The organism is Rhodocista pekingensis, assembly GCF_042665545.1.
Taxonomy (GTDB): domain Bacteria; phylum Pseudomonadota; class Alphaproteobacteria; order Azospirillales; family Azospirillaceae; genus Rhodocista; species Rhodocista pekingensis.
The window spans coordinates 167,239-221,629 of sequence record NZ_JBHTCM010000010.1 but is presented as its reverse complement, the minus strand read 5'-3'; the positions used below and the strand labels follow the sequence as shown (position 1 = coordinate 221,629).

At 71.5% G+C, this 54,391-nt stretch carries 55 protein-coding genes and 1 other RNA gene (2 of these 56 running past the window's edge); 37 read left to right on the top strand and 19 right to left on the bottom strand.

What is annotated here, in order from left to right:
- Both ACFQPS_RS09275 and ACFQPS_RS09270 read left to right on the top strand, forming a co-directional pair.
- Positions 1-916: the 3' portion of an NAD(P)H-quinone oxidoreductase gene (locus tag ACFQPS_RS09275; protein WP_377358378.1), read on the top strand. 92 nt of this gene lie to the left of the window's left edge; the window shows 916 of its 1,008 coding nt (coding positions 93-1,008); its start codon lies beyond the left edge, outside the window; its stop codon occupies positions 914-916.
- Between the two features lie 152 nt (positions 917-1,068).
- Positions 1,069-1,683 carry a DUF1013 domain-containing protein gene (locus tag ACFQPS_RS09270; protein WP_377358376.1) on the top strand — a complete coding sequence of 205 codons (615 nt, stop codon included), beginning with the start codon at positions 1,069-1,071 and terminating at the stop codon, positions 1,681-1,683.
- Positions 1,684-1,793: 110 nt separating this feature from the next.
- On the opposite strand, the gene ACFQPS_RS09265 is transcribed toward ACFQPS_RS09270, so the two are convergent.
- Positions 1,794-1,961: a YdcH family protein gene (locus tag ACFQPS_RS09265; protein ID WP_377358374.1), complete on the bottom strand. Its 168-nt coding sequence runs from the start codon at positions 1,959-1,961 to the stop codon at positions 1,794-1,796.
- 88 nt (positions 1,962-2,049) lie between these two features.
- On the opposite strand from ACFQPS_RS09265, the gene ACFQPS_RS09260 reads away from it, so the two are divergent.
- Together ACFQPS_RS09260 and ACFQPS_RS09255 are read left to right on the top strand one after the other, a co-directional pair.
- A complete protein-coding gene (locus tag ACFQPS_RS09260) occupies positions 2,050-2,655 on the top strand; it encodes a UbiX family flavin prenyltransferase (protein WP_377358372.1) in 606 nt (201 codons plus the stop codon).
- Between the two features lie 164 nt (positions 2,656-2,819).
- Complete coding sequence (locus ACFQPS_RS09255; RefSeq protein WP_377358370.1) at positions 2,820-3,044, top strand: hypothetical protein; 225 nt, start codon at positions 2,820-2,822, stop codon at positions 3,042-3,044.
- 135 nt (positions 3,045-3,179) lie between these two features.
- Here the strand turns inward: ACFQPS_RS09255 and ACFQPS_RS09250 are convergent, their stop codons facing one another.
- The 3 genes from ACFQPS_RS09250 to ACFQPS_RS09240 form a co-directional block, all read right to left on the bottom strand.
- Entirely contained in the window at positions 3,180-5,303 is a 2,124-nt protein-coding gene (locus tag ACFQPS_RS09250; protein WP_377358369.1) for a M13 family metallopeptidase, read from the bottom strand.
- Between the two features lie 62 nt (positions 5,304-5,365).
- Entirely contained in the window at positions 5,366-5,887 is a 522-nt protein-coding gene (locus ACFQPS_RS09245; protein ID WP_377358367.1) for a TIGR02444 family protein, read from the bottom strand.
- 20 nt (positions 5,888-5,907) lie between these two features.
- Complete coding sequence (locus ACFQPS_RS09240; protein ID WP_377358365.1) at positions 5,908-7,002, bottom strand: ATP-dependent 6-phosphofructokinase; 1,095 nt, start codon at positions 7,000-7,002, stop codon at positions 5,908-5,910.
- A 230-nt stretch (positions 7,003-7,232) separates the two neighbouring features.
- Here ACFQPS_RS09240 and ACFQPS_RS09235 point away from each other — a divergent pair, with 230 nt between their 5' ends.
- The 3 genes from ACFQPS_RS09235 (at position 7,233) to ACFQPS_RS09225 (ending at position 9,125) form a co-directional block, all read left to right on the top strand.
- Positions 7,233-7,433: a YdcH family protein gene (locus ACFQPS_RS09235; RefSeq protein ID WP_012567032.1), complete on the top strand. Its 201-nt coding sequence runs from the start codon at positions 7,233-7,235 to the stop codon at positions 7,431-7,433.
- 149 nt (positions 7,434-7,582) lie between these two features.
- Positions 7,583-8,053, top strand: a complete 471-nt coding sequence (gene purE, locus ACFQPS_RS09230; protein ID WP_377359562.1) for a 5-(carboxyamino)imidazole ribonucleotide mutase — start codon at positions 7,583-7,585, stop codon at positions 8,051-8,053.
- A 4-nt stretch (positions 8,054-8,057) separates the two neighbouring features.
- Entirely contained in the window at positions 8,058-9,125 is a 1,068-nt protein-coding gene (locus ACFQPS_RS09225; RefSeq protein ID WP_377358363.1) for a 5-(carboxyamino)imidazole ribonucleotide synthase, read from the top strand.
- 75 nt (positions 9,126-9,200) lie between these two features.
- On the opposite strand, the gene ACFQPS_RS09220 is transcribed toward ACFQPS_RS09225, so the two are convergent.
- Positions 9,201-9,383 (bottom strand): DUF4169 family protein, encoded by a 183-nt coding sequence (locus tag ACFQPS_RS09220; protein ID WP_377358361.1) that lies wholly within the window; start codon positions 9,381-9,383, stop codon positions 9,201-9,203.
- 232 nt (positions 9,384-9,615) lie between these two features.
- Here ACFQPS_RS09220 and ACFQPS_RS09215 point away from each other — a divergent pair, with 232 nt between their 5' ends.
- The 3 genes from ACFQPS_RS09215 (at position 9,616) to ACFQPS_RS09205 (ending at position 14,811) form a co-directional block, all read left to right on the top strand.
- Positions 9,616-12,750, top strand: coding sequence for an AsmA family protein (locus ACFQPS_RS09215; protein WP_377358359.1), 3,135 nt, complete (start codon positions 9,616-9,618; stop codon positions 12,748-12,750).
- Positions 12,751-12,862: 112 nt separating this feature from the next.
- Complete coding sequence (locus ACFQPS_RS09210) at positions 12,863-13,645, top strand: 3-hydroxybutyrate dehydrogenase (RefSeq protein ID WP_377358357.1); 783 nt, start codon at positions 12,863-12,865, stop codon at positions 13,643-13,645.
- Positions 13,646-13,740: 95 nt separating this feature from the next.
- Positions 13,741-14,811, top strand: coding sequence for a patatin-like phospholipase family protein (locus tag ACFQPS_RS09205; RefSeq protein ID WP_377358356.1), 1,071 nt, complete (start codon positions 13,741-13,743; stop codon positions 14,809-14,811).
- A gap of 19 nt (positions 14,812-14,830) precedes the next feature.
- Here ACFQPS_RS09205 and ACFQPS_RS09200 read toward each other — a convergent pair whose 3' ends face one another.
- Positions 14,831-15,175 (bottom strand): hypothetical protein, encoded by a 345-nt coding sequence (locus ACFQPS_RS09200; RefSeq protein ID WP_377358354.1) that lies wholly within the window; start codon positions 15,173-15,175, stop codon positions 14,831-14,833.
- Between the two features lie 309 nt (positions 15,176-15,484).
- Here ACFQPS_RS09200 and ACFQPS_RS09195 point away from each other — a divergent pair, with 309 nt between their 5' ends.
- The 3 genes from ACFQPS_RS09195 to ACFQPS_RS09185 all read left to right on the top strand — a co-directional run bounded on the left by ACFQPS_RS09195 (position 15,485) and on the right by ACFQPS_RS09185 (position 18,879).
- Positions 15,485-17,395 carry a propionyl-CoA synthetase gene (locus tag ACFQPS_RS09195; RefSeq protein WP_377358353.1) on the top strand — a complete coding sequence of 637 codons (1,911 nt, stop codon included), beginning with the start codon at positions 15,485-15,487 and terminating at the stop codon, positions 17,393-17,395.
- A 132-nt stretch (positions 17,396-17,527) separates the two neighbouring features.
- Entirely contained in the window at positions 17,528-18,034 is a 507-nt protein-coding gene (locus tag ACFQPS_RS09190; protein ID WP_377358351.1) for a sigma-70 family RNA polymerase sigma factor, read from the top strand.
- Entirely contained in the window at positions 18,031-18,879 is an 849-nt protein-coding gene (locus ACFQPS_RS09185; RefSeq protein WP_377358349.1) for a hypothetical protein, read from the top strand. Before ACFQPS_RS09190 ends, ACFQPS_RS09185 begins: the two co-directional genes overlap by 4 nt.
- A gap of 324 nt (positions 18,880-19,203) precedes the next feature.
- On the opposite strand, the gene ACFQPS_RS09180 is transcribed toward ACFQPS_RS09185, so the two are convergent.
- Positions 19,204-19,662 carry an Hsp20 family protein gene (locus ACFQPS_RS09180; RefSeq protein ID WP_377358347.1) on the bottom strand — a complete coding sequence of 153 codons (459 nt, stop codon included), beginning with the start codon at positions 19,660-19,662 and terminating at the stop codon, positions 19,204-19,206.
- Between the two features lie 340 nt (positions 19,663-20,002).
- Between ACFQPS_RS09180 and ACFQPS_RS09175 the strand changes: the two genes are divergently transcribed.
- On the top strand, positions 20,003-20,404 hold the full coding sequence (locus ACFQPS_RS09175) for a DUF1465 family protein (RefSeq protein ID WP_012567020.1): 402 nt from the start codon (positions 20,003-20,005) through the stop codon (positions 20,402-20,404).
- Positions 20,405-20,567: 163 nt separating this feature from the next.
- Here ACFQPS_RS09175 and rpmE read toward each other — a convergent pair whose 3' ends face one another.
- On the bottom strand, positions 20,568-20,789 hold the full coding sequence (gene rpmE, locus ACFQPS_RS09170; RefSeq protein WP_012567019.1) for a 50S ribosomal protein L31: 222 nt from the start codon (positions 20,787-20,789) through the stop codon (positions 20,568-20,570).
- Positions 20,790-20,958: 169 nt separating this feature from the next.
- Between rpmE and ACFQPS_RS09165 the strand changes: the two genes are divergently transcribed.
- The 3 genes from ACFQPS_RS09165 to ACFQPS_RS09155 all read left to right on the top strand — a co-directional run bounded on the left by ACFQPS_RS09165 (position 20,959) and on the right by ACFQPS_RS09155 (position 25,906).
- Positions 20,959-22,797, top strand: coding sequence for an ABC transporter transmembrane domain-containing protein (locus tag ACFQPS_RS09165; RefSeq protein WP_377358345.1), 1,839 nt, complete (start codon positions 20,959-20,961; stop codon positions 22,795-22,797).
- A gap of 135 nt (positions 22,798-22,932) precedes the next feature.
- Entirely contained in the window at positions 22,933-25,005 is a 2,073-nt protein-coding gene (locus tag ACFQPS_RS09160; RefSeq protein ID WP_377358343.1) for a methyl-accepting chemotaxis protein, read from the top strand.
- Positions 25,006-25,288: 283 nt separating this feature from the next.
- The gene (locus tag ACFQPS_RS09155; RefSeq protein WP_377358342.1) at positions 25,289-25,906 is read left to right on the top strand and encodes a LysE family translocator; all 618 of its coding nucleotides are present in this window, start codon (positions 25,289-25,291) and stop codon (positions 25,904-25,906) included.
- 49 nt (positions 25,907-25,955) lie between these two features.
- On the opposite strand, the gene ACFQPS_RS09150 is transcribed toward ACFQPS_RS09155, so the two are convergent.
- From ACFQPS_RS09150 to ACFQPS_RS09135, 4 genes are read right to left on the bottom strand one after another with little or no spacing between them, the layout of a single operon-like run.
- A complete protein-coding gene (locus ACFQPS_RS09150; protein ID WP_377359560.1) occupies positions 25,956-26,669 on the bottom strand; it encodes an ABC transporter ATP-binding protein in 714 nt (237 codons plus the stop codon).
- Between the two features lie 2 nt (positions 26,670-26,671).
- Positions 26,672-27,535 carry a high-affinity branched-chain amino acid ABC transporter ATP-binding protein LivG gene (livG, locus tag ACFQPS_RS09145; protein ID WP_377358340.1) on the bottom strand — a complete coding sequence of 288 codons (864 nt, stop codon included), beginning with the start codon at positions 27,533-27,535 and terminating at the stop codon, positions 26,672-26,674.
- On the bottom strand, positions 27,535-28,842 hold the full coding sequence (gene livM, locus ACFQPS_RS09140; protein ID WP_377358338.1) for a high-affinity branched-chain amino acid ABC transporter permease LivM: 1,308 nt from the start codon (positions 28,840-28,842) through the stop codon (positions 27,535-27,537). Before livM ends, livG begins: the two co-directional genes overlap by 1 nt.
- A gap of 4 nt (positions 28,843-28,846) precedes the next feature.
- The gene (locus ACFQPS_RS09135; protein WP_377358337.1) at positions 28,847-29,782 is read right to left on the bottom strand and encodes an ABC transporter permease subunit; all 936 of its coding nucleotides are present in this window, start codon (positions 29,780-29,782) and stop codon (positions 28,847-28,849) included.
- A 227-nt stretch (positions 29,783-30,009) separates the two neighbouring features.
- Here ACFQPS_RS09135 and efp point away from each other — a divergent pair, with 227 nt between their 5' ends.
- The 5 genes from efp (at position 30,010) to ACFQPS_RS09110 (ending at position 34,811) form a co-directional block, all read left to right on the top strand.
- Positions 30,010-30,576 carry an elongation factor P gene (gene efp, locus ACFQPS_RS09130; RefSeq protein ID WP_377358335.1) on the top strand — a complete coding sequence of 189 codons (567 nt, stop codon included), beginning with the start codon at positions 30,010-30,012 and terminating at the stop codon, positions 30,574-30,576.
- 127 nt (positions 30,577-30,703) lie between these two features.
- Positions 30,704-31,567: an inositol monophosphatase family protein gene (locus tag ACFQPS_RS09125; RefSeq protein ID WP_377358334.1), complete on the top strand. Its 864-nt coding sequence runs from the start codon at positions 30,704-30,706 to the stop codon at positions 31,565-31,567.
- Between the two features lie 140 nt (positions 31,568-31,707).
- Positions 31,708-32,451 (top strand): OmpA family protein, encoded by a 744-nt coding sequence (locus ACFQPS_RS09120; RefSeq protein WP_377358332.1) that lies wholly within the window; start codon positions 31,708-31,710, stop codon positions 32,449-32,451.
- A 173-nt stretch (positions 32,452-32,624) separates the two neighbouring features.
- Positions 32,625-33,773 carry an FUSC family protein gene (locus tag ACFQPS_RS09115; protein ID WP_377358330.1) on the top strand — a complete coding sequence of 383 codons (1,149 nt, stop codon included), beginning with the start codon at positions 32,625-32,627 and terminating at the stop codon, positions 33,771-33,773.
- Between the two features lie 3 nt (positions 33,774-33,776).
- Positions 33,777-34,811, top strand: coding sequence for a peptidoglycan -binding protein (locus tag ACFQPS_RS09110; protein ID WP_377358329.1), 1,035 nt, complete (start codon positions 33,777-33,779; stop codon positions 34,809-34,811).
- Between the two features lie 28 nt (positions 34,812-34,839).
- Here ACFQPS_RS09110 and ACFQPS_RS09105 read toward each other — a convergent pair whose 3' ends face one another.
- On the bottom strand, positions 34,840-35,802 hold the full coding sequence (locus tag ACFQPS_RS09105; RefSeq protein WP_377358328.1) for a lipid II:glycine glycyltransferase FemX: 963 nt from the start codon (positions 35,800-35,802) through the stop codon (positions 34,840-34,842).
- A gap of 74 nt (positions 35,803-35,876) precedes the next feature.
- Between ACFQPS_RS09105 and epmA the strand changes: the two genes are divergently transcribed.
- Positions 35,877-37,004 (top strand): EF-P lysine aminoacylase EpmA, encoded by a 1,128-nt coding sequence (gene epmA, locus ACFQPS_RS09100; RefSeq protein WP_377358326.1) that lies wholly within the window; start codon positions 35,877-35,879, stop codon positions 37,002-37,004.
- On the opposite strand, the gene thiE is transcribed toward epmA, so the two are convergent.
- The 3 genes from thiE to ACFQPS_RS09085 form a co-directional block, all read right to left on the bottom strand.
- Positions 36,982-37,605, bottom strand: coding sequence for a thiamine phosphate synthase (gene thiE, locus ACFQPS_RS09095; protein ID WP_377358324.1), 624 nt, complete (start codon positions 37,603-37,605; stop codon positions 36,982-36,984). The genes epmA and thiE overlap by 23 nt on opposite strands.
- A gap of 118 nt (positions 37,606-37,723) precedes the next feature.
- Positions 37,724-38,653 carry a class I fructose-bisphosphate aldolase gene (locus ACFQPS_RS09090; protein ID WP_377358323.1) on the bottom strand — a complete coding sequence of 310 codons (930 nt, stop codon included), beginning with the start codon at positions 38,651-38,653 and terminating at the stop codon, positions 37,724-37,726.
- A gap of 108 nt (positions 38,654-38,761) precedes the next feature.
- A complete protein-coding gene (locus ACFQPS_RS09085) occupies positions 38,762-39,214 on the bottom strand; it encodes a hypothetical protein (RefSeq protein ID WP_377358322.1) in 453 nt (150 codons plus the stop codon).
- A gap of 191 nt (positions 39,215-39,405) precedes the next feature.
- On the opposite strand from ACFQPS_RS09085, the gene ACFQPS_RS09080 reads away from it, so the two are divergent.
- The gene (locus ACFQPS_RS09080; protein WP_377358320.1) at positions 39,406-41,472 is read left to right on the top strand and encodes a S9 family peptidase; all 2,067 of its coding nucleotides are present in this window, start codon (positions 39,406-39,408) and stop codon (positions 41,470-41,472) included.
- Positions 41,473-41,562: 90 nt separating this feature from the next.
- On the opposite strand, the gene ACFQPS_RS09075 is transcribed toward ACFQPS_RS09080, so the two are convergent.
- The 3 genes from ACFQPS_RS09075 to tkt form a co-directional block, all read right to left on the bottom strand.
- Complete coding sequence (locus tag ACFQPS_RS09075) at positions 41,563-41,796, bottom strand: DUF3126 family protein (protein ID WP_377358318.1); 234 nt, start codon at positions 41,794-41,796, stop codon at positions 41,563-41,565.
- A 90-nt stretch (positions 41,797-41,886) separates the two neighbouring features.
- Positions 41,887-42,900 (bottom strand): type I glyceraldehyde-3-phosphate dehydrogenase, encoded by a 1,014-nt coding sequence (gap, locus tag ACFQPS_RS09070; RefSeq protein WP_377358316.1) that lies wholly within the window; start codon positions 42,898-42,900, stop codon positions 41,887-41,889.
- A 166-nt stretch (positions 42,901-43,066) separates the two neighbouring features.
- A complete protein-coding gene (tkt, locus tag ACFQPS_RS09065; RefSeq protein ID WP_377358314.1) occupies positions 43,067-45,097 on the bottom strand; it encodes a transketolase in 2,031 nt (676 codons plus the stop codon).
- Positions 45,098-45,358: 261 nt separating this feature from the next.
- Here tkt and ACFQPS_RS09060 point away from each other — a divergent pair, with 261 nt between their 5' ends.
- From ACFQPS_RS09060 to ACFQPS_RS09000, 13 genes are all read left to right on the top strand, one after another.
- Positions 45,359-46,300, top strand: coding sequence for an ABC transporter ATP-binding protein (locus ACFQPS_RS09060; protein WP_377358312.1), 942 nt, complete (start codon positions 45,359-45,361; stop codon positions 46,298-46,300).
- Positions 46,297-47,409: an ABC transporter permease gene (locus tag ACFQPS_RS09055; RefSeq protein ID WP_377358310.1), complete on the top strand. Its 1,113-nt coding sequence runs from the start codon at positions 46,297-46,299 to the stop codon at positions 47,407-47,409. The genes ACFQPS_RS09060 and ACFQPS_RS09055 overlap by 4 nt, the downstream gene beginning before the upstream one ends.
- Positions 47,406-48,587, top strand: coding sequence for an ABC transporter permease (locus ACFQPS_RS09050; RefSeq protein WP_377358309.1), 1,182 nt, complete (start codon positions 47,406-47,408; stop codon positions 48,585-48,587). Before ACFQPS_RS09055 ends, ACFQPS_RS09050 begins: the two co-directional genes overlap by 4 nt.
- Positions 48,588-48,695: 108 nt before the next feature.
- On the top strand, positions 48,696-48,956 hold the full coding sequence (locus tag ACFQPS_RS09045; protein WP_377358307.1) for a hypothetical protein: 261 nt from the start codon (positions 48,696-48,698) through the stop codon (positions 48,954-48,956).
- Positions 48,957-48,959: 3 nt separating this feature from the next.
- Entirely contained in the window at positions 48,960-49,316 is a 357-nt protein-coding gene (locus tag ACFQPS_RS09040; protein WP_377358305.1) for a cell division protein ZapA, read from the top strand.
- Between the two features lie 13 nt (positions 49,317-49,329).
- Positions 49,330-49,489: non-coding RNA, 6S RNA (gene ssrS, locus ACFQPS_RS09035), on the top strand.
- A gap of 124 nt (positions 49,490-49,613) precedes the next feature.
- Positions 49,614-50,219, top strand: coding sequence for a 5-formyltetrahydrofolate cyclo-ligase (locus tag ACFQPS_RS09030; protein WP_377358303.1), 606 nt, complete (start codon positions 49,614-49,616; stop codon positions 50,217-50,219).
- Positions 50,220-50,222: 3 nt separating this feature from the next.
- Positions 50,223-51,056: a TIGR00282 family metallophosphoesterase gene (locus ACFQPS_RS09025; protein WP_377358301.1), complete on the top strand. Its 834-nt coding sequence runs from the start codon at positions 50,223-50,225 to the stop codon at positions 51,054-51,056.
- A gap of 144 nt (positions 51,057-51,200) precedes the next feature.
- Positions 51,201-51,953, top strand: a complete 753-nt coding sequence (locus ACFQPS_RS09020) for a YebC/PmpR family DNA-binding transcriptional regulator (protein WP_012566990.1) — start codon at positions 51,201-51,203, stop codon at positions 51,951-51,953.
- 18 nt (positions 51,954-51,971) lie between these two features.
- Positions 51,972-52,511 (top strand): crossover junction endodeoxyribonuclease RuvC, encoded by a 540-nt coding sequence (gene ruvC / locus ACFQPS_RS09015; RefSeq protein WP_377358299.1) that lies wholly within the window; start codon positions 51,972-51,974, stop codon positions 52,509-52,511.
- Between the two features lie 109 nt (positions 52,512-52,620).
- Positions 52,621-53,241, top strand: a complete 621-nt coding sequence (ruvA, locus tag ACFQPS_RS09010; protein WP_377358298.1) for a Holliday junction branch migration protein RuvA — start codon at positions 52,621-52,623, stop codon at positions 53,239-53,241.
- A complete protein-coding gene (ruvB, locus tag ACFQPS_RS09005; RefSeq protein ID WP_377358296.1) occupies positions 53,238-54,326 on the top strand; it encodes a Holliday junction branch migration DNA helicase RuvB in 1,089 nt (362 codons plus the stop codon). Before ruvA ends, ruvB begins: the two co-directional genes overlap by 4 nt.
- A protein-coding gene (locus ACFQPS_RS09000) for a YbgC/FadM family acyl-CoA thioesterase (RefSeq protein ID WP_377358294.1) crosses the window boundary here: on the top strand, positions 54,319-54,391 show its start. The gene runs 446 nt beyond the window's last position; the window shows 73 of its 519 coding nt (coding positions 1-73); it begins with the start codon at positions 54,319-54,321; its stop codon lies beyond the right edge, outside the window. Before ruvB ends, ACFQPS_RS09000 begins: the two co-directional genes overlap by 8 nt.

Genomic DNA, 54,391 nt, shown 5'->3' with positions numbered 1-54,391 from the left:
GCGGCCCGGCCCGGGCGAGCTGCTGATCCGCGTCGCCGCCGCCGGCGTCAACCGTCCGGACGTGCTCCAGCGCCTGGGCCTCTATCCGCCGCCGCCGGGGGCGAGCGACCTGCCGGGGCTGGAGGTGGCCGGCACCGTCGCGGCCATCGGCGAGGGCGTGTCGGGCTGGCGCGAGGGCGATGCGCTCTGCGCGCTGGTCGCCGGCGGCGGTTATGCCGCCTACTGCGTCGCCCCGGCGCCGCAGTGCCTGCCGATCCCCCGCGGTCTGTCGGCGGTGGAGGCGGCGGGCGTGCCGGAGACCTTCTTCACCGTCTGGAGCAACGTGTTCGAGCGCGGCGCCCTGAAGCCGACCGAATCGCTGCTGGTCCATGGCGGCACCAGCGGCATCGGCACCACCGCCATCCAGCTCGCCAAGGCGTTCGGCGCCCGTGTCTTCGCCACCGCCGGCAGCCCGGCCAAGGCCCGCGCCTGCGAGGAGCTGGGGGCCGACCGCGGCATCGACTACAAGGCCGAAGACTTCGTGGCCGTGGTCAAGGAGCTGACCGGCGGCACCGGCGTGGACGTGGTGCTGGACATGGTGGGCGGCGACTATCTTGCCCGCAACGTGGACTGCCTCGCCCCCGACGGGCGGCACGTCTCCATCGCCTTCCAGCGCGGGCCGAAGGGGACGCTGAACCTGATGTGGGTGATGCAGAAGCGGCTGGTGCTCACCGGCTCCACCCTGCGGCCGCGGCCGGTGGCGGAGAAGGGGCGCATCGCGGCGACGCTGCACGAGAAGGTCTGGCCGCTGCTGGAGGAGGGGCTGGTACGGCCACGCATCTACCGCACCTTCCCGCTGGAGGACGCCGCCGCCGCCCATGCCCTGATCGAATCCGGCGAGCATGTCGGCAAGATCATCCTCACCGTTGCCGGGTGAAGCCGGCTGTCCGCCACGCGCGCTCCTTGCGAAAAGGCGTGACCTCTCCCGGCACCTGCCTGTATAGCAGAAGCATACGTGACATTTCCGTCCGGGGCTGCGCGGGGCCAGTGACCCGCGCCACGGGCGGGCTTTGCGTTCGAGGAGGAAACATGGCTCTGCCCCTGATGCCGAAGGCGACCGCGGTCTGGCTGGTCGAGAACACCGGCCTGACCTTCGATCAGATCGCCGAGTTCTGCGGCATGCACGAGCTGGAGGTCCAGGCCATCGCCGACGACGAGGTGGCGGTGGGCATGGTCGGGCGCGACCCCGTCGCGGGCGGCGAGCTGACCTGGGACGAGATCCGCCGGGTGGAGAAGGACCCCAACGCCAAGCTCCAGATGCGGCATCAGGACCTGCCGCAGCCGGTCGCCCGCGCCAAGGGGCCGCGCTACACCCCGGTGACCAAGCGCGGCGACAAGCCCGACGCCATCGCCTGGCTGCTGAAGACCTATCCGCAGCTCACCGACGCGCAGCTCTGCAAGCTGATCGGCACGACGAAGCCGACCATCGCCTCGGTGCGCGACAAGACCCACTGGAACTCCCAGAACATCAAGCCGCGCAACCCCGTCCTGCTGGGCCTGTGCAGCCAGCGGGAGATGGAGGCGGCGCTGGAGAAGGCCCGCAAGGGCCGCCCCGCCGACGAGGAGGAGGAGACGGAGACCGTCTCCGGGCTGGTCGAGGGCGGTGCAGGTGCCGGGGACACGGCGGAGTACGACGCCGACTGACGGCAGCCGGGCGGGCGCTTTCAGCCTCTCACGGTCACGGAACGGACGGCGCGTCCCCGGGTGGGGGCGCGCCGTCTGCGTTTCCAGCTCCTGTCGTCCGGCTCCCCCGGTCAGGCCGGGGCGATCCGGGCGATCTCGTCCTTGATGCGCAGTTTCTCCCGCTTCAGGCGGGTGACGATGGCGGGGTCGGGCAGCGGCCGCTGCGTCTCGTGGCGCAGCAGGGTCTCCAGGGTCCGGTGCTTCACCTTCAGGGACTCGACACGCTCCACCATCGACATCTCGTTCCCTCCTGCCGGGTCGCGGACGCGGGTTGCGGGCGGGAAGCTGGTGCTGGACGCTGGCGCGGCGGAACGCTACATCACGTCCATGTCCGGAACTCCTCGCCTCATCGTCGGCATCAGCGGCGCCTCGGGTGTCATCTACGGCATCCGCCTGCTGGAAATCCTACGTCCCTTGCCGATCGAAACCCACCTCGTAATGAGCAGGTCGGCGGAGGTGACCCTTGCGTATGAAACAGACCTGAAGGCGGCCGACGTGCGGGCGCTGGCGGACGTGGCGCATTCCCCCCAGGATATCGGGGCCGCCATCTCCAGCGGCAGCTTCCGCACGCTCGGCATGGTCGTCGCCCCGTGCTCGATGCGCAGCCTGAGCGAGATCGCCACCGGCGTGACCAGCACGCTGCTGACCCGCGCGGCCGATGTCGTGCTGAAGGAGCGCCGGCGGCTGGTGCTGATGGTGCGGGAGACGCCGCTGCATCTGGGCCATCTGCGCTCCATGGTGGCGGTGACGGAGATGGGCGCCATCGTCTATCCGCCGGTGCCGGCGCTCTATGCGCTGCCCCGCTCCGTGGACGAGATGGTGGACCACACGGTCGGCCGTGTGCTCGACCTGTTCGACATCGAGACGGACCGGGTGCGGCGCTGGCGCGACCCGTCGGCGCCGGTTCCATCCGCCGCCCCGGACGGCGACTGATCCCGGACGGGAACCGACGGTCCGGAAACGCCCGCGCAGGAATTGCCTGCCCCCGGATTGCCAGAGTGTGGTCGTTTCGGGGCACCCGGAACCACCGATGCGCTCTTGACGTTTGTTGTTGCAGCCGCTGCGGCGGCCCCCTGCAACAGCGAACGGACATGGACATGACCGCCAACCCCATCCTGCGCCGCTTCCTCGCCGTGGCCCTGCTGGCGTCGCCGCTGGCCCTGGCCGCCTGCGACAACGAAGGACCCGCCGAGCGGGCCGGCGCCCAGATCGACGAGACGGCCGAGGAGACCGGGGAGGCCCTGGAGGAGGCCGGCGACGGCCTGGAGCGGAACGCCGAAAAGGCCGGCGACCGGATCGAGGACCGCACCGACCGGAACTGACCGGCGCCGGCCGACGTCCCGGTCCGCCGGGCCCGACATGCGAACTGACATGCGAAAGGGCGGGTCCTTGCGGGCCCGCCCTCATCGCGTCCTCGAAGGGGAAGGGAAGCCGGGGCGGTGCCCCGGCTCCGGCCGTCACCAGACGCGGCAGGCCTTCTCGCCGCGGACCATCGGGTCCGTGGGCTTGCAGTTGAAGGCCTTGGCGAAGTCTTCCATGTTGGAGACGGTGCCGTTGACGCGGTATTCCGGCAGCGAGTGCGGGTCGGTCTTGGCCTGAAGCACCCGCGCCTCCGGCCGCGCCGTGGCGCACCAGACATGCGCCCAGCCGTAGAAGAAGCGCTGCTCGGCGGTCAGGCCGCCGACCTTCTCGGCCAGACCCTTCTCGCCCAGCCGCTTGCGCAGCCCGGCCAGGGCCAGACGCAGGCCGCCGTTGTCGGCGGTGTTCTCGCCCAGGGTCAGCTCGCCGTTCTGCTTCACCTCGCCTTCGGCGACGTAGGAGCCGTACTGGTCCACCAGGCACTGGGCGCGCTGGGTGAAGCGCTTGGCGTCGTCCTCGGTCCACCAGTTCGACAGGTTGCCCTTGGCGTCGAACTTGCGGCCCTGGTCGTCGAAGCCGTGCGTGATCTCATGCCCGATCACGGCACCGATGGCGCCGTAGTTGTAGGCGTCGTCGGCTTCGAAGTCGAAGAAGGGCGGGCGCAGGATGCCGGCCGGGAAGTTGATGTCATTGAACGCCGGCGAATAGTAGGCGTTCACGGTCGGCGGAGTCATGAACCACTCGCCGCGGTCCACGGGCTTGCCGATCTTGTCCAGGTCGCGCTTCGTCTCGAAGGCGTTGGCGCGGGCGGCGTTGCCCAGCGCGTCGTCCGGCTTCACCTCAAGCAGCGAGTAGTCGAGCCACTGGTCGGGATAGCCGATCTTGTTCTGCACCGAGGCCAGCTTCTCGCGCGCCTTGGTCTGGGTCTCCGGGCTCATCCATTCCAGCGTGCCCATCTTCTCGTGGAAGGCGGACTGGATGTCCTCGACCATGGCCAGCATGCGCTTCTTGTGCTCGGGGCCGAACACCTTCTCGACATAGTGCTGGCCGAGATCCTCGCCCAGCGCGTTGTCGGTCGCCGCGACGCAGCGCTTCCAGCGCGGGCGGATCTGCTTCGCCCCCGACAACGCCTTGCCGTAGAAGTTGAAGTTCTCCTGCACGAAGGCGTCGGGCAGCATCGGCGCCGCACCGCGCAGGGCGTGCCAGGACAGGTAGGTCTTCAGGTCGTCCAGCGAGGTCGCCTTGACCACCTCCTCCAGCTTCTGGAAGAAGGCCGGGTTGGCGACGTTCAGGTCCTTCTGCGGCGGCACGCCCAGGGCCGAGGTGTAGGCGGCCCAGTCGATGCTGGGGGCCAGCGCCGTGAAGTCCGCGAAGGTCTTCATGTTGTAGCGGTTCTCGGGCTGCCGGCGCATCACCCGGGTCATCGAGCCGTCGGCCAGCGCCGTCTCGATCTTCATCACCGCGGCGGCCTTCTTCGCGGCCTCCTCGGGCTTGCTGCCGGCCAGCTCGAACATCTTCTGCACATGCGCCACATAGGCGTCGCGCAGCTTCGTCGAGCGCTCGTCGTCCTTCAGGTAGAAGTCGCGGTCCGGCAGGCCCAGGCCGCCCTGATCCACCACGGCGATGGCCATGGTGGCGTCCTTGAAGTCCTGCTGCTGGCCGAAGCGGAACAGGCCGCCGATGCCCTGGCGGTGCAGATCCGCCATCAGCGGCGCGATCGCCTTCTTGTCCTTCAGCCCCTGGATGCTGGACAGCACGGGCGCCAGCGGCGTCAGGCCCTTGGCCTCGATGCCCTGCTCGTCCATGCAGGCCTTGTAGTAGTCGCCGATCTTCTGCGTGTCCGGCGTCGGGGTCTTCACCGCCGCTTCCAGGATCTCATGCAGGATCGCCTGGTTGTCCTCGGCCAGCAGGTTAAAGCTGCCCCAGCGGGACTGGTCGTCCGGGATCGGGTGCGCCTTGATCCAGGGCCCGCAGGCATGCAGGAAGAAGTTCTGGCAGGGGCTGACGGCCGGGTCCAGCACCGGCAGGCCGGGGGCCGGGGGCTGCGCCTTCGGCACGGCCTGGGACTGCGCGACCTGCGTCGGCCCGGCGGCCACGGCGGCACCGGAGACGGTCAGCGCGAGGGCGAACGCCCCGATCATGCCGCCGAGGGCGGCGCCCGTCAGGGACGTGGTGGACAGCGCGCGGCGGGACGGCGCGCCCTTGCTGGAATTCCTGCTCATCGAGGCCCCATGCGTTCTTCGTGGTTTCCCCGTGAGGGGGGGCACCGCGGCGGCGCTCCCCCTCACGGGGAAGGGACGCTACCACGGAGGATGCCGGAGTCCTGAGCAGCGGTGTGTAACGCCCGTGTAACGGCGGCAAGGGTGTCGGGCGGGACCAGCAACGACAGGTTGGCCGCCAGGGCCGCTGCGGGATCGCCGCCCGGCCGGCGCGTCTCCGGCAGGCCGTCCAGCACCTGCTGCTGCAACCGTTCGGCCTCCAGCTCCGCCGCCTTGATCCGTTCCCGCAGGGCGCCGGCGCCGGCCGGGAGCGGCGGCTCCGGGGCCTTCAGGGTGCGCCGGACCGCGCGCAACGGCCGCACCACCCCCTCCCGCCAGGGCGCCACCGCCGCCTCTGCCGCGGCAAGGTCGCCGGGCGTGAGCGTGTGGCCATGCACCAGGGCCAGCCAGGCGGCCCAGAGCAGCAGGTTCACGTCCGCCCCGTGCCCGTCCTGGAGCGCGAGGCAGAGGGGCGCCACGTCCGGCCGGGCATAGACCGCCAGGGAGAAGCGCCAGAGGTCGGGGGAGGGGGCGTCGGGAACCGTCAAGGGAGGGGCTGGCCGGCCGGTCAGCCGTCCACGTCGCCGATGTAGATGCCCAGGCCGCGTGCCGTCTGCACCAGGGTGCTGGCGGTATCGACGCTGGCATAGGCGGCGATCGCCTCCTCGATCGGCACGTCGATCACCTGCCGGTTCGACCAGGCCAGCAGGCGGTCGGACTTGCCCTCCGCGATCAGGTCCACGGCGCGCACCCCGAAGGCGGAGGCCAGCAGCCGGTCGCGGTAGGAGGGCGGGCAGCCGCGCTGGACATGGCCCAGCACGGTGACGCGCGTCTCCGCCCCCGTCGCCTCGGAGATCAGGTGGCCGATGTAGTTGCCGATGCCGCCGTAGCGCTTCTGGCCATCGGCGAACTCCTTCCGCGCGGCGGCGCCCTCGGCCGTCTTCACGGCTTCGGAGACGACGACCAGGGCGAAGTTGCGGCCGTTGCGCTGCACCTGCCGGATCTTCGCCGCCACGCCCTCGATGGACCAGGAAAGCTCGGGCAGCAGGATCACGTCGGCGCCGCCGGCGATGCCCGCGGTCAGGGCGATGTGGCCGGCGTCGCGGCCCATCACCTCCAGCACCATGACGCGGTCGTGGCTGGCCGCGGTGGGCTGGAGCCGGTCCAGCGCCTCCGTCGCCACGGCGACGGCCGTGTCGAAGCCGACGGACGTCTCCGTGATGCCCAGGTCGTTGTCGATGGTCTTGGGCACGCCGATCAGCTTGATCCCACCGATGGCGGCCAGCTTGCGCAGGATCGCCATGCTGCCGTCGCCGCCGATGCCGATCAGCGTGTCCACGCCCAGCTCGCGCAGGCCGCCGATGATCTCCTGGCTGCGGTCGCGGGTGCTGCCGTCGGCCATGGGATAGGCGAAGGGATCGCCCTTGTTGGTGGTGCCCAGCACCGTGCCGCCCTGCCGCATCATGGTGCCGTCCACCATGTTGAGGTCCAGGTTCAGGTAGCGCACGGGCCGCGACAGCAGGCCCTGGGTGCCGTCCTCGATGCCGACGACCTGCCAGCCGTAATGCGTGGTGGCCCGATGGACCACGGCCCGGATGACCGCGTTCAGGCCGGCGCAGTCGCCGCCGCTGGTGAGGATGCCGATGCGTTTGGTGGGCGTCATGGCGGGTTCCATGCTCGGGACGGGAAGGGGACCGGCACCCGGACGGGCTCGCGCCGGACGCGGCCAGTGTTACCAGATCGCCCCGGCGCTGCAACCGCCCTGCCGGCGGGCGCCCGTCCACCGGGCCGGAATGCGCTGTCCGGACCGCGCCGGTCGGGCGCAAATTCCACAGGCCACCTGCCGGGGGATTTGTGATAAGGAACCCGCTCGATGCAGTGGCGGCGCGTGGCATGAACGAACAACAGGCGATGAAGGAAAAGCTGGCGGCGCTCCGGGTCGAACACCGCGACCTGGACGATGTCATCGTGCGGCTTTCCGAGCAGACCCCGATCGACCAGTTGCAGCTCCAGCGGCTGAAGAAGCGCAAGCTGCTGCTGAAGGACATGATCGCCCGCATCGAAAGCGAGCTGCTGCCCGACATCATCGCCTGAGCGAAGGCCACGCGCTGCGCTGCACAACCACGCTTGCGCGGGCGGCCTCCGCTCCTATAATCCGCCGCTTTCCCGCCTGCGACAGGCCAGGAGCGCCACCCGTGACCCCGCCCGAAACCCGCGCCGCCGACCCGCTGGTCGGCATCATCATGGGGAGCCAGTCCGACTGGGCGACCATGCGCCACGCCGCCCAGGTCCTGGAGGAGCTGGGCGTGCCGTTCGAGGCGCGCATCGTCTCCGCCCACCGGACGCCGCAGCGCCTCTACGACTATGCGCACACGGCCAAGGGCCGCGGGCTCAAGGTCATCGTCGCCGGCGCCGGCGGGGCCGCACACCTGCCCGGCATGACGGCCAGCATGACGACGCTGCCGGTGTTCGGCGTGCCGGTCGAAAGCCACGCGCTGCGCGGGCTGGACAGCCTCTATTCCATCGTGCAGATGCCCGGTGGCGTGCCGGTCGGCACGCTGGCCATCGGCAAGGCCGGGGCGATCAACGCGGCGCTGCTGGCCGCCGCGGTGCTGGCGCTCTCCGACCCGCGGCTGGATGCCGCGCTGGTGGACTGGCGGACCCGGCAGACCGAGCGGGTGGCCGAGGTCCCCGTCGACGAACCGCAGGGCTGACGTCATGCGGACGATCGCGCCGGGCGCCACCCTCGGCATGCTGGGCGGCGGCCAGCTCGGCCGCATGACGGCGCTGGCGGCGGCCCGGCTGGGCTACCGCACCCATGTCTTCACGCATGAGGCGGAGGGGCCCTGCGCCCAGGTCGCGGCCGAGGCCACCATCGTCACCGACTACACCGACCGCGACGCCCTGACCCGCTTCGCCGCCGCCGTCGATGTCGTGACGCTGGAGTGGGAGAACATCCCGACGGAGGCCGTGTCCTTCCTGGCCGAGCGGGTGCCCGTGCATCCCGGCGCCGGCGTGCTGGCGGTGGCGCAGGACCGGCTGCGGGAGAAGGGCTTCGCCAACGCCCTGGGCATCGGCACGGCGCCCTTCCGCGCCGTGCGCGACGCTGCCGGGCTGGCCGAGGCCGTGGCCGCGCTGGGCACCCCGTCGGTGCTGAAGTCCACCCGCATGGGCTATGACGGCAAGGGGCAGGTCCGGCTCGCACCCGGCACCGATCTGGCCGCGGCCTGGGCGGAGATGGGCGCGCCCGAGGGCATCCTGGAAGGCTGGGTGGACTTCGCGCTGGAGGTTTCCGTCATCGTCGCCCGCCGCGAGGACGGGGTGATGGCGGCCTGGCCGGCGGTGGAGAACCGCCACCGCGCCGGCATCCTGGACGAGACGCTGGCCCCGGCCGACATCGCGCCCCCCATTGCGGCGGAGGCCGACCGCATCGCCCGCGCGCTGGCCGAGGCGCTGGGCGTCGTCGGGCTGCTGGCGGTGGAGATGTTCGTCACCCGCGACGGCCGCGTGCTGGTCAACGAGATCGCCCCGCGGCCGCACAATTCCGGCCACTGGACCATGGATTTCGCGGAGACCTGCCAGTTCGAGCAGCTCGTCCGCGCGGTCTGCGGCCTGCCGCTGGGGCCGACCGGCGTGCGTGCCCCGGCCCGGATGAAGAACCTGATCGGGGACGAGGTGGCGCAGTGGCCCGCGCTGCTGGCCGAACCGGGGGCCAAGCTGCACCTCTACGGCAAGGCGCAGGCCCGGCCGGGGCGCAAGATGGGGCATGTCAACCGCCCGCGCTGACGGGTCCTTCGCGCTGACAGACCCTCCGCGCTGACGGACCCTCCGCGCTGAGGGCGGGCCGACCCTCTGTCCCGGTCACTCGTCCCGGTCCAGCCGGTGCTGTTCCAGGTCGGTGGCGTCCTTGGACTGCTGCATCGCGTGGTGATGCCGCTCGGCCTTGGTCCGGCCGTGTTTCGCCCGGTTGGCGGCAGCCTCCTTCTCGCGTTCGGCGCGGCTGCGCTGCTTGCGGTAGCGGTTGAGGTTGACGACCTCCCCCATGGGACCCTCCCTGCCCGTGTCGCATCCGTGCCGTCAGGCACTCTGCCGTCCGGTACCTTGCCGTCCGGAGCCTTGCCGCGACTGAACGCCCGGCGCTTCCGGAACGCTCCGTCGCCCTTGCGTGCGCCCGGTGGACGCCACATTTGCGCCCTAGAACGCGATCCCCAGTTTACCCTCCGACGCCCGGCCCGGAAAGGGCGAGGGCATCACTCTTCCGACGGGACGACGCCTCGTGAGAAAGCCCCTGACCGCTGCCGCCGGACTGGTCCTGGTCCTGGCGACGGTGCTGCTGGCCCCGGCTCTGGTGGACTGGAACCGCTTCCGGCCCGAGCTGGCCGGGCTGCTGGCCACCACCACGGGGCGCGACGTCACCATCGCCGGCGATCTGGACCTGACGCTGCTGCCCTCCCCGACGCTGCTGGCCGGTGACGTTTCGCTGTCGGAGCCGGGGGCGGAGCCCGGCCGCCCGCCCCTGGCCAGGGTCGGGACGGTGGAAGTGAAGGTGCGGCTGCTGCCGCTCCTGGGGGGGCGGGTGCAGATCGAGAAGCTGGCGCTGGTCGATCCGCGCATGCGGATCGAGTTCCGCCCCGACGGCGGCCGCATCGGTCCGATCGACCTGTCCGCCCTGGGCGGGACGGTGCAGCTCGACCGCATGACGATCCATCGCGGCACCCTGACCCTGGAAGCCGCGGACGGCCGCCGGCTGGATCTGGTCTCCATCCGCGGCTCGGTGGATGCCGGCGGGCCGCAGGGGCCCTTCAACGTGGCCGGCAGCTTCAGCCTCGACGGGGTGCCGCTGACCCTGGACGTCACCACCGGCCGCATCGCCCCCGGCGCCACCGTGCCGGTGCGGGCCACGCTGGGCGTGCCCGACGGCAAGGGACAGGTCCGTTTCGCCGGCGTCGTGCCGGACGGCGACCCGGCCCGGTTGCAGGGAGACCTGCGCGCGGAGGGGGAGCGGCTGGCATCGCTCCTCCGCGCCGCAGCGGCCGGGCTGGGATGGCGCCTGCCCGAGAGGCTGCCGGCCGCGGCCGACCAGCCTTTCAACGCCGCGGCGTCCCTGACGGTCGCAGGCGGGCGCTACACCCTGAAGGGGATCGACCTGCGGATGGGGGAGACGCGCGGCACCGCCACCCTGGTCCTGCCCGCCGTCGCCACCGCGGACGATCCGGCGCGGCTGTCCCTGGCCCTCTCGCCCCTGGCTCTGGACGACTGGCTGCCCGGTGCCCCCGCGGATGCTGCCGATGCCGGTGCGGTGACTCCCCTGCCGCTGCCGGCGGTGCTGGCGCTGGATCTCGCGGCGGACCACATCGTCTGGGAACGCGCCCTGCTGCGCGACGCCCGCCTGCGCGGCCGGCTGGAGGACGGGGGCCTGGTTCTGGAGGCAGCCGGAATCGTGCTGCCGGGAGACACCGTGCTGACGGCCTCGGGCCGCCTGTCCGCCGCCGACGGTTCTCCCCGGGCGGACACTGCCGTGACGCTGGAGACGGCGGACCTGCGCACCACCCTGGCCTGGATGGGGCTGGACACGGCGGACATCCCGGCCGAGCGGCTGCGGACGGCGGCGCTCACCGGCCGGCTGGCCGGCACGCCCGCGGCCTTCCGCCTGACCGATCTGTCCGGCAGCCTCGACACCACCGCCCTGACCGGGGCCGTGTCGTGGACCGCCGGGGACCGGCCCGCCCTGGGCCTGAACCTCATGGCCGACCGGCTGGACCTGGACGCCTACCGCCCCGCCGGGGACGGGAAGGTCGATCCGCGCGCCTGGGCCGACCGGCTGGAGGCGCTGGACCTCGATCTCGACGCCCGCCTCGGGCACCTGACGGCGGGCGGGGTCCCGGTCGAGGGGCTGGTCCTCTCCGCCACCGTCCGGGACGGCGCCCTGACCCTGCGCGACCTGTCGGCGGAGTCCGCGGCCGGCGTCGCCGGCCGTATCGCCGGCCGCGTGGGCGAGCCGCTGCTGGGCGGCCTCACCGACCTGACCGTCAGCGCCCGGACCGGAACGCTGGCACCGCTGTTCCGGGTGCTGGCTTTGCCGCCGCCGGTGGCGCCGGACCGGCTCGGTCCGGTCACGCTGGAGGCCCGGCTGGCCGGCGATGCCGCCCGCATGGCGCTGGAGGCGGAGGCCGGGCTGTTGGGCGGGACGGTCCAGGCCGCCGGCACCCTGGCGGGGACCGACGGGACCCCGGCGCTCGATCTCAGGCTGCGGACGACCCTGCCGGATGCGGTGCGGGCCGGCCGGCTCTGGTGGCCGGAGTGGCGGCCTGCCGCCGCGCCGGGAGGGATAGAGATCTTCGCCGCCCTCACGGGCACCTGGCCGGAGCTGACCGTCGATGCCATCCAGGGGACGCTGGGCCCGACGGCCGTGACCGGCCGGGTGGCGCTGGACCGCTCCGGCGATCTGCCGCGGGTGCGGGCATCCCTGGTGACGGGACCGCTCGACCTCGACCGTCTCGCCCCCGCCCTGGCGGCGGCCGGCGGGTCACCCTGGGATCTGTCCTGGACCCGGAACCTGGACGGCGAGGCGGAGATCGAGGCGCAGAGCCTGACCCTCGCCGGGGCCACCGTCGAGGGGGCATCTCTCCGCGTCGCCGCCGGCGACGGGGAGCTGGAGCTGGAGCGGCTGCGGGCAACCTGGCGCGGCGGGCGTCTGGAGACCGCTCTCCGGCTTGTCCAGGAGCCGCCGGAGGGGGAGGGGCCGCCGCCCCCGCTGGAGGGGGACCTGCGGCTGGAACTGGCGGGGGCGGCCCTGCCCGATCGGCCGCCCGGCCGGGACCGCGGGCTGGCCCTGTCCGGCGGCCGTCTGGACCTCAGCGTCAAGGGCCGGGGCGCCGGCCCGGACGCCGCCGGTGTGCTGCGCAGCCTGACCGGGCAGGGGCAGGTGGCCGTCACCGACACGGTTCTGAGCGGTCTCGACCTCGACCGCGCCGCCGCGGCGCTTGACGGGTCCCCCGATGCCCGGGACGCCGGGCGGCGGCTGGCCGCGGCGGTCGCTGCCGGTCGCACGCCGCTCACCCGCCTGTCCGGCGATCTGGCGTTCGCCGCCGGGACGCCGGGCAGCAGCGGGCTGCTGGCCGTGGGGCCGGCCGGGTCCCTCACGGTGGACGGGGTGCTGGACCCGCTGACCGATACCGTGCGGCTGTCGGCGGTGGTGCGGCCGGCCCGGCCGGACGGGGCGCCGCCCTTCACGCTGGACCTCGCCGGCCCGCTCGCCGGTCCGGAACGGACGCTGGCGGCGGACGCGCTGCTGGCCTGGGTGGCGGCCCGCCCTGCCGCCCGCCCTGCCGCCGCCCCGCCGGGGGGCGGCCCGCCGGAGGGCCGGGGGACGGCCCCGGACGATGCCATCCTCGACCGGCTTAAGCAGTAGGTAACCGGCACCGGTCCATTGTCCCTGGCGCGTCGCCGCAGGTCGGCGGTGGAACGGCCGGCCCGTCTCCGCTATTCCTTCCGGGAAGACACGATCAGGGGAGGAGACGGTCATGCTGAAGGGCAAGGCGGCCATCGTCACGGGATCGACCAGCGGGATCGGGCTGGGGATCGCCCGCTCGCTCGCGCGGGCCGGGGCGGACATCGTACTGAACGGCTTCGGCGAGGCGGCCGCGATCGAGGAGTTGCGCCGCGGCATCGAGACGGACTTCGGCGTCGGCGTCATTCACCACGGCGCCGACATGGCGAAGCCGGCGGAGATCGAGGCGCTGGTCGCCGCCTGTGCCGAGCGGTTCGGCGGCGTGGACGTGCTGGTCAACAATGCCGGCATCCAGCACACGGCCGCGGTGGACCAGTTCCCGGTGGACCGCTGGGACGCCGTCATCGCCATCAACCTGTCCTCCGCCTTCCATGGCATCCGGCTGGCGCTGCCGCACATGAAGGCGCGCGGCTGGGGCCGCATCGTCAACATCGCCAGCGCCCACGGGCTGGTCGCCTCCGTCAACAAGTCGGCCTATGTCGCGGCCAAGCACGGCATCGTCGGGCTGACCAAGGTGGTGGCGCTGGAGACGGCGGGCAGCGGCATCACCTGCAACGCGATCTGCCCCGGCTGGGTGCTGACCCCGCTGGTGCAGAAGCAGATCGATGCGCTGGCCGAGCGGGAGGGCATCCCGGCCCAGGAAGCGGAGGTGCGGCTGCTCTCGGAGAAGCAGCCCTCCAAGGCGTTCACCACCCCGGAACAGCTCGGCGAGCTGGCCGTCTTCCTCTGCGGCCCGGCCGCCGCCAACCTGACCGGCGCCTCGCTGCCGGTGGATGGCGGCTGGACGGCCCAGTAGCGGCCCGCCCGGCGCGCCCCGGACCAGTCCCCTGACATGAGGCCCCCTGACATGAGGCCCCCTGACATGAGGCAACGGACACTGTGAAGGACGGCATGGTCGAGGGTGCGGCGGCACCGGAACGGTCCGGGGACCAGGATACCGCGGCGGGGACCCGCACGGTGAACCTCGCCCTCCAGGGCGGCGGCGCCCATGGCGCCTTCACCTGGGGCGTGCTCGACCGGCTGCTGGAGGACGGGCGGCTCGTCTTCGAGGGCATCAGCGGCACCAGCGCCGGCGCCATGAACGGCGCCATGCTGGCCTACGGGCTGCTGACCGGCGGCCGGGAAGAGGCGCGCGGCCAGCTCTACCGGCTCTGGCGGCGGCTGGCCAAGGCCAACGCCGTCGGCCCCTGGAACCCGTCCTGGATGTCGCGCTTCACCGGCGACCCGCACCTGGAGGCCCACCCGGTCTATGCCGGCTTCGACCTGCTGGTCCGGATGATGAGCCCCTACCAGTTCAACCCGCTGGGCCTGAACCCGATGCGGGAGATCCTGCGCGGGCTGATCGACTTCGACGTCCTGCGCGAGGCGGCGGACGTGCGCCTCTATGTCGGCGCCACCAACGTGCGGGAGAGCAAGCTCAAGGTCTTCAAGGGCCGGGAGCTGTCGGCCGACTGCCTGGTCGCCTCGGCCTGCCTGCCCTTCCTGTTCCAGGCCGTGGAGATCGACGGGGAGCATTACTGGGACGGCGGCTACATGGGCAACCCGACCATCTATCCCCTGATCCACGAGTGCGCCGCCCGCGACGTCCTGATCGTGCAGGTGACGCCGATCGCCCGCCCGGCGGTGCCGACGACGCCGACGGCGATCATCGACCGGATGAACGAGATCGGCTTCAACGGCACCTTCCTGCGTGAGCTGCGCTCGCTGGAGCTGGTCAACCGGCTGCTCGCCGCCGGGCGGCTGACGGAGGAGGAGGCGGGCATGCGCGCCCTGTTCCTGCACCGGATCGAGGCGGAGGCGGCGATGGCGGTGCTGGGGGTGTCCAGCAAGCTGAACGCCGACTGGGGTTTCCTCACGGAGCTGCGCGATCTCGGCCGCGCCGCCGCCTCGCGCTGGCTGGAGGAGCGGTTCGCCAGCGTCGGCCGGGCCAGCAGCTTCGAGGTCGAGCGCTTCTTCGCCTGATCCCGTCCGCGACGGGCGATCAGGCAGCCGGAACGACCGGCAGCACCTTGGTGATCGACAGCACCAGGCTGTCGTTCTGCGCCTCCATCGATTTGGAGCTGGCGCGGGGCAGGGGGATCTTCAGGCGGCGGCAGTAGAGGATCAGCATGGCGGCGATCTCCGTCTCCGCCATCTCTATCTCCCGGAAGTTGCTGGCCCCGACCGCCTGGACGGAGATCCCCAGCGCCAGGGGCGCCTGATTGCGGAGGATGATCGGCCCGAGCACGCCGGGCGGCTGCTTCTGGGGGAACGACTCACGGTACAGTTTCACGGCCTCGCGGACAGCCTCCGGCGAGAAGATGATACGGCGGTTCTCGACGATCATGTCATGGGCATATGCTACGGAAATTACCGGCATATGGCGCCGGGGGCCCACTTCTAAACCGCGGTGCATCGCCGCGGGAAGCAAAATGCTTCAACAGCCAGCGCTGATATGACCTATGTCATGGCGTCGCGGGCGCCGGACCGGAAGGGTCGCGGGCGTCCGGGGTCGCCCGGTCAGGTGCGGGGCTTTGCCTTTTCCCCATTGTCATGGCGGAGTTGACACGCCCTAATTGCGCTTGGCGACAAGCGAGAGCCAACACGCTGCGCGTGCGGAATCTGCGCGTGGCGGAGAAATTCTGAGGAGGCATCAATGCCGGCCCGCTATGAGGAGCTTCACCAACGCTCGCTGGCCGATCCTGCTGGCTTCTGGGGAGAAGCCGCCAAGGACATCGACTGGATCAGGCCGTGGGACGTCGTGCTGGACGACAGCCGCGCCCCGCTCTACCGCTGGTTCGCCGGCGGCGAGTTGAACACCTGCTGGAACGCCATCGACCGCCATGTCGAGGGCGGCCGTGCCGACCAGCCGGCGATCATCTATGACAGCCCCGTCACCGGCACGAAGCGCATTCTGACCTACCGCGAGTTCCGCGACCAGGTGGCGCTGTTCGGCGGTGCGCTGCGCGACCGCGGTGTGGTGAAGGGCGACCGCGTCCTGATCTACATGCCGATGGTGCCGGAGGCGCTGGTCGCCATGCTGGCCTGCGCCCGGCTGGGCGCGGTCCATTCCGTCGTCTTCGGCGGCTTCGCTCCGCACGAGCTGGCGACCCGGATCAACGACGCCCAGCCCAAGGTGATCGTCTCCGCCTCCTGCGGCATCGAGCCGGGCCGGGTGGTGAAGTACAAGCCGATGCTCGACGGCGCCATCGAGCAGGCGACCCACAAGCCCGAGTCCTGCATCATCCTGCAACGTCCGCAGGAGCAGGCGGCCCTGATCGACGGCCGCGACCACGACTGGGAGGCCGCCGTCGCCGCGACGACCCCGGCCGACTGCGTGCCGGTCGCCGCCACCGACCCGCTCTACATCCTCTACACCTCGGGCACGACGGGCCAGCCCAAGGGCGTCGTGCGCGACAATGGCGGCCACGCCGTCGCGCTGAAATGGACCATGGAGCACTTCTACGGCGTGAAGCCGGGCGAGGTGTTCTGGGCCGCCTCGGACGTGGGCTGGGTGGTCGGCCACAGCTACATCGTCTACGCGCCGCTGCTGCACGGCTGCACCACGGTGATCTACGAGGGCAAGCCGGTCGGCACGCCCGACGCCGGCGCCTTCTGGCGCATGATCAGCGAGTACCGCATCCAGACGCTGTTCACGGCGCCCACCGCGTTCCGCGCCATCAAGCGCGACGACCCGAACGCGCTCTTGCTGAAGAACTACGACGTCTCCTGCCTGCGCGCCCTGTTCCTGGCGGGCGAGCGCAGCGACCCCGACACGCTGCACTGGGCCGAGGACCATCTGAAGGTCCCCGTGATCGACCACTGGTGGCAGACGGAGACGGGCTGGCCCATCGCCGGCAACCCGCTGGGCCTGGGCCTGTTCCCGGTCAAGTACGGCAGCACCTGCAAGCCGCTGCCGGGCTGGGACGTCCGCATCCTGGGCGCGGACGGCCACGAGGTGAAGCGCGGCGACATCGGCGCCATCGTCTGCAAGCTGCCGCTGCCGCCGGGCACGCTGGCCACCCTCTGGAACGCCGAGGACCGCTTCCGCAAGAGCTACCTGTCGGAGTTCTCCGGCTACTACCAGACGGCGGACGCCGGCTTCGTCGATGTGGACGGCTACGTCTACGTGATGGCCCGCACCGACGACATCATCAACGTGGCGGGCCACCGGCTCTCCACCGGCGGCATGGAAGAGGTGCTGGCCGGCCATCCCGACGTGGCGGAATGCGCCGTGATCGGCGTGGCGGACCAGTTGAAGGGCCAGGTGCCGCTGGGCTTCGTCGTGCTGAAGGCCGGTGTCACCCGCCCGACGGAGGTGATCGTGCGCGAGATCGTTGCCAAGGTGCGCGACGAGATCGGCCCGGTCGCCAGCTTCAAGCAGGCCATCGTCGTGGACCGTCTGCCGAAGACCCGCTCGGGCAAGATCCTGCGCGGGACCATGCAGAAGATCGCCGATGCCGAGCCCTGGAAGATGCCGGCCACGATCGACGACCCGATGATCCTGGAGGAGATCGGGGACGCCCTGCGGACCATCGGCTACGCCGTGGACAAGCCCGCGGACTGACCCGGCGGGCCACTCCGCCGAACGATCCGTCAAGGCCCGGGCCGCTCGCATCGGCCCGGGCCTCTTTTTCGTGCGTGTCCCCCGGGCCTCCGGGGCTGTTGTCCCCGCATGGCAACGGCGATGGGGGGCGGCATGACCGAATTCGGTGCGGAGATCGAGCAGCATATCGGGCCGCTGCGCCGCTATGCCCGGGCTCTCCTGCGTGACCGGACGGATGCCGACGATCTCGTCCAGGACGCGCTGACGCGCGCCCTGTCCCGGTCCGACAGGTTCCAGCCGGGCACCAATCTGCGCGCCTGGCTCTTCACCATCCTGCACAACCTCCATGCCAACCATGTCCGGCGCAAGGTGACGGCCCCCGCCGTCACCCCCGTCGGCGACGCGGCCCTGCACGTCGCCACCCCCGCCGGCCAGGACGACCACATGGAACTGCGCGACATGGCCCGCGGGCTGGCCCTGCTGCCGCCGGAGCAGCGGCAGGTGCTGCTGCTGGTGGCCCTGGAGGGGCTGCGGTACGAGGAGGTGGCGACGGTGCTGGGCATCCCCGTCGGCACCGTCATGTCCCGCCTGTCGCGGGCGCGGGAGGCGCTGCGCCAGCATCTGGCCCGCGAGGCCCCGAGGCTGCGGAGGGTGAAATGATCGGGCGGCCGCCGCCGGTGGCGGAGGAGGAACTGCACGAACTGGTGGACGGTGCCCTGCCGCCGGCCCGCCGGGCCGTCGTGCTGGCCTACCTTGCCGCCAATCCGGCGGCGGCAGCCCGGGTCGCCGCATGGCAGGCACAGAACGAGGGCCTGCGGGCGCTGTTCGGCGCGGGGGAAGGGGCGGGACCCGTCCCCCGGGCGGCGTTCGAGGCCTGGCGGCGCGAGACGGCAGGTCTGGCGCGGCAGGTGCGCCCGCCGTCGCCGTTCCGCCGCGGGGGGCGGGTCGTCCTGGCCGGTGCGCTCTGTGCTGCGGCCCTGCTGGCCGTGGCGGTTCTGCCGGGCTGGCGCGCCGGGCCGGGCGGGGCGGATTTCTACGGGTTCTCCCGGTCTGCCCTGGAGGCGCACGCCCGGACGGTCGCCGATGCCGGCGGGGCGATCCCGGCGGCGACGGGGGTGCTGGCGGGGGTGCGGCCCCCCGATCTGTCGCCGCTCGGCTGGCGGCTGGACCGCCGGCGCCCGGTGCCGCTCGGCGACCGGGCCGGGTTGCAGTTCGTGTACCGGGAGGCGGGTGGCGCCCGGCATGTCAGCCTGATCGTCGGGCCACCTGCGGAGGCCGCGGAGGGAACCTTCAGCTACATGCGTCAGGGCAGCCGGACGCTCTTCACCTGGCTGGACGGGGAACTCGGCTATGCGCTGGTCGGCGATCTGGGCCGGGGCGAACTGCTGCGCCTTGCCGATGCGGTGCATGCCGGGCTCAGCCCCGACGGGGCACATCCGCGGCGTGCACTGGCGCCGCCGCGGGCCGCGTCGTTGCACCCGGCGGTCCATCGACCGGGGATGTGAGGACACAACAATGCGGAATTATGACGATATGGCTAACAAGGCTGCTTGTTCGGCTTGACGACTCTGTCAGGCCCTGCATACCGTTACCGCATTGTTCGAGTGCGAGTTGAACGGGCGGGGCAACAAAAAGGGGACCGCGGAAAAGCGGCCCCACGCCGTGCAAGGCCCGCGACGGTCGGCATGGTCTCCAGGACCCTGCGGCGGTCCGGTGTCTTGACAGGCGGTTCGGGAAACGGGGACGGCGTCATGCCGTCCCCGTTCGCGTTCCGGCCCGTTGCCGAAAGCCCCCGGTTCGGGGGCGCCTGGAGAGAAGGGGCGCGGGCGTCAGGCCGCGCGGGCCTCCAGAGTCGCCGGGCTGCTGGCGGTGGCGATGCGGATGGTGCGGGGCTTCATGGCCTCGGGCACCTCGCGGACCAGCTCCACGCTCAGCAGGCCATGCTCCAGGGTCGCGTCGGAGACGCGGATATGGTCGGCAAGCTGGAAGCGGCGCTCGAAGGCCCGGCCGGCGATGCCGCGGTAGAGATAGTTCCCCGCCTCGCCTTCCTTGTTGGCCTTGCCCTGGATGACCAGCAGGTTCGGATGCGCCGTGATCTCCAGATCCTCGGGGCGGAAGCCCGCGACGGCCATGGTGATCCGGTAATGGTCGTCGTCCAGCTTCTCGATGTTGTAGGGCGGGTAGCCGGTGCCGGCCTCGTCGGTGTTCAGGGCCGACTCCATGAGACGGGTCAGGCGGTCGAAGCCGACGGTGGAACGGAACAGCGGCGACAGGTCGTAGCTACGCATGGATATCCTCCTTCGTGAGCGATACCCCGATGGAAGGTCCCCGCCTGCGGGCGATCCCCCTGGGGTGCGTCGATGACAGTCTGTACCGGCATTTCTGCCTGTACTTTCAGGTGTCTGTCGGGGACCCCGGGCGGGCATCCGCCGACGCTCTTCGAGATGGGAAGGCGCTCCAGCGGCGTCAAGAGGGGGCAGGAGGCGGCCTCCGGGTGTGGCTCCGGCGCCTTCCGGTTGCTCCTGTCGCATGTATCACCACCACGCCCGTTCCGGAACGGTTGCATGTTTCGGCGTTTAAACTCTAGAGTTTCCGGAGGCCGGGGCTGTCCCGGTGAAAGGACCGAGTGTGGGTGGCCCGACCGCGTTCTTCAACCGCACCTACGACGAGACGATGGCTCTGCTCCTGGAGGCGCGGAACTACGTCGCGCATCATGAGGCGGCGGACCAGGCGAAGCTGCCGCCCCACCTCCGGCTTCAGGCCAGCTATGAGGCGATGCGCGTCACCACCCGGCTGACCCAGGTGATGGCGTGGCTGCTGGCGCAGAAGGCCGTGCATGCGGGGGAGATGACGCAGGAACAGGCGGCGTCCGACGAATACGCCCTGTCCGGCGGCCATATCTGTTCCGAACCGTCCGGTCCGGAAAGCGAACTGCTGCCCGGCGGCCTGCGCTCGCTGCTGGACCGCAGCCACGGGCTCTACGTCCGGGTGGCCCGCCTGGACGAGATGGTCCGGCGCAACGTCGCCTGACGGGTGCCCTTGTCACTGACGCGGGGCACCCTTTGCCGGCGCACCGTTCCGGCGCCCGGACATGACCACCACGGATACGGCGTCACAGATTCCGGCAACACGAAAAGGGCGCCCGCGGCAAGCCGCGGCGCCCTTCCGGTGCAAAGCGGACTCCGGTCCGGCCTTACTTCAGGCCGAAGTTGGAGAAGCGCTTGTTGAACTTGGCGATCTGGCCGCCGGTGTCGACCAGCTTCTGCACGCCCGTCCACGCCGGGTGGGACTTCGGGTCGATGTCCAGGCGCATGGTGTCGCCGGGCTTGCCCCAGGTGGTACGGGTCTTGAACGAGCTGCCGTCGGTCATGACGACGGTGATCTCGTGATATTCCGGGTGAATCTCAGGCTTCATGATCGGCGGTCCCCAAAACGAAGCGCCGTATATAGCCAAAGCCTCATGCCGGTGCAACCGTCCGGATGATGATGATTGCAGGCTCCGGTGTTGCTCTTGTCCCCTCATCCCGTTAGCAAGGGGGCGCCGGCAGGTCCGGCATGCACAGCGAAGCCTCTGGAGCCGCCCCTTGGTCTTCCGCGAACCGAGCTACGCCGAAGCCGGCCGGTCTCCGGCCGACGACCAGAAGACCGCCACCGCCCGGCGCCGCGACCTCAAACCGCTCCGGCGCCTGCTGCCCTTCCTGACGCCGTACCGGGGCGCCATCGCGCTGGCCTGCCTGTCGCTGCTGGTCGCCGCCGGCACCGTGCTGGGGCTGGGCAAGGGGCTCCAGTATCTGGTGGACCAGGGCATCGCCCAGGCCGACGGGGCGGTGCTGGACCAGGCGCTGCTGGTTCTGCTCTCGGTGATCGTGCTGCTGGGCGCCTCCACCTTCGGGCGCTTCTACCTTGTCTCCTTCGTCGGCGAACGGGTGGTGGCCGACCTGCGCAAGACGGTGTTCGACCATATCGTCAGCCTGTCCCCCGCCTTCTTCGAGGTGACGCGGACCAGCGAGGTGCAGTCGCGCCTGACGACGGACACGACGCTGCTCCAGGTCGTCGTCGGCTCCACCATCTCCATCGCCCTGCGCAACTCCCTGCTGCTGGTGGGCGGCATCGTGCTGCTGGTGGTGACCAGCCCGAAGCTGGCGGGCATGGTGCTGCTGGTGGTGCCGGCGGTGGTGCTGCCCATCGTCGTCTTCGGGCGCCGGGTGCGGGCCCTGTCGCGGGCCAGCCAGGACCGCGTGGCCGACGTGGCGCAGGCGGTGGACGAGGCATTGGGCGGCATCCGCACGGTGCAGGCGTTCTGCCGCGAGACGCTGGAGCGGCAGCGCTTCTCCTCCCGGGTGGAGGACGCGGTGAGCGTCGCCATGGACCGGGTGCGGGCGCGGGCATGGCTGACCATGCTGGTGATCGTGCTGGTGTTCGGTGCCATCGGCACGGTGCTCTGGATCGGCGGGCATGCCGTCATCAGCGGCGAGATCAGCGCCGGCGAGCTGTCGGCCTTCATCTTCTATGCGGTGGTCGTGGCCGGCGCCGTCGGCGCCCTGTCGGAGGTGATGGGCGACCTCGCCCGCGCCGCCGGGGCCACGGAACGCCTGTTCGACCTGCTGGCGACGGAGCCGGAGATCCGGGCCCCGGCCGATCCGAAGCCGCTGCCCCGGCCGGCGGAAGGGGCGGTCCGCTTCGACAACGTCGTCTTCCACTATCCCTCCCGGCCCAGGGACGCCGCGCTGAACGGGCTGGAGCTTGAGGTCAGGCCGGGCGAGACGGTGGCCCTGGTCGGCCCCAGCGGGGCCGGCAAGAGCACCGTGTTCCAGCTTCTGCTGCGCTTCTACGACCCGCGGTCGGGCCGTATCCTGCTGGACGGGGTGGACATCCGCGAGGCCGATCCCGCCGAGGTGCGTGCGCGCATCGGCATCGTGCCACAGGACCCGGTGATCTTCTCCACCAACGCGATGGAGAACATCCGCTACGGCCGCCCCGAGGCGAGCGACGCGGAGGTACGGGAGGCCGCCCGCGCGGCGCACGCGCTGGACTTCCTGGAGGCGCTGCCGCAGGGCTTCGACACCTTCCTGGGGGAGAAGGGGGTGCGGCTCTCCGGCGGCCAGCGCCAGCGGGTGGCCATCGCCCGCGCGCTGCTGCGCAACCCGCCGCTGCTGCTGCTGGACGAGGCGACCTCGGCACTGGATGCGGAGAGCGAACGCGCCGTGCAGGAGGCGCTGGAGGACCTGATGAAGGACCGCACCACGCTCATCATCGCGCACCGCCTCGCCACCGTGCTGAACGCCGACCGCATCGTCGTGCTGGATGCCGGCCGCGTCGTCGCCAGCGGCACCCATGCCGAACTGCTGCGCCAGGAGGGGCTCTATGCCCGCCTCGCCGCCTTGCAGTTCGACCAGCGGACGGCCGGCGCCGCCGTCGTCTGACGCCCCGTCCGTGGCTCGGCGCTGCGGGAGTTTCCCGGTTCTCCGGGGGGGCGCCACCTGTCCGTCCGGTCAGAATGCCGGAACGGGCAATAAAGACTAAATTGTAGACATCGGCGCTCCCAATCGAGGTGACTGATGTCGAAGCTCTCCCTGGGCATGCGGATCATGGTGTCCGTTCTGGCCGTCTTCGTGACCGGCCTGGGCGCCCTGGTTCTCTACGCGAACTATGCTCAGATGGGCGAGGCACGCTCCCTCGCCCTGGGGCTTCTCCGGCAGCAGGCCGCCGCGGAAGCCCGCATCGTCCACGATACGGTGGGCCGCGCCGTCACCGCCGTACAGGGTATCGGGCGCAGCGTCACCGCCCTGGTCCAGGCCGACCGCGCCGAGCGCGACGATCTGGGGGAGATGGCGCGGTCAGCCCTCGGCCTCAGCGACCAGTTCTTCGGAGTCACCATCGCCTTCGATCCGGGCTTCCCGGAAGGCAACGACTCGCGCTTCGTCGGGCATCCCCTGAGCGATGCTCAGGGCCGCTTCGTCCCCTACTTCTACCGCACCCCGGGGGGCGTCGGCATGGAGATGCTGGACATGTCGAAGCCGGAGGACACCGACGGCTGGTATCAGCGGCCGATGCGGGAGAAGCGGATCGTCCTGACCTCTCCCTACACCTATCCGGTCGAAGGTCGGGACGTGCTGATGGTCACGGCGTCCACCCCGATCTTCGACAAGGGCGGCGTGCCGCGCGGCATCGCCACCGTGGACGTGGCCCTGGCCACCGTGAACGAGACGCTGGCCCGGGTCCGCCCCTTCGGTGTGGGCCATGCGGTCCTGCTCAGCGATGACGGCAAGTGGGTCGCCCATCCCGATGCCGCCAAGGTCGGCAAGGACAGCGCCGATGCGGCGATCCGTGAGGCGCGGGCCGGACTGGCCGCGGCCGAGGTATCGTCGGCCCGCTTCACCGACTCCGCCAACGGCGAGGGCATGGTCGCCGTGATGGTGCCGGTCCGCTTCGACGGGGTGGATGCCACCTGGGCCTTCGGACTGATCGTGCCGGAGCGGGCCCTGCTGGCCGATGCCCTTACCACCCGCAACGGAATGCTGCTCGTCGGCGCCCTGACGCTGCTGCTCGGCGTGCTGGTGCTGTTCCTCGTCGCCCGCTCGATCAGCCGGCCCATCGTGGGCATGACCGCGACCATGCAGCGGCTGGCGGCGGGCGACCTGTCGGTCGAGATCCCGGCAATGGACCGGGGCGACGAGATCGGCCGCATGGCGGCCGCGGTCCTGACCTTCCGCAAGGAGGCCCAGGCCAAGCGTGCGCTGGAAGCCGAACAGGCCCGGCAGGCCAAGGAGTCCGAGCAGGAGCGGCTGCGGGCCCGCCGCGCCATCGCCCAGGAGTTCGACCGCGAGGTCGGCCGCTCCATCGATGGCGTCGGCCAGACCGCCGAGGCCATGGCCGGTGCCGTGGACGACATGGCGGAGGCGGCCCAGTCGAACGCCGTCACCAGTCAGGCGCTCGCCGAATCGGCCGAAGACGTCAGCGGCAACGTGCAGACCGTCGCAGCGGCGGTGGAGGAACTGGCGGCCAGCATCCGCGAGATCAGCGGTCAGGCGCAGAACTCCAACCGGGTCGCCGACGATGCGGCCAGCCGGGCCAGCACCACCGTCTCCCAGGTCTCCCTGCTGGTCGATGCGGCGCAGAAGATCGGCGACGTCGTCACCCTGATCTCCGAGATCGCCAGCCAGACGAACCTGCTGGCGCTGAACGCGACGATCGAGGCGGCGCGGGCCGGGGAGGCCGGCAAGGGCTTCGCCGTCGTGGCGAGCGAGGTGAAGAGCCTCGCCAACCAGACCGCGAAGGCGACGGAGGAGATTTCCCAGCAGGTCCAGGCGATCCAGTCCTCGACCGGTTCCGCGGCCAGCGAGATCAACGAGATCGCCCAGGTGATCCAGACCGTCAGCCAGATCAGCGCTTCCATCGCCGCGGCGGTGGAGGAGCAGAATGCGGCGACGACGGAGATCAGCCGCGCCGTGGCCGCCGCGGCCGGCGGCACCGGGCAGTTGAAGACCAGCGTCCGCAGCGTCGCCGATCTGGCGCACAGCAGCGGGGAATCGGCCGGCGCCCTGCAACAGCGCATCGCCGCGCTGGAACAGGAACTGGCCACCATGCGCAACCAGGTCCGCCGCTTCGTCGAGAACCTGAACGCGGCGTAGGCAACCGCGAAAGGCGGAAGGAACGGACCGGGGGCCGCACCCGACGCGGGTCCCCCGGTCCTGGGAGGGAAGGACGGTTGTCTCTGGAGCCCCGCCGCCCGCCGGTTACCCGGGCGGCGGGGGAACTTCAGAACGGGCCGGGACGGCAGACAGCGAAGCGTCCCGGCCCCGTGGAGTCGGAGCCCCTTCCCGCCGGGCGCGGAAGGGGATAGCCTTCTGCTGCGGCGCACAATCCGGTGCGGCGCATCAGGCCGCCGCCATCCTCCTGCGCCCGAGCCCCCGCATGACCCTCGAATCCTCCCTCGCCCTGGCGCTTGCCCTGGCCATCTTCGCCGCCACGCCGGGTCCCGGCATCCTGGCCGTCATGTCCTGCGCCATCGCCCGGGGTTTCCGCGCCGGGCTCGCGCTCGGGGCCGGGCTGGTGCTGGGCGATCTCGTCTACATGACGCTGGCGGTGCAGGGGATGGCGCTGCTGGCCCAGGCCATGGGCGAGCTGTTCCTGGCCGTGAAGCTGGCCGGGGCCGCCTACATCCTCTGGCTGGGCATCAAGGCATGGCGGGCCGAGCCGGTGCTGCCGTCCGCCGCCGGGCCGGAGACGGGCAGGGGCCTCGCCCGCACCTTCCTGGCGGGCCTCGCCGTCACGCTGGGCAACCCCAAGGCCATCATCTTCTACATGGGCTTCCTGCCCAGCTTCATCGACGTGACCCGGATCGGGCCGGCGGACATGGCGGTCCTGGCCGGGTTGGTCACGGTCGTCGTCGGCGGGGTGGTGGTCGTCTACGCCCGGACGGCGGCGCAGGCGCGGGGGCTGCTGACCAGCCCGCGCCGGGTGCGCTGGATGAACCGCACGGCCGGCACCGCGATGATCGGCACCGGCCTCGCGCTCGCCCTGCGCCGCTGAACGGCGCGGACCGGGGAGCCGCAACGGGGCGAGTCAGTAACGGGGCGCGTCAGTGCGCCCCGCCCTCCAGATAGGCCGCCCGCACCTCCGGATTGGCCAGCAGTTCCGGGCCGGGGCCCTGCATCACCACCAGCCCCTGTTGCAGCACATAGGCCCGGTGGGCCAGCTTCAGGGCGTGGTAGGCGTTCTGCTCGACCAGCAGGATGGTCATGCCGCGGCTGCGGTTCAGCTCGGCGATGACGTCGAAGATGCGCCGGATGATCAGCGGCGCCAGCCCCAGCGAGGGCTCGTCCAGCAGCAGCAGGCGCGGCCGGCTCATCAGCGCGCGCGAGATGGCGAGCATCTGCTGCTCACCGCCCGACAGCGTGCCGGCGCGCTGCTCGCTGCGCTGCTTCAGGATGGGGAACAGGCCGTAGCAGTAGTCCAGGTCCGCCTCGAAATGGGCCGGGTCCGCCAGGGTGGCGCCGAGCTGGAGATTCTCGAACACCGTCATGCGCGGGAAGATGCGCCGGCCCTCCGGCACCTGGGCGATGCCCAGCCGCGCCGTCTCGTGCGGGGGCAGGCTGACGATGTCCCGCCCCTCGAAGACGATGCTGCCCGCCGCGGGCTTCGGATTGCCGCAGATGGTCATCAGCAGCGTGGACTTGCCGGCGCCGTTGGCGCCGATCAGGGTGACGATCTCACCCTGGTTCACCGTCACGTCCACGCCGCGCAGGGCCTCGATGGGGCCGTAGTTGGTGCGCACGCCCGTCAGGCTGAGCATGGTCATAGCCGCCCCTCCGCCTCAAGGTCCTGCGCCACCTCGGGCGGGATCTCCTCTTCCTCCGGTTCGCCCAGATAGGCCTTGATGACCCGGTCGTCGCTGCGGATCTCCTCGGGCGTGCCCTCGGCGATCTTCTTGCCGTGATCGACCACATGGATGCGGTCGGAGATGCGCATCACCAGACTCATGTCGTGCTCGATCAGCAGGATGCCGGTGCCGAACTCGCCCCGGATGGTCAGCAGCAGGTCGCCCAGCGCCGCGGTCTCCCTGGGATTCAGGCCGGCGGCCGGCTCGTCCAGGCAGAGCAGCAGCGGGTCCGTGCTCATGGCGCGGGCGATCTCCACCCGCCGCTGGACGCCGTAGGACAGGTTTCCCGCCTCCTCGTCGGCGACGGACAGCAGGTCCAGCCGATCCAGCCAGACCCGCGCCCGCTCCACGGCCGCGGCCTCGGCCCGGCGCCAGACCGGCAGGTTCAGCAGGCCGGCGACGCCGTAGCCCGACTGCCGCATCAGGCCCGTGTGCTGCGCCACCAGCAGGTTCTCCAGCACCGACATGCGGGGGAACAGGCGGATGTTCTGGAAGGTGCGGACCACCCCCATGCGCGCCACGGCATAGCCGGGCAGGGCCTGCAACTCCACCGCGCCGCGCTTCGGATGGCGCAGCAGCAGCCGTCCGGCGGAGGGCCGGTAGAAGCCGGTCAGGCAGTTGAAGACGGTGGTCTTGCCGGCACCGTTGGGGCCGATCACGGCGGTGATGTCGGACCCGCGTGCCGTCAGGTTCAGGTTGTCCACCGCGACCAGACCGCCGAAGCGCATGGTCAGGCCGGTGACCTCCAGCAGCGGAGGCGTCGTCGTGGGGGCGGCCATCACAGGCTCTCCGTCGCGGCGGGCGGGGGGCTGCGGCGGTCGGACAGGCGCAGGGTCGGGTCGCGGCCCGACAGCAGCCCGCCCGGACGCCAGACCATGATCAGGATCATGGCCGCCCCGAACAGCAGCATGCGGTAGTCCGCGAACTCGCGGGCGAATTCCGGCAGCAGCACGATGAACAGCGCCGCGATGACGACGCCGACCTGGCTGCCCATGCCGCCCAGCACGACGATGGCCAGGATGATGGCGCTCTCGATGAAGGTGAAGCTCTCCGGGCTGACAAAGCCCTGCCGGGCGGAGAAGAAGCAGCCCGCCAGCCCGCCCAGCATCGCCCCCGTGGCATAGGCCGACACCTTCGCGGCGGTGGGGTTGATGCCCAGGCTGCGGCAGGCGATCTCGTCCTCGCGCAGGGCCTCCCAGGCGCGGCCGATGGGCAGCCGGCGCAGCCGCCAGACGGCCCAGGATGCCGCCAGCACCAGCACCAGGATGATGAAGTAGAGGAACATCATCCGGTGCTCGCTGGAGAACGCGATGCCGGTCAGCTCATGGAAGCTGACCTGCCCCTCCGGCGGGCGGCGCTCGAAGGAGATGCCGAACAGCGACGGCCGCGGAATGCCGGGAACGCCGTTCGGGCCGCCGGTCAGGCTCTGCCAGTTCAGGATGACGATGCGGGTGATCTCGCCGAAGCCCAGCGTCACGATCGCCAGATAGTCGCCGCGCAGCCGCAGGATCGGCAGCGACAGCAGCACCGCGAACAGCGCCGCGACCAGCCCGGAGAGCGGCAGGCTGAGCCAGAAGCCCAGCCCGGCAAACTTCGCCAGCAGGGCGAAGGTGTAGGCGCCGATGGCGTAGAAGGCGACGAAGCCCAAATCCAGCAGGCCCGCCAGCCCCACCGTCACGTTCAGCCCCATGCCCAGCAGCACGTAGATCAGGGCCGTGGTGCCCAGGTCCAGGATGTAGCGGTCGCTGAAGGGCAGGAACGGCATCACCACGGCGAAGCCGATGCCGGCGAGCACGAGGCCGCGGCCGATCCGCCGCGCCGTGTCGCCCGTCGGCAGCACGCTGCGCGCCGAGGAAGCGGCCTTGGCGCGGCCGGCCAGGGCGTCGCGCAGATAGCCCGCCAGCAGCCGGCCGGCGAAGACCGCCGCCACGGCGTAGCCGACCCAGGGCCAGCGGGTGGCGACGGACAGGCCCTGGTCGGTGTTGACCGTGGTCAGGCCGATGAAGGGGATCGCCAGCAGCAGCGCCACGCCGGCGGCGAGGCCGGCATCCTTGAGGCGGGCGGCGAGGGTCGGTGCAGGCTGCATCGGCTCACACCTTCTCGATATCGGGGCGGCCGAGCAGGCCCGTCGGCCGCAGCACCAGCACCAGGATCAGGATGGAGAACGCAGCCACGTCCTTGTAGGCACCGGAGACATAGCCGGTGAAGAACGCCTCGATCAGCCCGATCAGCAGGCCGCCCAGCATGGCGCCCGGCAGCGAGCCGATGCCGCCCAGCACGGCCGCGGTGAAGGCCTTCAGCCCGGCCAGGAAGCCGATGTAGAAGTCCACGACACCATAGTACATGGTCACCAGCACGCCCGCGACGGCAGCCAGCGAGGCGCCCATCACGAAGGTCAGGCTGATGGTGCGGTCCACGTTGATGCCCAGCAGCGCCGCCATGGTCCGGTCCTGCTCACAGGCCCGCTGCGCCCGGCCCAGCGGCGTGCGCGCGATCAGCAGGGTGAAGGACGCCATCAGCGCCACGGTCAGCACGATGATGAAGGCCTGGATGTAGGTGACGCCCAGCGTGAAGGTCTCCCCCTGCCAGAGGGTGACGCCGCCCGACAGCACCGGCTGCAACGGCTTCGGCCGTGCGCCCTGGGTCAGCATCACGTAGTTCTGGAGGAAGATCGACATGCCGATGGCGCTGATCAGCGGCGCCAGCCGGCCCGACCCGCGCAGGGGGCGGTAGGCGACACGCTCCACCGTCCAGCCATAGGCGGCGGTGAACAGGATCGAGGCCGCCAGCACGACGATCAGACCCAGCGCCACCGACTGCACGCCCGCCGCCGACAGCAGTGTGAAGCCCGTCACCGCGACGAAGGCCCCCAGCATGTAGATTTCGCCGTGGGCGAAATTGATCATGCGGATGATGCCGTAGACCATCGTGTAGCCGATGGCGATCAGACCGTAGATCGCCCCCAGCGTTAACCCATTGATCAGGTGCTGGAGGAATGTCCCCAGCCCCAGCGCTGCACCGTCCATGAAGTCCCCATGCCCTGAAGCCCGTGATCCGGGCTTTCTGATTGGGCGCGAACCCTATCCGACGGATCGCCCCCGTTCAAGCCGCAGACCGGCCGAAGTGCCCGGCCGGCATCGCTTTTCCCGCGTTCCGCGGTTGTGCAGGACGGGGCTGCGCGGCCCGGCGTTGCCTGTCCCGCAGCTTGCTGGTAGGTTCCGCGCCGCTTCAAGTCCACGTGAAAGACAGTGCCATGAAGGTCAACGCGAACACCATGCGGAAGGGCCACATCCTGGAGGATGGCGGCAAGCTCTACGTCATTACGGCGGCCAACATCGTACAGCCCGGAAAGGGCGGCGCCTTCATCCAGCTTGAAATGAAGGACGTGCGGACCGGCACCAAGACGTCGATGCGCTTCCGCACGCAGGAGACGGTGGAGCGCGCCCGCCTGGACGAGCACGAGATGTCCTTCCTGTTCGCCGAGGGCGACCAGTACACCTTCATGGACAAGGAGACGTTCGAGCAGGTCACCATCCCCGGTGACGTGATCGGCGATGGCAAGGTCTTTCTCCAGGACGGCATGGAAGTCGTCGTCCAGTCCTTCGAGGGCGCGCCGCTCTCGGTCGAGCTGCCGCAGACCGTCACCCTGCGCATCGTCGAGGCCGACCCGGTCGTGAAGGGCCAGACGGCCTCCTCCTCCTACAAGCCGGCGGTGCTGGAGAACGGCGTCCGCGTGCTGGTGCCGCCGCATGTCGATGCCGGCACCCGCATCGTGGTCAATGTCGAGGACGGCACCTATCTGGAGCGCGCGAAGGACTGATCCGGCTGCGCGCCTCCCGCGGCGCCCGGCGGCGCCGTCCGCGGCGCGCGACGCCCCGGTCCCGACTGTTCCCGACGGGCGCCCTCGCACGCGAGAGGGTGCCCGTCCGCATTTTGAGGAGTTGCCCATGGCCGCCCGTTCGGCCGTCATCAATGTCATGGCCCGCGCCGCCGAGAAGGCCGGCCGCGCCCTGCTGCGCGACTTCGGCGAGGTCGAGCAGCTCCAGGTCAGCCGCAAGGGCCCGGCGGACTTCGTCTCCGCCGCCGACCGCAAGGCCGAGCGCATGGTCCGCGACGAGCTGGCCCGCGCCCGCCCCGATTTCGGCTTCCTGATGGAGGAGTCCGGCACGGTCGAGGGCCGCGACAAGAGCAGCCGCTGGATCATCGACCCGCTGGACGGCACCACGAACTTCCTGCACGGCCTGCCGCACTGGGCCATCTCCATCGCGCTGGAGCGCGAGGGCGAGATCGTCGCCGGCGTCGTCTACGAGCCGACGCACGACGAGATGTTCTGGGCGGAGAAGGGGCAGGGCGCCTTCCTGAACCATCAGCGCCTGCGCGTCTCGGCCCGGCGCAACCTGCCCGACGCGCTGGTCGCCACCGGCATCCCGTTCAAGGGGCACGGCGACTTCCAGGGCTTCATGGCCCAGCTCGCCGCCGTGATGCCCGAGGTGTCGGGCATCCGCCGCCTGGGCTCGGCGGCGCTCGACCTTGCCTACACGGCGGCGGGCCGCTTCGACGCCTACTGGGAGACGGACCTCAACCCCTGGGACGTGGCGGCCGGCGTGCTGCTGGTGTCCGAGGCGGGCGGCTTCGTCACCGAGATCGGCGGCGGCCGCAATCCGGCCGCGGGGCAGAGCGTGCTGGCGGCGAACCCGCACCTGCACCTGCCGCTCGGCACGCTGCTGCGCAATGCCATGAAGCCGAAGGCCAAGCCGGCCGCAGCACCGACGGCCGCAGCACCGACGGCCGCGGGCGGCAGCGCCGGCTGACGCCGGCCCCGGTCCGCCGCCCGGGCGGCGGACCTGCGGGGGGCCGGACCGTCCCGCTGGACAGTTCCGGCCGGACCAACCCGGGCAGACCAGGGCACCGGACCATGGTGCAGCCACATTTCCGGGCTCCGATGCACAGCGTGCAGCAGAACCGTTCCCCCTTCCGTGCCCCGGTGCGCCGTGGCCTCCTCTGTGCCGCCGGCCTCGCCGCGCTGCTCGCCCTGAGCCCGGCGCGGGCGCAGACCGGCGACGCGGCCGCAACGGCTCCGGCCGCCACGGGTCCCGCTGCCCCGGCCGCCACGGGTCCCGCTGCCCCGGCCGCCGCGGTGCGGGTGCCCGGCCGCAAGCCGCCCGTGCCGCCGCCGCCCGCGGTGGAGACCCCGGCCACGCCCGCGGCGCCGAAGCCCGGCCAGCGGACCGGCCTGATCAAGGCGCCGCCGGCCTATCTGCCGGAAGTCACCCCGATTCCCCCCGCGACGGACCCGGAAGGCGTGCCGCCCGCACCGCGGACGGACCTGCCGCCGCCGCCGGAGACCCGCGTCGCCCCCGGCCCCGTGCCGGTGGAGGTGGCCGGCCGTGCCGCCGTGGCGATCGACTTCGCCCCCGGTTCCGACGGACTCGGCGCCGCGGCCGATACGGTGCTCCAGGGCGTGGCCCGGCGGCTGGCCGAAGCACCGGGCGACCGGCTGGAGCTGCGCGCGCATGCGGCCCTGGGGGCCGACGGGGAGACGGGGGCGCGCCGGCTGGCGCTGGCCCGCGCGCTCGCCGTGCGGGCGCGGCTGATGGCGCTGGGCGTGCCGAAGCAGCGGATGCTGGTCTTCGCCCTCGGCACCGACGGCGCCGAAGGGGGAGCCGACCGGGTTGAGCTTTCCTTCCGGCGCTGAGCGATCCACAGTGCCGCCATCCACAGTGTCACCGTCCGCAGGGACGGGCCGGCCCGGCAGAGGTCGGTGACGGCCGGCAGAAGCGAGGCCGGCAGAAGCGAGGCCGGCACAGGAGAAGCCGTCAGGAGACGGAGAAGACCGGCACAGGCCGGCACAGCAGGGGAGCCAGGACCATGCCCATGTCTCGCCCGCAGCGGTTCCTCGGCCGGATGGCCGGGTTCCTTCTCGCCGTGGCCGCGGTCGCGGCGGCGCTCTTTCCGGCGATTACGCGCGCCTTCCTGGCCAATCCGGCCCTCAACGGGCTGATCCTGGTCGTCCTGCTGCTGGGCATCGCCTTCATCTTCCGGCAGGTGCTGATGCTGCGGCCGGAAGCGGCTTGGCTGGACGCCTTCCGCGCCGGGGAGGTGCCGCCGGCCGCCCCGCGCCTGCTGGCCCCCATGGCCCGGATGCTGGGCGAGCGGCAGGGGCGGCTCAGCCTCTCGGCGGTCGCCACCCGCTCGCTGCTGGACGGCGTCGGCGCCCGGCTGGACGAAAGCCGCGAGACCAGCCGCTACCTCATCGGCCTGCTGATCTTCCTGGGCCTGCTGGGCACCTTCTGGGGCCTGTTGCAGACGGTCGGCGCCATCGGCGGTGTCATCGGCAGCCTGCGGATCGACGCGGCGGCCGATGCCGGCAGCGTCTTCGGGGATCTGCAACAAGGGCTCCAGGCGCCGCTCGCCGGCATGGGCACGGCCTTCAGCTCCTCGCTGTTCGGCCTTGCCGGCTCGCTGGTGCTGGGCTTCCTCGAACTCCAGGCGGGACAGGCGCAGAACCGCTTCTACGCCGAGCTTGAGGACTGGCTGGCCGGGGCCACCCGGCTGTCCGGCGGGATCGTCGGGGACGGCGGGGAGGGCGGTTCCGTCCCGGCCTATGTCCAGGCGCTGCTGGAGACGACGGCGGAGAGCATCGAGCGGTTGCAGTACGCCATGGCCTCGGCGGAGGAGGGGCGGCGGACGCAGAACGTCCACCTGACCCAGCTCACGGAGAAGATCACCGCGCTGGCCGACCAGATGCGGTCGGAGCAGCAGCTCATGGCCCGGCTGGCGGAAAGCCAGATGGAGCTGCGCCCGGTGCTGGCGCAACTGGCGGCGACGCTGGCCGGCGGCGTCAACATGGGCATCGACGACGCGACCCGCACCCACATCCGGAACCTGGAATTGTATACCGCGCGGCTGCTGGAGGACAGCTCCAGCGGTCGGGCCGAGGCGGTGGCCGAGCTGCGCAACGAGATCCGCATCCTGGCGCGCACCGTCGCCGCGCTGGGCGACGGCGGGGAGCGCTGAGCCATGCCCGGCACCGGCGGCCGGCGCGGCGGGCGGGGGGCGACGGTGGACATCTGGCCCGGCTGGGTGGATGCGCTGTCCTCCCTGCTGATGGTGATCGTCTTCCTGCTGCTGGTCTTCGTGCTGGCGCAGGTCTACCTGTCCAGCGCCTTGCAGGGCCGCGACCGGCAGCTTGCGGAGGTCAACCGCCGCATCGCCGAACTGGCGGACATGCTGGCGCTGGAGCGCGAGACGTCGGGCGCCCTGCGCGCCGACGTGGCGCAACTGACCGACCGGTTGCGCAGCACCCTGGCCCGCGGGGAGCAGCTCCAGGCGGACATCGCCGCCCTGGCCGGGGAGCGCGATGCCCTGGCCGCGCGCGAGGCCGAGCTGACGGGCCGTGTGGAGTCCGAGCGGGCGCTGGGCGGCGAGGCGCGCGCCCAGGTGGAGCTGCTGAACCAGCAGGTCGCCGCCCTGCGTGAGCAGCTCGCCCGGGTGGCGGCGGCGCTGGAGGTGTCGGAGGGGAAGGGGCGGGAGCAGGAGGCGCAGATCGCCGATCTGGGCAACCGCCTGAACGTCGCCCTGGCCGACAAGGTGACGGAGCTTGCCCGCTACCGTTCGGAGTTCTTCGGCCGCCTGCGCGAGGTTCTGGGCGAGCGCGACGACGTGCGCGTCGTGGGCGACCGCTTCGTCTTCCAGTCGGAGGTGCTGTTCGGCAGCGGCAGCGTCGAGCTGGGCGAGGCCGGCAAGGACCGGCTGGCGCGGCTGGCGGAGACGCTGAAGGAGATCGCGGCCCGGGTGCCGCCGGAGGTGGACTGGGTGCTGCGCGTGGACGGGCACACCGACAGCGTGCCGATCCGCTCCGCCCGCTTCCCCAGCAACTGGGAGCTTTCGACGGCGCGCGCCACGGCGGTGGTGAAGTTCCTGATCGATCAGGGCATCCCGGCCGGGCGGCTGGCCGCGGCCGGCTTCGGCCAGTACCAGCCGCTCGACTCCGGCAGCTCGGCCGAAGCCCTGGCCCGCAACCGCCGCATCGAGATCAAGCTGGACGCGCGCTAGCGCCGTCCCGCTGTTCATGCCCGGCCGTTCAGGCCCAGGCGCCCACCAGTTCGACCTCCTCGCCGCCCAGGCCGCGCTTGAAGGCGGTCACGCCCGGCGCCTGATCCGGCAGGATGCCGCCCAGGTCGAAGCGCAGGCGCCCCTGCGCCTTCAGCTCCTGCACCGCGCGCCAGAGCAGCAGGTTGTTGGCGTTGCGGCGGCGCCCCTCCGGGCCGTTCCAGCCGACCTGGTAGGTGGCGGCCCGGCCATGGCCGAAGACCAGGATGCCGGTCACGGGCGCCCCGTCCAGCAGGGCGCGCAGGATCAGCACGTCGCCGTCCTTGTGCATGCCCGTGCGCATCCGGGTCAGCAGCGGGGCCGAGGCGCCGCGGTAGCCCTTGGCCGCCTTGTCGCGGGCATATTCCTCCAGGAGCCAGGGCAGCAGGGCGCCCGTGCGGTCCACTTCCACCGTCAGGCCGGAGCGTTCGGCCTTGTTCAGGGCGTTGCGCCAGGGCTGCGCCATGCGCCGGCGCAGCGTGGCCTCGTCCTGCGTCAGATCCAGCCAGAGGGTGCGGTAGCCGGGGCCGTCCATCCGGCGGAACCCGGCCCAGCGCAGGATGGCGGCATTCTCCTCCGTCGCGGGGAGTTCGGGCACGATGGCGGTCCAGCGCGTCGGGCCGGAGGGATAGGCCTCGCGCAGCAGCTTCAGCACCTGCGCCACGACGGCCGGCTTCGCCGCCTCCGGCCGGATCAGGGGCCCGCGGTGGACGCGCACGACGCGCACCAGCCCCATCATCCGCTTCTCCATCACGACGACCAGCCCGACCGGCCGGTCGGCCAGCTCGATCAGGCCCAGGCGGGGCTTCCACTTCTCCACCGTCGCCATGGCCTGGGCATAGCCGAAGCACTGGGTCAGGGTGCTGCACGGCACCTCCGCCAGGGCGCTGTACCATTCACTGATGCGGCCGACGTCCCACAGGATGCGGAGCGTCGGAAGCGTGTCTGACCCCACGGTGTGCGCCCATTCCCCTCGGCAAGCGAAGTCCAGTATGGTGCGCGCAGTCTCCCGCCGCCAGCCCCTGCGCCATGACGTCCCTGCCGCCGCTTCCGCCCTCCGTGCTGCCGTCCTCCCTGCCCTGGTGGCATCCCGACGCCTTCGCCCGCCGCAGCGCCGCGCTCGCGGCGCGGGGCCGCATCACGCGGGCCGTGCGCGCCTGGTTCGAGGCGGAGGACTTCGCCGAGGTGGAGACGCCGGCGCTCCAGGTTTCGCCGGGGCTGGAGGTGCATCTCCAGGCCTTCTCGACGGAACTCCGGGGCCCGCACCCCGATGACCGCCGGGTGCTGCATCTGCACACCTCCCCCGAATTCGCCATGAAGAAGCTGCTGGCGGCGGGGCTGCCGCGGCTGTTCCAGCTCGCCCATGTCTTCCGCAACGGGGAGCGGTCGGCGACCCACCACCCCGAATTCAGCATGCTGGAATGGTATCGCGCCGGGGCGGGCTACACCGACCTGATGCGCGACTGCGAGGCGCTGGTGCGGGCCGCCTGCCGCGCCGCGGGGACGGACCTCCTGCGCCGGGGGGAGGCGACGTGCGACCCCTTCGGAGCGTGGGAGGTGCTGACCGTTGCCGACGCCTTCCGGCGCTATGCCGACGTGGACCTGCTGGCGACCGCCCCCGACCCGCTGCGGCCCGATCCCGCGCTGCTGGCGGCGGAGGCGGCGCGCATCGGCATCCGCACCGCGCCGGGCGACACCTGGGAGGACCTGTTCTTCCGCATCAGCCTGGAGCGGATCGAGCCCCGTCTCGGCTACGGCCGGCCGACCTTCCTGGCCGACTATCCGGTGTCCATGGCGGCGCTGGCGCGGGCCAAGCCGGGCGACCCACGGGTGGCGGAGCGGTTCGAGCTGTATGCCTGCGGCGTCGAGCTGGCGAACGCCTTCGGGGAGCTGACCGATCCCGCCGTGCAGCGCGCCCGGTTCGAGGCGGACATGGCGGAGAAGCAGCGCCTGTACGGCGAACGCTATCCCCTGGACGAGGAGTTCCTCGACGCCCTGGCCCTGATGCCGGAGAGCGCGGGTATCGCGCTGGGCTTCGACCGGCTGGTGATGCTCGCCACCGGGGCGGCGCGGATCGAGGACGTGCTCTGGGCGCCGGTGGCGGCGCCCGCCGTCAGCCCGGCGTCACGCGGCGTCAGCCCCGCATCACGCGGTTGAAGTCGGCCACCGCGGCGGCGGGACCGGCGGGGTGGTTCCAGACACCGCCGCAGACGGCCAGGAAGTCGGCCCCGGCCTGGACCAGCAGGGGGGCGGTCTCCACCGTGATGCCGCCGATGGCGACGCACGGCACCTCCATCATCTCCTGCCACCAGGTCAGGATTTCCGGATCGGCCGTGGTCTTCGGCACCTTGGTTCCGGTCGGGAAGAAGGCGCCGAAGGCGACATAGTCCGCCCCTTCCTCGCCGGCCACCATGGCCAGGTGGCGGCTGTCATGGCAGGTCACGCCGACGATGGCATCGGCCCCGACCAGCCGCCGCGCCTCGCGGTAGGGCATGTCCTCCTGCCCGACATGCACCCCGTCGCAGCCCGAGCGCGCGGCCAGATCCGGCCGGTCGTTCAGGATGAAGGCCACGTCGCGGGCCTGCACCAGCGGCCGCAGCACGTCCACCGCCCGCAGGATCGCCTCGTCGGGTGCATCCTTGAGACGGAGCTGCACGCAGGCGACATCGCCGGCATCCAGGGCCGCGGCCAGCGTCGGGGCGAAGTCCTGCGGGTCGAACGCGGGCGGGGTGATCAGGTACAGGCGGCAGTCGGTCATGGCAGTCCGGAAAGGGCGGCGGGCCGCCGGAAAGGAAGCGGCCCCGGGGGCAGATGCCCGCCGGGGCCGACGATAGCGCCGAACGGGCGGTCCCGGAAGACCGCCCCGGGCAGGGGACTTATTCCTTGCCCTGGTAGATGCGGACCAGCCTGTCCAGCAGGGCCAGGGCCTCTTCACGCGGGCGCTGGAAGGCGTTGCGGCCGATGATGGAGCCGTTGCCGCCGCCGTCGCGGATGGCACGGGCATCCTCGAAGATCGCGTCCTCGCCCTTGTGCGCGCCGCCGGAGAAGACGACGATGCGGCGGCCGTTGAAGGACGCCTGCATGATGTGCTTCACGCGCTCGGTCAGGGTGTCGCGCGGAACCTTCGTCTGCTCGTAGATCCTGCGCGCCTCTTCCTGCTCCAGGTCGGCGGTCGGCAGCTTGACCTTGATGATGTGGGCGCCCAGCAGGGCGGCCATGTGGGCGGCGTAGGCGTCGATGTCCAGCGCCAGCTCGCCCTTCTTGGTGATCTCGCCGCCGCGCGGGTAGGACCAGATCACGGTCGCCAGACCCTTGGACTTCGCCTCGCGCGACAGCTCGCGGATTTCCTCGAACTGCCCGAACATGGCGTCGGAGCCGGGATAGATGGTGAAGCCGATGGCCGAGCAGCCCAGGCGCAGGGCGTCGTCGATGCTGGCGGTCACCGCCTGGTCCGCACCCTCCTTCAGCCGGGACAGGCTGTTGGAGCTGTTCATCTTCAGGATCAGCGGGATGGAGCCGGCGAAGGTGCCGGCCCCGGCCTCCAGCGGGCCGAGCGGCGCGGCATAGGCCGACAGGCCGGCGTCGATGGCGAGCTGGAAATGGTAGTGCGGATCGTAGGCCGGCGGGTTGACGCCGAAGCTGCGCGCGGGGCCGTGCTCGAAGCCCTGATCGACCGGCAGGATCACCAGCTTGCCGCTGCCGCCCAGCCGCCCCTCCATCAGGATGCGGGCCAGATTGGCCTTGGTGCCGGGATTGTCGCTCTCGTACCAGGAGAGGATTTCCTTGACGCGCCGGGTCAGCTTCATGACGGTTTTCCTGCCTAGTTGCCGGGGATGTGCGGGGTCCGGCCCTCTCGGGCATTACCGGCGGCTAGATAGCCCACGCCCCTGCGCATTGCAACGCAACCATCCGCCTTACCGCCCGGCGGTTCCGGGGGGGCTGGTTCCCGGGGGTGTGGGCTCGGCGAAGGCGGCCAGGAGCGCGCGCAGCGCGGCCCGCGGCCGGGACTCCCGCCAGGGTTCGACGGTGTCCGTGGCCGGCGGGTGCAGGCGGGCGCCATGCTGCGCCGCGATGTCGGCCAGCTTCGCCGCCACCTCCGGCGGTCCGGCGAAGGACAGCTCGGTGCAGCCGGCGCGCAGGGCCGCCAGCACATGGCCGGGGTCGTCGGCGCAGTCCAGCACCGCCGTGACCTCCGTCCCGGGAAACTCGTCCCGCAGCAGCGCCGTGAGCGCCGCCCACCAGCCGCCGCCGAGATAGCCCGCGGCCCCGGCGGGGGAGACCAGCACGACCGCGCGCCCGCAGTCCCGGGCCACGCCCAGGACCAGCCGTGCGTCCTCGATGCCGCGGATGCGCACCGGGCGGGTCATCCGTGCCGTCCTCCCGTCGTTCCTGGACCCCCGTCCGCCTACCACCCTGGGCCGTGGCGCCGCAACCGCAGATCGGGCCGGGGGCGGGGCGCGACGGATGGACCCGTCGCCGCGGCCCGGATCGGTCCTTTCACGCTACCCCGGAAGTGGCACTATCGGAACGGACCAGTCCACACGAACGGGGAGCAAGAATGAGAAGAACCTGTCTGGCCCTGGCGGCGGCCGCGCTGCTGGCCGTTCCGGCGGCGGCGGCGGAGCGCGCGCCGCTGACGGCGGAGGCGATGTGGCAGCTCAAGCGCATCGGCACACCCGCGCTTTCGCCCGACGGCCGGTCCGCGGTCGTTCCGGTCACCGCCTACGACACCGCGACGGACGGGCGCGACGTCGATCTCTGGCTGGTTCCCACGGCGGGCGGGGAAGCCCGGCAATTGACCAGCGACCCGGCGGCCGAGAGCGAGCCGCAGTGGAGCCCTGACGGACGCTGGATCGCCTTCGTCGCCAGGCGCGACGGCGACAAGGCGGCGCAGCTTTACGTGCTGCCCGTCGCCGGCGGCGAGGCGCGGCGGGTGACGGAGGTGCCCACCGGGGTGCGGCTGCCGCGCTGGCTGCCGGACAGCCGGCGCATCGCCTTCCTGACCCGGGTCTGGACGGATCTCGACGACTGGCAGCAACAGGGCAAGCGCCTCGCCGAGCGCGACTCTTCGAAGATGAGCGCCAAGGTCTGGGACAGGCCGCCGCTCATGTTCTGGGACCACTGGCTGGACGACCGGGAGGCGCACGTCTACATCGCCGCGCTCGATGGCGGCGCGCCGGTGGCGGTGACGCGGCCGACCGGCAAGGCCGTGGCCTTCCGCGACCCCGGACCCGTGCCCTACGACATCTCCCCCGACGGGACGGAAATCGCCTTCGCCGTGGACGTGGACCCGACCGGCACGCGGCCGAACGTGGACCTCTTCGTCGCCGGCATCGACGGCAGCGCCCCGCGCAACCTGACGGCCGACAACCGCGACGGCTCCGACGGCTCGCCGCTCTATTCGCCGGACGGGCGCTGGCTCGCCTTCCAGCAGCAGCGCGTCTACGGCTTCTACGGCGCCAATGCGAAGCTGATGCTGTACGACCGCCGTGCCGGGAAGACCCGCGGCCTGACGGAGAACTGGGACCGGTCGGCCTCCGGGATCGTCTGGGCGCCGGATTCCAAGGCGCTCTACGGCGCCATCGACGATGCCGCCACCCGGCGCATCTACCGCTTCATGGCGGACGGCGGGGCGCCGCAGCCGGTCACCGGCGGCAGCGATTTCGCCGAACTGGGGATGGCCGGCAAGCCGGCGGTCCTGGTGGCGCTGCGGCAGTCCTTCAGCGAACCGCCGACGCTGGTCCGGGTCGATCCCCGCAGCGGGGACGCGACCACGCTCACCGGCTTCAACGACGACCTGCTGGGCCGCACGGCGATGGGTACGGTGGAGAGCGTGAGCTACAAGGGGGCCGGCGGCGACGACATCCAGATGTGGGTGATCAAGCCGCCCGGCTTCGACCCGACGAAGACCTATCCCGTCTTCCTGCTGCTGCACGGCGGCCCGCACAACGCGGTCACCGACACCTGGCAGTGGCGCTGGAACGCGCAGGTCTTCGCCGGCTGGGGCTATGTCGTGGCCTGGCACAATTTCCACGGCTCCAGCGGCTTCGGCGAGGCCTTCACCGACAGCATCAATCCCGACCGCATCGACAAGCCCTACCAGGACACGATCAAGGCCGCGGACTGGCTGGCGGCGCAGCCCTGGGCGGACCGCACGCGCATGGTGGCCGGCGGCGGCAGCTACGGCGGGTTCCTCGCCACCGTGCTGCTGGGGCGCGAGCACCCGTTCAAGGCGCTGATCGCGCACGCCGCGGTCTACAACAGCTACACGCAGGAGGGCGGGGACGGCGGCGGCTCGCTGGACCGCTTCGGCGAGCACTGGGACGATCCGGCGGAGTTCCAGCGCTATTCGCCGCACATGGCGGCGGGGAACTTCAGGACCCCGACGCTGGTGATCCACGGCCAGCTCGACTACCGGGTGCCGGTGAACCAGGGCATCGAGCTGTTCCACACCTTGCAGCGGCGTGGCGTACCGTCCCGCTTCATCTACTACCCGAACGAGAACCACTGGGTCCTGAAGCCCCAGAACTCGGTCTTCTGGTATCAGCAGGTGCAGGACTGGGTAAGGAACTACGCGCCGCCGGCCGGCGGGTCCGCCGGACCCGGCACGCAGCCGGCGCGGTGACGGCCAGCCGGGACACGGTCAACAGGCGAAGGCCGGCGGCAGGACCGCCGGCCGGACCGGCCGCGGCCGCCCCGGCGAGCAGTCCCGGACTTACTTTCCCTTGGCCGGGGCCACGTTGGGCAGGTCCTCGGACAGGATGCTCATGTTGAAATTGTAGGAGACGTCGCCCTCGTCCTCGTCGCGGTAGAGGGTGCCGATGAACTCCTCGCCCAGCATCACCTCCACCGGCTGGCCCTTCTTGGCCGGGGCCATCACGGTCAGCCGGTCGTTGCCGAAGGTCTTGCGCAGATAGGCCTGGAGGCGGGCGATCTCGTTCGGGGTCATGCGTTCTGTCCTGATGCTGCCGTGTCCGGAAAACGGAAGGGCGCCGCACGGCGACGGCGCCCTTCTCCAGGTTCGGTGACCGCGTGGGGATCAGCCGGCCTTGGCCATGGCCACGGCGGTGTCGCTCATGCGGTTGGAGAAGCCCCACTCGTTGTCGTACCAGGTCATGATGCGCACGAAGGTGCCTTCAATGACCTTGGTCTCGTTCAGCGCAAAGATGGAGCTGTGCGGGTCGTGATTGAAGTCCGTGGACACCAGATCCTCGGTATAGCAGCCCAGGATGCCCTTCAGCGGGCCCTTGGCGGCGTCCTGGATCAGGGAGGCGATCTCCTCCTTGGAGGTCGCGCGCTTCGCCACGAACTTGAAGTCCACGACCGAGACGTTCGGAGTCGGCACGCGGATGGCGGTGCCGTCCAGCTTGCCCTTCAGCTCCGGCAGCACCTTGCCCACCGCCTTGGCGGCGCCGGTCGAGGTCGGGATGATGTTCAGCGCGGCGGCGCGGGCGCGATGCAGGTCCTTGTGCATCGTGTCCACGGTCCGCTGGTCGCCGGTGTAGCTGTGGATCGTGGTCATGAAGCCATGGTCGATGCCGATGGCGTTGTTCAGCACATAGGCGACCGGGGCGAGGCAGTTCGTCGTGCAGCTCGCGTTGGAGACGATCCTGTGCTCGGCCGTGAGCTTCTGGTGGTTCACGCCGTAGACGACGGTGATGTCCTCATCCGTCGCCGGGGCGGAGATCAGCACCTTCTTCGCGCCGGCGGCCAGATGCTTGGCGGCATCGTCGCGCTTGGTGAAGATGCCGGAGCACTCCATCGCCACCTCGACGCCCAGGTCGCCCCAGGGGAGCTGGGCCGGGTCGCGCTGCTGGAAGCAGGGGATGGCGTGGCCGTTGACGACCAGCTTCTGGCCCTCGGCGTCCACCTCGACGGTGCCGGGGAAGCGGCCATGCACGCTGTCGTACTTCAGCAGGTGGGCATTGGTCTTCACGTCGGCGAGGTCGTTGATGGCGACGACCTCCACGTCGGTGCGGCCGCTCTCGTAGATGGCCCGCAGAACCAGACGGCCGATGCGGCCGAACCCGTTGATCGCAACCTTGACTGCCATAGCCTTCCTCCGAGTTTGCATGGCGGCCGCCCCCCGGCGGCCTTTTTTGAGACGGTCCGGGGGCAGTCCAGCGTCCCCCGGCGCGATACGCAAGTATGCCCCCGGCGTGGTCGGCCATGCGTCTGGCGCACGGCCGGCAGCGGCCCGGGGACCTGCCCGCGGAACCCTAGAGCCGTGCCCGGGCCGCGGCCGCGACCCCCTCCGGCGTGATCCCGAAATGACGGTACAGCTCCTGGTAGGGGCCGGACTCGCCGAATCCGGGCATGCCCACGAAGGCCCCCGGGGTGCCGTCCGCGGCCCCCGTCCAGCGGTCCCAGCCGAAGCGTACCATGGCCTCCACGGCCACGCGCACGCCGCTGCCCAGCACGCCGGCGCGGTAGTCCGCCGGCTGTTCCTCGAACAGTTCCCAGCTCGGCATGGATACGACGGCCGTGCCGATGCCGTCCGCCTCCAGCAGGTCGCGCGCCGCCACGGCGATGGCGACCTCCGACCCCGTGGCCAGCAGCGTCACCTGCCGCTCGCCCGTCGCCTCGCGCAGCACATAGGCGCCGCGGGCGGAGAGGTTCTCCGACTGGTGGACGGTGCGCAGGGTGGGCAGATTCTGGCGGGTGAGCGCCAGCACCGACGGGCGCGCCTTCTGGTGCAGCGCGATCTGCCAGACCTCCGCCGTCTCCACCGCATCCGCCGGGCGGAAGACCAGCAGGTTGGGGATGCAGCGCAGCGCCGCCATGTGCTCCACCGGCTGGTGGGTGGGGCCGTCCTCGCCCAGGCCGATGCTGTCATGGGTCATGACATAGACGACCCGCTGCTTCATCAGCGCCGACAGGCGGATGGAGGGGCGGCAGTAGTCGCTGAAGGTGAGGAAGGTGCCGCCGAAGGGGATCACGCCGCCATGCAGCGCCAGCCCGTTCATGGCGGCGGCCATGCCGTGCTCGCGCACGCCGTAATGCAGGTAGCGGCCGCCGTAGCTGCCCTTGCGGACGATCGGGACGTTCTTCGCCTTGGTGTTGTTCGAGCCGGTCAGGTCGGCGGACCCGCCCAGCAGCTCCGGCACCGCCGGAACCAGCGCGTCCAGCACGGTGCCGGAGGCCTGACGGGTGGCGACAGAGGGCTGCGTCTCCGATGCTTCCCGCTTGATCCGGTCGATGATGGCGTCGGCCTCGGCCGGCAGGCTGCCGTCCATGGCCTGGCGGAACGCCTCGCGCAGCTCGTGCCCGGTCATGGCCAGCCGCTCCTCCCAGGCGTCGGCGGCATCGGCCCAGCGCCGGCCGGCGGTGCGCCAGGCGCGGCGGACCGGCTCGGGCACCTCGAACGGGGCGTGCGGCCAGTTCAGCGCCTTGCGCACGCCCTCCACCTCTGCCGCCCCCAGGGGCGAGCCGTGGCTGGCCGAGGTGCCGGCCTTGGTCGGGGCGCCGTAGCCGATCACGGTGCGGCAGGCGATCAGCGACGGCGCGTCCGTGGTGCGGGCATACTCGATGGCCGTGGCGATCTGGTGCGCGTCGTGCCCGTCGATCGTCTGCACGTCCCAGCCATAGGCGCGGAACCGGGCCAGCGTGTCGTCCGTGAAGGACATCTCCGTCGGCCCGTCGATGCAGATCCTGTTGTCGTCCCAGAGGACGATCAGGCGCGACAGGTCCAGATGACCGGCCAGCGATCCGGCCTCGTGCGACACCCCCTCCATCAGATCGCCGTCGGAGGCGATGACATAGGTGTAGTGGTCCACCAGATCGTCGCCGAAGCGGGCGTTCAGCATCCGCTCCGCCAGCGCCATGCCGACGGCCGTGGCGATGCCCTGGCCCAGGGGCCCGGTGGTCATCTCGATCCCGGCGGCCAGCCCGAATTCGGGATGGCCGGCCGTGCGGCTGCCGAGCTGGCGGAAGCGCTTCAGCTCCTCCAGCGGCATGTCCTCGTGGCCGGTCAGATGCAGCAGCGAATAGAGCAGCATCGAGCCGTGCCCGGCGGACAGCACGAAGCGGTCGCGGTCGGGCCAGCGCGGCCGGGCCGCGTCGAACTTCAGGAAACGGGTGAACAGCACCGTCGCCACGTCCGCCATGCCAAGCGGCAGTCCCGGGTGGCCCGACTTCGCGGCCTCGACCGCGTCCATGGACAGGGCACGCACGGCATTCGCCAGATCGGCATGGGGAATGCCGTCGAAGAAGACGCCGTTGGCGGACCCGTTGGAAGCGGACTGGTGCATGAAGGGCCTTTCGGGACGCGGGCTTCAGGGCCGCAGGCTTCAGGGACGCGGGAGCGCACCCGGCCATGGCCGGGCCTGGAACACCAACAGATGCGCGGCGGGTCCGGCACCCGGGCACTGCCGCGCCTGCAAGACCCGCGACGGGCGACCATGCCCAAGCGCTGCCGGGCGCGTCAAGGGCAAGCCGGTTTCCCCTTGCTGCGGTGCGATGGCCGCGCGCGCCACGGTTGACAGCCGGGATCGCGTCGGATAGCGAAACGTGTGGACAATTTCGGGGGCGGCATGATCGAGGTCCAGGATCTCCGGAAGAGCTACGGCAAGACCCAGGCCGTGGCGGGGCTGAGCTTCCGGGTCGAACCGGGGGAGGTCGTCGGCCTCCTGGGTCCGAACGGTGCCGGCAAGACCACCACCATGGAGATCCTGGAGGGGTTGCGGCGCCCGGACGGTGGCCGCGCCCTGGTGCTCGGCCGCGACGTCTCCAAGGGTCTGCAACCGGTCCGCACCCGCATCGGGATCGTCCTGCAATCGAGTGCGCTGCTGGAGCGCGCCACAGTGGGCGAACTGATGCGGCTCTACCGTCTGATGTATCCCGAGCCGCAGGACGGCACCGCGCTGCTCCAGCGCGTCGGGCTGGCGGAGAAGACGGACGCCCAGGTCGGCAGCCTGTCCGGCGGGCAGAAGCAGCGCCTCGCCATGGCGCTGGCCATCGCCGGCAACCCGGACCTGCTGTTCCTGGACGAGCCGACCGCCAACCTGGACCCGCAGGGCCGTGCCCTGCTCTGGGACATGGTGCGGGAGCGGGTGGCCGGGACCGGCCGCGCCGCCCTGCTGACCACCCACAGCATGGAGGAGGCGCAGGCGCTCTGCTCCCGCGTCGCCATCGTGGACCACGGGCGGCTGCTGGCCGTGGGAACCCCCGCGGCCCTGGTGAACGAACACTGCCCCGGCGCCCATGTCAGCTTCGAGACGGAGGCGCAGGCGCCGGTGGAGACCTTCGCCGGGGTGGAGGGCTTCCAGAGCCTGGAGCCGCAGCCCGGCCGTAGCCGTGTCCACTTCGCGGCTCCCCGGCTGGAACCGCTGCTGGCGTCGCTGATGGCGGCGCAGGTGGCGCACGGCTTCGCCATCGAGAACCTGTCCGTCGAGCGCAGCACGCTGGGCGACGTCTTCCTGAAGCTGACCGGCCGGGAGCTGCGCGACGCATGATCCGCAGCCTGCTGCTCTTCCTCAGTTTCGCCCGGGTCGGCCTGTTCGACTGGTTCGGTTCGCCCTGGCGGTCGGTGGCGCAGGTTCTCCTGCCGGTGCTCTACGTGCTGGCGCTGCTGCCCTTCACGCTCGATGCCGTGCTGGAACAGCCGGCCGCGCGGGTGGTGGTGGCGGATGTCGGCCCGGCCGCGAAGGACCTGCGGCCGGTGCTGCGCGGCATGGACTACATCGTGGCCGGACGTCTCCCCGCCGGGGAGGCACAGCGACGCTTCGAGCAGAGCCAGTTCGACGCCGTGCTGACGCCTGTCGTCCCGCCGACGGACGGGAAGGCCCCCGCGGACGCCTCCGCCCCCGCCCCCGCCCCCGACGGGCCGACGGTGCTGGAGCTTCAGGTCCGTGACGGCGCCTATTTCCTCTGGCCCTTCCTGGCGCGGGTGATCGAATCCCCGCCGTCCGCGGCCCGCATCCTGCTGGACCCGCTGCCGGCGCCGGAGAAGGACGGCACGCCGGTGCAGCCGGTCGCCGCCTTCTTCACCCTTCTGCTGGCGCTGACCCTGAGCGTGGCCGTGCAGCAGATCCACCATGACCGGCTGGGCGGCTGGACCGGCTTCCTGCGCATCACGCCGGTGACGCCCGGCTTCGCCATGACCGGGCTGGCCTTCGGGCGGATCCTGGTCACCCTGGGCGGAACGGCCTACACGGCACTGCTGCTGGACCTCATCATCGGTCTGCCGACCGGCGCCAGCGTTCCGGCCCTGGCCGCGGTCGTGCTGCTGGGGACCGTGGTCTTCGGCGCGGTCGGGTCCTTCCTGGGCCTGCTGCTGCCGGCCTACCGCGGCAGTGCCGAGACCTTCGGCGCCGCGATCTGGCCGCTGGTGCTGCTCAGCCCCGTGTTCTGGAACGTGCTGTCCATCCCGGCCATCGCGCCGGTCGCCTGGGTGAACCCGGTGACCCCCGCCTATGACCTGTTCCGGCTGGCCCTGGGCGGGGAGACGGTGGCCATGGGTGCCGGGACGGCGCTGCTGCTGCTGACCGGCTGGACGGTGGCGGCCGCGGTCGGGATCACCCTGCTGGGTCGGCGCGCCAAGCTGGCGGAGGCCAGGGCATGATGCACACGCTGCGTCTCTTTCCCCGCTTCGTGCTGACCTTCCTGCGCTCGCTGCTGCGCGACCGCAAGGTGCGCAACGGGCTGATCAGCACGCCGCTGGTCGCGCTGGCCTTCATCGTCTTCTACAAGGCGACCGTGTTCCGCGACATCAGCTTCGCGCAGAAGCTGGTCGGGACCAGCTACACCGTGCTGGTGGCGGACACGGGCGCGGCCTTGCCCGGCCTGGGGCTGACCGCGGCCGAGGCGGCGGCGCGCATCGGGCGCTTCGGCGGCATGACGGTGCGGACCGCCCCCCTGGCGGAGGCGGAGGCCGCGCTGGCGGCGGAGGATGCGGACCTGCTGGTGCTGCCGGCTCCCGACGGGCAGGCGGTGCTGGTGCGCTCGCCCCTGCGCCTGATCGACCAGGCGGATCTGGTGCGCGACCTGCTGCTCCATGGCGATGTCCTCGGCTGCGATGCCCTCGGTGGCGATACCCTGGGCACTTCGGCCGCGGCGGGACCGCCGCCGGGCGCGCGCTACGATGTCCGGGTGGTGGAGGTGCCGCAGGGCACCAAGAGCGGCATCCTGCGCTTCGCCGCCTTCTATCTCGCCATCGGCATCGCGGCCTTCTGTTTCACCACCGGCGCCGTCGCCTTCGTGGTGGAGACACGCAAGGGCCAGCTCCGCTTCTTCACCGTCAGCCCGGTTTCCCGCGGGCTGGTCATGGTCAGCCATGCCACCGCGGTCGGGATTCTGGCCGTGGCGCAGTCCATGCTGCTGCTCATCGCCCTGGTCCTGACGGGGGAGGGGGCGAACATCGACCCGCTGCTGGCCCTGGCCGCCGCCATCGGTGCCGCGGCGATGCTGACGGCGATCGGCTATGCCGCCCTGTCCTTCAAGCCGGTGGATGACGAGAAGGGGGCGGCACCGCTGCTGATCGTCCTCATCATGATGGCCTCGGTCCATTTCGGCTATGCCGCGGGCAAGAGCGCCGATCCGACGGACGGGCCGGACCTGTTCACCCTGCTGAATCCGCTCGGCCCGCTGACCGAGCTGTTCGACGTGGCGCTCAGCGGCCGCGTCGGTGTGCAGCCGCTGGAGTGGAGCCTCGCCGCCATCGCCGTCTGGACGCTGGCCGGGTTCGCCCTGGCCTGGTTCCGGCTGCGCTTCGTGCTGGAGCCGGACTGGTCGCGGCGCTGACGTCGGGGCGCCCGTTGACGGCGGGGGCCGGCCCCCCCTACTGTGCTGCTACGCACACACCGCCTTTCCGTGCGCCGGGGCCGGCCGGCGCACCTGCCACAGCCGAGCATGGACCGCCTGAAGACCGCCCTCGACCGTCTGGACCGCGCCATCGGGCGTCTGGATCAGGCCATCGCCTTCCGGTTGGAGCGGGCGGCCCTCGTCGGTGACGGCGACGGTCGTGCCCTCAGCGAGGAGGAGGTGGCGGAGATCAACCGCGCCCTCGCCGCCGCGCTGGAGGGGGAGCGCCGGGCGAACGAGACGGTCGAGGCCGTGGCCGGGCGGCTGGACGGCGCCATAGACCGGTTGCGCATCGTGCTGGAGGAGTGACCGATGGCCCGCGTGGAGATCACGCTGAACGGACGCGGCTATGCGCTGGCCTGCGAGGACGGGCAGGAACAGCGGCTGCGCGAACTGGGCGCCTATGTCGATGCCCGCCTGAAGGAGATCGCCTCCGATTCCGTCGGCAGCAGCGAGGCGCAGCTCCTGATGCTGGCCAGCCTGATGCTGGCGGACGAGATCTTCGACCTGCGGGCCGAAACCCAGGCGCTGCGCACCGGCCGGCCCGTGCCGGTGTCCACGCCCGCGCCCGCGCCCCGCGCGGTCGAGGAGGATGAAACCGTCATCGCGGCGGTGGACAGCCTGGCAAAGCGCATCGAAGACATTGCCGCCCGCCTCGAACGTGCCTAGATTACCCCCCGGAAGGCGGCTGCGCGGTGCGTCAGGTCGCATAATCCCCGGGGCCGATACCCATCCTCTAGGGAGCTGTCCCTGCCGACACCCTGGTGTCGGACACACGGCGCCCACCTGCTGATGCAGGCCGCGGAGGATACGCACATACCAACGGCCGTCGCGGCTGTCCTTCCAACCCGGATTCCGACGCCGCCCCCCGTGGCCGGGAGGCGGCGTTTTTCTTGGTGCCCGACAGCCGGTTCCCGCTCCCATGGCCGCAGCCCCCATGGACCCCGCTTCCCGGTGTTCTGCCCGATGACCGATGCCGCCGTCCCCGCTCCGCCGGAGGATCTGCGCCGGGCCAAGGCCGCGGCACGGACGGCGGCGCGGCGCCTGCGCGCCGGGCTGGACCCGGCCGGCGCGGGCGAGCGGCTGGCGGCCTGCTTCGCCGCCGCCTTCCCGGCGCTGCCGGCGGGAGCCGTCGTCGCCGGCTACTGGCCGCTGAGGGACGAGATCGACGTGCGGCCGCTGCTGCACCATGTCACGCGGACCGGCGGCCGGCCGGCTCTGCCGGTGATGCAGGGACCGGGGCTGCCCCTGCGCTTCCGCGCCTGGGCGCCGGGTCAGGCGCTGCGGCCGGGCCCCTTCGGGGTGCAGGAGCCGGGGCCGGAGGCGCCGGAACTGGTGCCGTCCCTGGTGCTGGTGCCGCTGCTGGCCTTCGACCGGACGGGGATGCGGCTGGGCTACGGCGCCGGTTTCTACGACCGCACGCTCGCCCTGCTGCGGGCCGGGGGGCCGGTGACGGCGGTCGGCATCGGCCATGCGGCGCAGGAGGTTCCCGCCGTGCCCCATGACGGGCTGGACCAGCCGCTCGACTGGGTGGTGACGGACCGGGACGCGATCAGGATCGGAAAGGACTAGTTCATGCGGATTCTCTTCCTTGGCGACATCGTGGGGCGCAGCGGGCGCGAGGGGGTGCTGCGGCACCTGCCGGCGCTGCTCAAGGACCTCGCCCTCGACTTCGTGATCGCCAACGGGGAGAACGCGGCCGGCGGCTTCGGCATCACCGAGAAGATCGCGGCGGAGTTCTTCGCCGCCGGCGTGGACTGCATCACCACCGGCAACCATGTCTGGGACCAGCGCGAGCTGGTCAGCCAGATCGACCGGATGCCGAACCTGCTGCGCCCGATCAACTATCCCGAAGGCACGCCCGGCCGCGGCTTCGCCGTGCTGCCCAGCAAGGACCGCCGGCGCAAGGTGCTGGTGATGAATGCCATGGCCCGGGTCTTCATGGACCCGCTGGACGATCCCTTCGCCGCGGTGGAGCGGGTGCTGCGCGTCCACCGCATGGGGCCGGGCGGGGTGGATGCCGCCGTCCTGGACTTCCACGGCGAGGCGACGTCGGAGAAGATGATCATGGGCCATGTGCTGGACGGCCGCGTCAGCCTCGTCGTCGGCACGCACAGCCATGTCCCCACGGCGGACCTCCAGATCCTGAACGGCGGCACCGCCTACCAGACCGATGCCGGCATGTGCGGCGACTATGACAGCGTCATCGGCATGAAGAAGGATGCGGCCATCCACAAGCTGGTGCGCCGGCTGCCGGGGGAGCGCTTCACCCCGGCGGAGAACGATGCCACCGTGACCGTCTGCGGCCTGTTCGTGGAGACGGACGACCGCACCGGGCTGGCCGCCCGGGTGGAGCCGTTGCGCCTGGGCGGCCGGCTGAAGCCGGCGATGCCGTCCGCGGCGGCCTGAAACCGCCCGAATCCGGGTCCTGCCCCCCGGAAGTGACCCGAGACAAGCGGCGGGAGGCGTGCTATGCGCCACCAGATATGGTACAAGCACGCCTTGCCGATCCATATATCAGTTCGATAACTCCATTAGGGATGCCACGGGGCCATGGCAGGTCATAGCCAGTTCAAGAACATCATGCACCGCAAGGGCGCGCAGGACGCCAAGCGGGCCAAGAAGTTCAACAAGCTCGCCCGCGAAATCACCGTTTCGGCCAAGGCCGGCCTGCCGGACCCGGCATCGAACCCGCGCCTGCGCGCCGCGATCCAGGCGGCGCGGGCCGAGAACATGCCGAAGGACCGGATCGAGCGGGCGATCAAGCAGGGCACGCCCGGCGCCGACGGTGCCAACTACGAGGAGGTGCGCTACGAGGGCTACGGCCCCGGCGGCGTCGCCCTGATCGTGGAGGCGCTGACCGACAACCGCAACCGCACCGCCAGCGAGGTGCGGACCGCCTTCACCAAGTTCGGCGGCACCCTGGGCGAGACGAACTCCGTCAGCTTCATGTTCAACCGCATCGGGCAGGTGGTCTATCCGGCCTCCGTGGCTGATGCCGACACGGTGCTGGAGGCCGCCATCGAGGCGGGCGCCGACGATGTGCAGTCCGACGAGGGCGGGCACTACATCAGCACCGCCGTGGACAGCCTGGGTGAGGTGCGCGACGCCCTGGAAACCCGCTTCGGCCCGCCGGAGAGCGCCAAGCTGACCTGGCAGCCGCAGAACACCGTGCCGGTCGCCGCCGAGGACGCCGCCCAGAGCCTGATGAAGCTCCTGGACATGCTGGACGACAATGACGACGTCCAGACGGTGCTGGGGAACTTCGACATCCCCCAGGACCTGCTCGACAAGCTGAACGGCTGACGGCCGGGTGGGGCGCCGATGTCCGCCACGCCCAGCGCCACCGCCCCGATCCGGGTCCTGGGGCTCGACCCCGGGCTCCGGCACACGGGCTGGGGCGTCATCGACGTGGCCGGCAGCCGCCTGACCCATGTCGCGGACGGCACCATCAACACCGACGAGAAGCAGGACCTGCCGCGGCGGCTGGAGCGGCTGCACGACGGTCTTGTCGAGGTGATCGGCGTCTGGCACCCGGACGAGGTGGCGGTCGAGGAGACCCTCGCCAACAAGAATCCGCATTCGACGCTGAAGCTCGGCATGGCGCGCGGCGTGGCCCTGCTGGTCGGCGCCCGCGCCGGTCTGGTGGTGGAGCAGTACCTGCCCATGATCGTGAAGAAGTCCGTCGTCGGCACCGGCCACGCCGACAAGGAGCAGGTGCAGCACATGGTCCGGATGCTGCTGCCGGGCTTCCAGCGCTCCTCCGCCGATGCGGCGGACGCGCTCGCCGTCGCCATCTGCCACGCCCACACGGCCGGCACCAAGCGGCGTGTCATGGAAGGGATGCTGGGGGTCCGGCGATGATCCCGCCGGCAGGTCACCGACGTGGCCGGCAGCCGCGCCCGCCGGCAAATCTGTTGCTGTTCTGTTCCTGCCGGCCCATCTTCGCCCTGCCATGGAAGGGAGGGGCGGCATGATCGCCAAGCTGACGGGGCTGCTGGATTCCACGGGGCTCGACTGGGCCATCGTGGATGTGGGCGGGGTGGGCTATCTCGTCTCCGCCTCGGCCCGGACCCTGCGCCGTCTGGCCGCCCCGGGGGAAGCCGTGTCGCTGCTGACCGAGATGTGGGTGTCGGAGGACAACATCCAGCTCTTCGGCTTCGCCGATGCGGAGGAGCGGGACTGGTTCCGCCTGCTGACGACGGTGCAGGGGGTGGGCGCCCGGGTGGCGTTGAACCTGCTGTCGGCGCTGTCCCCGGCCGAGCTGACCAACAGCATCGCCGCGCAGGACCGGACCTCCCTCTGCCAGGCCGACGGGGTCGGGCCGAAGCTGGCCGCCCGCATCCTGAACGAACTGAAGGAGAAGGTCGCCAGCTTCGGCGCCCCGGCTCCTTCCGCTGCCACCGCCGGCAAAGGGACGGCAGCGCCCGCCGGCCCGGCGGGGGCCGTGGCGGATGCCGTGTCCGCCCTGGTCAATCTGGGCTACAAGCGGGTGGAAGCCTTCACCGCCGTCAATGCCGTGGCCCAGCGGCTGGGGCCGGAGGCCGGGGTGTCGGACCTGATCCGCGCCGGACTGAAGGAGCTTAGCCCGTGAGCCCGCCGGACAGACCGCAGCGGCTGGTGGAGCAGGACCGCATCGGCGGCGACGCCGCGGAGGCGTCGATCCGCCCGCTCAGCCTTGCGGAGTTCATCGGCCAGCGGCAGGTGCGCGAGAACCTGTCGGTCTTCATCCAGGCGGCCCGCGGCCGCAAGGAGGCGCTGGACCATGTGCTCCTGTTCGGGCCGCCGGGCCTGGGCAAGACCACCCTGGCCCAGATCGTCGCCAAGGAGCTGAATGTCGGCTTCCGCGCCACCAGCGGCCCGGTGATCGCCAAGGCCGGCGACCTCGCGGCCCTGCTGACGAACCTCCAGCCGCACGACGTGCTGTTCATCGACGAGATCCACCGCCTCTCCCCGGCGGTGGAGGAGATCCTCTATCCGGCGATGGAGGACTTCCAGCTCGATCTCATCATCGGCGAGGGGCCGGCCGCGCGCAGCGTGCGCATCGACCTGCCGCCCTTCACCCTGGTGGGCGCCACCACGCGCTCCGGCCTGATCACCCGCCCCTTGCGGGAGCGGTTCGGCATCCCCCTCCGGATGCAGTTCTATGAGCCGGAGGAGTTGCAGCTCATCGTCGCCCGCGGCGCCCGCATCCTGGGCCTGGAGCTGACGGCCGACGGTGCCCTGGAGATCGCCCGCCGCTCCCGCGGGACGCCGCGCGTGGCCGGGCGGCTGCTGCGCCGGGTGCGGGACATCTGCGGCGTCGCCGGGCTGGCGGTGGTGGACGCCGCCGCCGCGGACGGGGCGCTGACCCGTCTGGAGGTGGACCGGCTGGGCTTCGACGCCATGGACCGGCGCTATCTGCGCTGCATCGCGGACAATTACGGCGGCGGCCCGGTCGGGGTGGAGACGCTGGGGGCTGCCCTGGGGGAGCAGCGCGACGTGCTGGAGGAGACGATCGAGCCCTATCTGATCCAGCAGGGCCTGTTGCAGCGCACCCCGCGCGGCCGGCTCCTGACCGACAGCGGCTACCGCTATCTGGGCCTGCCGCCGCCGGCCACGCCGGCCCGCCAGCTCGACCTGCTGGGCGGGGCGGGCCCCGTCGGCGGGAACCCGGAGGGGGAGGGTGAGGATGTCTGACGGTCCGGGAACCCCCCGTGGCCCGGCGACGGGCCATCTGGTGGGGATGCGCCACGTCTATCCCT

Excerpts from the sequence above, each read along its gene's own strand:
- ACFQPS_RS09270 (WP_377358376.1), top strand. The coding sequence starts at position 1,069 with ATGGCTCTGCCCCTGATGCCGAAGGCGACCGCGGTCTGGCTGGTCGAG.
- ACFQPS_RS09265 (WP_377358374.1), bottom strand. The coding sequence starts at position 1,961 with ATGTCGATGGTGGAGCGTGTCGAGTCCCTGAAGGTGAAGCACCGGACC.
- ACFQPS_RS09260 (WP_377358372.1), top strand. The coding sequence starts at position 2,050 with ATGTCCGGAACTCCTCGCCTCATCGTCGGCATCAGCGGCGCCTCGGGT.
- ACFQPS_RS09255 (WP_377358370.1), top strand. The coding sequence starts at position 2,820 with ATGACCGCCAACCCCATCCTGCGCCGCTTCCTCGCCGTGGCCCTGCTG.
- ACFQPS_RS09250 (WP_377358369.1), bottom strand. The coding sequence starts at position 5,303 with ATGAGCAGGAATTCCAGCAAGGGCGCGCCGTCCCGCCGCGCGCTGTCC.
- ACFQPS_RS09240 (WP_377358365.1), bottom strand. The coding sequence starts at position 7,002 with ATGACGCCCACCAAACGCATCGGCATCCTCACCAGCGGCGGCGACTGC.
- ACFQPS_RS09235 (WP_012567032.1), top strand. The coding sequence starts at position 7,233 with ATGAACGAACAACAGGCGATGAAGGAAAAGCTGGCGGCGCTCCGGGTC.
- purE (WP_377359562.1), top strand. The coding sequence starts at position 7,583 with ATGGGGAGCCAGTCCGACTGGGCGACCATGCGCCACGCCGCCCAGGTC.
- ACFQPS_RS09225 (WP_377358363.1), top strand. The coding sequence starts at position 8,058 with ATGCGGACGATCGCGCCGGGCGCCACCCTCGGCATGCTGGGCGGCGGC.
- ACFQPS_RS09220 (WP_377358361.1), bottom strand. The coding sequence starts at position 9,383 with ATGGGGGAGGTCGTCAACCTCAACCGCTACCGCAAGCAGCGCAGCCGC.
- ACFQPS_RS09210 (WP_377358357.1), top strand. The coding sequence starts at position 12,863 with ATGCTGAAGGGCAAGGCGGCCATCGTCACGGGATCGACCAGCGGGATC.
- ACFQPS_RS09205 (WP_377358356.1), top strand. The coding sequence starts at position 13,741 with ATGGTCGAGGGTGCGGCGGCACCGGAACGGTCCGGGGACCAGGATACC.
- ACFQPS_RS09200 (WP_377358354.1), bottom strand. The coding sequence starts at position 15,175 with ATGATCGTCGAGAACCGCCGTATCATCTTCTCGCCGGAGGCTGTCCGC.
- ACFQPS_RS09195 (WP_377358353.1), top strand. The coding sequence starts at position 15,485 with ATGCCGGCCCGCTATGAGGAGCTTCACCAACGCTCGCTGGCCGATCCT.
- ACFQPS_RS09190 (WP_377358351.1), top strand. The coding sequence starts at position 17,528 with ATGACCGAATTCGGTGCGGAGATCGAGCAGCATATCGGGCCGCTGCGC.
- ACFQPS_RS09185 (WP_377358349.1), top strand. The coding sequence starts at position 18,031 with ATGATCGGGCGGCCGCCGCCGGTGGCGGAGGAGGAACTGCACGAACTG.
- ACFQPS_RS09180 (WP_377358347.1), bottom strand. The coding sequence starts at position 19,662 with ATGCGTAGCTACGACCTGTCGCCGCTGTTCCGTTCCACCGTCGGCTTC.
- rpmE (WP_012567019.1), bottom strand. The coding sequence starts at position 20,789 with ATGAAGCCTGAGATTCACCCGGAATATCACGAGATCACCGTCGTCATG.
- ACFQPS_RS09160 (WP_377358343.1), top strand. The coding sequence starts at position 22,933 with ATGTCGAAGCTCTCCCTGGGCATGCGGATCATGGTGTCCGTTCTGGCC.
- ACFQPS_RS09155 (WP_377358342.1), top strand. The coding sequence starts at position 25,289 with ATGACCCTCGAATCCTCCCTCGCCCTGGCGCTTGCCCTGGCCATCTTC.
- ACFQPS_RS09150 (WP_377359560.1), bottom strand. The coding sequence starts at position 26,669 with ATGCTCAGCCTGACGGGCGTGCGCACCAACTACGGCCCCATCGAGGCC.
- livG (WP_377358340.1), bottom strand. The coding sequence starts at position 27,535 with ATGGCCGCCCCCACGACGACGCCTCCGCTGCTGGAGGTCACCGGCCTG.
- livM (WP_377358338.1), bottom strand. The coding sequence starts at position 28,842 with ATGCAGCCTGCACCGACCCTCGCCGCCCGCCTCAAGGATGCCGGCCTC.
- ACFQPS_RS09135 (WP_377358337.1), bottom strand. The coding sequence starts at position 29,782 with ATGGACGGTGCAGCGCTGGGGCTGGGGACATTCCTCCAGCACCTGATC.
- efp (WP_377358335.1), top strand. The coding sequence starts at position 30,010 with ATGAAGGTCAACGCGAACACCATGCGGAAGGGCCACATCCTGGAGGAT.
- ACFQPS_RS09125 (WP_377358334.1), top strand. The coding sequence starts at position 30,704 with ATGGCCGCCCGTTCGGCCGTCATCAATGTCATGGCCCGCGCCGCCGAG.
- ACFQPS_RS09115 (WP_377358330.1), top strand. The coding sequence starts at position 32,625 with ATGCCCATGTCTCGCCCGCAGCGGTTCCTCGGCCGGATGGCCGGGTTC.
- ACFQPS_RS09110 (WP_377358329.1), top strand. The coding sequence starts at position 33,777 with ATGCCCGGCACCGGCGGCCGGCGCGGCGGGCGGGGGGCGACGGTGGAC.
- epmA (WP_377358326.1), top strand. The coding sequence starts at position 35,877 with ATGACGTCCCTGCCGCCGCTTCCGCCCTCCGTGCTGCCGTCCTCCCTG.
- thiE (WP_377358324.1), bottom strand. The coding sequence starts at position 37,605 with ATGACCGACTGCCGCCTGTACCTGATCACCCCGCCCGCGTTCGACCCG.
- ACFQPS_RS09090 (WP_377358323.1), bottom strand. The coding sequence starts at position 38,653 with ATGAAGCTGACCCGGCGCGTCAAGGAAATCCTCTCCTGGTACGAGAGC.
- ACFQPS_RS09085 (WP_377358322.1), bottom strand. The coding sequence starts at position 39,214 with ATGACCCGCCCGGTGCGCATCCGCGGCATCGAGGACGCACGGCTGGTC.
- ACFQPS_RS09080 (WP_377358320.1), top strand. The coding sequence starts at position 39,406 with ATGAGAAGAACCTGTCTGGCCCTGGCGGCGGCCGCGCTGCTGGCCGTT.
- ACFQPS_RS09075 (WP_377358318.1), bottom strand. The coding sequence starts at position 41,796 with ATGACCCCGAACGAGATCGCCCGCCTCCAGGCCTATCTGCGCAAGACC.
- gap (WP_377358316.1), bottom strand. The coding sequence starts at position 42,900 with ATGGCAGTCAAGGTTGCGATCAACGGGTTCGGCCGCATCGGCCGTCTG.
- tkt (WP_377358314.1), bottom strand. The coding sequence starts at position 45,097 with ATGCACCAGTCCGCTTCCAACGGGTCCGCCAACGGCGTCTTCTTCGAC.
- ACFQPS_RS09055 (WP_377358310.1), top strand. The coding sequence starts at position 46,297 with ATGATCCGCAGCCTGCTGCTCTTCCTCAGTTTCGCCCGGGTCGGCCTG.
- ACFQPS_RS09050 (WP_377358309.1), top strand. The coding sequence starts at position 47,406 with ATGATGCACACGCTGCGTCTCTTTCCCCGCTTCGTGCTGACCTTCCTG.
- ACFQPS_RS09045 (WP_377358307.1), top strand. The coding sequence starts at position 48,696 with ATGGACCGCCTGAAGACCGCCCTCGACCGTCTGGACCGCGCCATCGGG.
- ACFQPS_RS09040 (WP_377358305.1), top strand. The coding sequence starts at position 48,960 with ATGGCCCGCGTGGAGATCACGCTGAACGGACGCGGCTATGCGCTGGCC.
- ACFQPS_RS09030 (WP_377358303.1), top strand. The coding sequence starts at position 49,614 with ATGACCGATGCCGCCGTCCCCGCTCCGCCGGAGGATCTGCGCCGGGCC.
- ACFQPS_RS09025 (WP_377358301.1), top strand. The coding sequence starts at position 50,223 with ATGCGGATTCTCTTCCTTGGCGACATCGTGGGGCGCAGCGGGCGCGAG.
- ACFQPS_RS09020 (WP_012566990.1), top strand. The coding sequence starts at position 51,201 with ATGGCAGGTCATAGCCAGTTCAAGAACATCATGCACCGCAAGGGCGCG.
- ruvC (WP_377358299.1), top strand. The coding sequence starts at position 51,972 with ATGTCCGCCACGCCCAGCGCCACCGCCCCGATCCGGGTCCTGGGGCTC.
- ruvA (WP_377358298.1), top strand. The coding sequence starts at position 52,621 with ATGATCGCCAAGCTGACGGGGCTGCTGGATTCCACGGGGCTCGACTGG.